General features: G+C 54.3%; 45 protein-coding genes and 2 tRNA genes. 16 read left to right on the forward strand and 31 right to left on the reverse strand.

From position 1 onward, the window contains the following. The coding region (locus ACEVJK_RS13395) for a hypothetical protein (RefSeq protein WP_374740788.1) at positions 1 to 960 on the forward strand (960 nt) is incomplete at its 5' end. Positions 961 to 1,125: 165 nt separating this feature from the next. Beyond that, a complete protein-coding gene (locus tag ACEVJK_RS13400; protein ID WP_262669995.1) occupies positions 1,126 to 1,800 on the forward strand; it encodes a hypothetical protein in 675 nt (224 codons plus the stop codon). Between the two features lie 228 nt (positions 1,801 to 2,028). Here ACEVJK_RS13400 and ACEVJK_RS13405 read toward each other — a convergent pair whose 3' ends face one another. The 11 genes from ACEVJK_RS13405 to ACEVJK_RS13455 all read right to left on the reverse strand — a co-directional run bounded on the left by ACEVJK_RS13405 (position 2,029) and on the right by ACEVJK_RS13455 (position 13,562). Then, positions 2,029 to 2,838, reverse strand: coding sequence for an Mrp/NBP35 family ATP-binding protein (locus ACEVJK_RS13405; RefSeq protein WP_186853380.1), 810 nt, complete (start codon positions 2,836 to 2,838; stop codon positions 2,029 to 2,031). A 110-nt stretch (positions 2,839 to 2,948) separates the two neighbouring features. Further along, positions 2,949 to 5,249, reverse strand: a complete 2,301-nt coding sequence (locus tag ACEVJK_RS13410; protein ID WP_374740789.1) for a penicillin-binding transpeptidase domain-containing protein — start codon at positions 5,247 to 5,249, stop codon at positions 2,949 to 2,951. A gap of 34 nt (positions 5,250 to 5,283) precedes the next feature. Further along, entirely contained in the window at positions 5,284 to 5,796 is a 513-nt protein-coding gene (locus ACEVJK_RS13415) for a rod shape-determining protein MreD (protein ID WP_147573473.1), read from the reverse strand. 41 nt (positions 5,797 to 5,837) lie between these two features. Then, positions 5,838 to 6,680: a rod shape-determining protein MreC gene (gene mreC, locus ACEVJK_RS13420; RefSeq protein ID WP_147573472.1), complete on the reverse strand. Its 843-nt coding sequence runs from the start codon at positions 6,678 to 6,680 to the stop codon at positions 5,838 to 5,840. Next, on the reverse strand, positions 6,677 to 7,276 hold the full coding sequence (locus ACEVJK_RS13425; protein ID WP_262670005.1) for a nucleoside triphosphate pyrophosphatase: 600 nt from the start codon (positions 7,274 to 7,276) through the stop codon (positions 6,677 to 6,679). The genes mreC and ACEVJK_RS13425 overlap by 4 nt, the downstream gene beginning before the upstream one ends. A 36-nt stretch (positions 7,277 to 7,312) precedes the next feature. Continuing rightward, complete coding sequence (locus tag ACEVJK_RS13430) at positions 7,313 to 8,164, reverse strand: DUF2262 domain-containing protein (RefSeq protein ID WP_374740790.1); 852 nt, start codon at positions 8,162 to 8,164, stop codon at positions 7,313 to 7,315. Between the two features lie 57 nt (positions 8,165 to 8,221). Beyond that, positions 8,222 to 8,671, reverse strand: a complete 450-nt coding sequence (gene dut / locus ACEVJK_RS13435; protein WP_186853376.1) for a dUTP diphosphatase — start codon at positions 8,669 to 8,671, stop codon at positions 8,222 to 8,224. 24 nt (positions 8,672 to 8,695) lie between these two features. Continuing rightward, on the reverse strand, positions 8,696 to 9,955 hold the full coding sequence (locus ACEVJK_RS13440; RefSeq protein WP_366461180.1) for an acyl-CoA reductase: 1,260 nt from the start codon (positions 9,953 to 9,955) through the stop codon (positions 8,696 to 8,698). Next, the gene (locus ACEVJK_RS13445) at positions 9,952 to 11,076 is read right to left on the reverse strand and encodes an acyl-protein synthetase (RefSeq protein WP_374740791.1); all 1,125 of its coding nucleotides are present in this window, start codon (positions 11,074 to 11,076) and stop codon (positions 9,952 to 9,954) included. The genes ACEVJK_RS13440 and ACEVJK_RS13445 overlap by 4 nt, the downstream gene beginning before the upstream one ends. 21 nt (positions 11,077 to 11,097) lie before the next feature. Next, on the reverse strand, positions 11,098 to 13,182 hold the full coding sequence (locus ACEVJK_RS13450) for a DUF3656 domain-containing protein (protein ID WP_374740792.1): 2,085 nt from the start codon (positions 13,180 to 13,182) through the stop codon (positions 11,098 to 11,100). 68 nt (positions 13,183 to 13,250) lie between these two features. Next, a complete protein-coding gene (locus ACEVJK_RS13455; RefSeq protein ID WP_147573465.1) occupies positions 13,251 to 13,562 on the reverse strand; it encodes a cell division protein ZapA in 312 nt (103 codons plus the stop codon). A gap of 413 nt (positions 13,563 to 13,975) precedes the next feature. Between ACEVJK_RS13455 and ACEVJK_RS13460 the strand changes: the two genes are divergently transcribed. The 4 genes from ACEVJK_RS13460 to ACEVJK_RS13475 all read left to right on the forward strand — a co-directional run bounded on the left by ACEVJK_RS13460 (position 13,976) and on the right by ACEVJK_RS13475 (position 16,714). Further along, positions 13,976 to 14,914, forward strand: coding sequence for a DnaD domain protein (locus ACEVJK_RS13460; RefSeq protein WP_374740793.1), 939 nt, complete (start codon positions 13,976 to 13,978; stop codon positions 14,912 to 14,914). A gap of 4 nt (positions 14,915 to 14,918) precedes the next feature. Next, positions 14,919 to 15,923 (forward strand): ATP-binding protein, encoded by a 1,005-nt coding sequence (locus ACEVJK_RS13465; protein WP_186853370.1) that lies wholly within the window; start codon positions 14,919 to 14,921, stop codon positions 15,921 to 15,923. A gap of 59 nt (positions 15,924 to 15,982) precedes the next feature. After that, positions 15,983 to 16,153 (forward strand): hypothetical protein, encoded by a 171-nt coding sequence (locus ACEVJK_RS13470; RefSeq protein WP_240286580.1) that lies wholly within the window; start codon positions 15,983 to 15,985, stop codon positions 16,151 to 16,153. Positions 16,154 to 16,285: 132 nt separating this feature from the next. After that, positions 16,286 to 16,714 carry a CBS domain-containing protein gene (locus ACEVJK_RS13475; protein ID WP_147573462.1) on the forward strand — a complete coding sequence of 143 codons (429 nt, stop codon included), beginning with the start codon at positions 16,286 to 16,288 and terminating at the stop codon, positions 16,712 to 16,714. A 129-nt stretch (positions 16,715 to 16,843) separates the two neighbouring features. Here ACEVJK_RS13475 and ACEVJK_RS13480 read toward each other — a convergent pair whose 3' ends face one another. The 3 genes from ACEVJK_RS13480 to prfB all read right to left on the reverse strand — a co-directional run bounded on the left by ACEVJK_RS13480 (position 16,844) and on the right by prfB (position 20,005). Beyond that, on the reverse strand, positions 16,844 to 17,836 hold the full coding sequence (locus tag ACEVJK_RS13480) for a 4-hydroxy-2-oxovalerate aldolase (protein WP_147573461.1): 993 nt from the start codon (positions 17,834 to 17,836) through the stop codon (positions 16,844 to 16,846). Positions 17,837 to 18,093: 257 nt separating this feature from the next. Next, positions 18,094 to 18,771: a TIGR00266 family protein gene (locus tag ACEVJK_RS13485; protein WP_147573460.1), complete on the reverse strand. Its 678-nt coding sequence runs from the start codon at positions 18,769 to 18,771 to the stop codon at positions 18,094 to 18,096. Positions 18,772 to 18,883: 112 nt separating this feature from the next. Continuing rightward, positions 18,884 to 20,005 carry a peptide chain release factor 2 gene (prfB, locus tag ACEVJK_RS13490; RefSeq protein ID WP_186853368.1) on the reverse strand — a complete coding sequence of 374 codons (1,122 nt, stop codon included), beginning with the start codon at positions 20,003 to 20,005 and terminating at the stop codon, positions 18,884 to 18,886. Positions 20,006 to 20,493: 488 nt separating this feature from the next. Here prfB and ACEVJK_RS13495 point away from each other — a divergent pair. Further along, positions 20,494 to 20,580, forward strand: a tRNA-Leu gene (locus ACEVJK_RS13495). A gap of 3 nt (positions 20,581 to 20,583) precedes the next feature. Beyond that, positions 20,584 to 20,659: transfer RNA gene (locus ACEVJK_RS13500), tRNA-Met, on the forward strand. 221 nt (positions 20,660 to 20,880) lie between these two features. Here ACEVJK_RS13500 and ACEVJK_RS13505 read toward each other — a convergent pair. Further along, positions 20,881 to 21,150: a hypothetical protein gene (locus tag ACEVJK_RS13505; protein WP_374740794.1), complete on the reverse strand. Its 270-nt coding sequence runs from the start codon at positions 21,148 to 21,150 to the stop codon at positions 20,881 to 20,883. Positions 21,151 to 22,293: 1,143 nt separating this feature from the next. Next, entirely contained in the window at positions 22,294 to 23,181 is an 888-nt protein-coding gene (locus ACEVJK_RS13510) for a LysR family transcriptional regulator (protein WP_374740795.1), read from the reverse strand. Positions 23,182 to 23,331: 150 nt separating this feature from the next. Between ACEVJK_RS13510 and ACEVJK_RS13515 the strand changes: the two genes are divergently transcribed. From ACEVJK_RS13515 to ACEVJK_RS13550, 8 genes are all read left to right on the forward strand, one after another. After that, positions 23,332 to 24,573 (forward strand): NAD/NADP octopine/nopaline dehydrogenase family protein, encoded by a 1,242-nt coding sequence (locus ACEVJK_RS13515; RefSeq protein ID WP_340406046.1) that lies wholly within the window; start codon positions 23,332 to 23,334, stop codon positions 24,571 to 24,573. An 83-nt stretch (positions 24,574 to 24,656) separates the two neighbouring features. Beyond that, entirely contained in the window at positions 24,657 to 25,856 is a 1,200-nt protein-coding gene (gltS, locus tag ACEVJK_RS13520) for a sodium/glutamate symporter (RefSeq protein ID WP_186853364.1), read from the forward strand. A gap of 656 nt (positions 25,857 to 26,512) precedes the next feature. Beyond that, positions 26,513 to 26,638 carry a hypothetical protein gene (locus ACEVJK_RS13525; RefSeq protein ID WP_279287590.1) on the forward strand — a complete coding sequence of 42 codons (126 nt, stop codon included), beginning with the start codon at positions 26,513 to 26,515 and terminating at the stop codon, positions 26,636 to 26,638. 28 nt (positions 26,639 to 26,666) lie between these two features. Further along, positions 26,667 to 26,867, forward strand: a complete 201-nt coding sequence (locus ACEVJK_RS13530; RefSeq protein WP_340406049.1) for a hypothetical protein — start codon at positions 26,667 to 26,669, stop codon at positions 26,865 to 26,867. A 16-nt stretch (positions 26,868 to 26,883) separates the two neighbouring features. Further along, complete coding sequence (locus tag ACEVJK_RS13535) at positions 26,884 to 27,075, forward strand: hypothetical protein (RefSeq protein WP_340406051.1); 192 nt, start codon at positions 26,884 to 26,886, stop codon at positions 27,073 to 27,075. Next, positions 27,041 to 27,265, forward strand: a complete 225-nt coding sequence (locus ACEVJK_RS13540; RefSeq protein WP_340406053.1) for a tautomerase family protein — start codon at positions 27,041 to 27,043, stop codon at positions 27,263 to 27,265. The genes ACEVJK_RS13535 and ACEVJK_RS13540 overlap by 35 nt, the downstream gene beginning before the upstream one ends. A 72-nt stretch (positions 27,266 to 27,337) precedes the next feature. After that, complete coding sequence (locus tag ACEVJK_RS13545; RefSeq protein WP_186853361.1) at positions 27,338 to 27,502, forward strand: hypothetical protein; 165 nt, start codon at positions 27,338 to 27,340, stop codon at positions 27,500 to 27,502. Positions 27,503 to 27,553: 51 nt separating this feature from the next. Further along, a complete protein-coding gene (locus ACEVJK_RS13550; RefSeq protein ID WP_374740796.1) occupies positions 27,554 to 27,823 on the forward strand; it encodes a hypothetical protein in 270 nt (89 codons plus the stop codon). Positions 27,824 to 28,244: 421 nt separating this feature from the next. On the opposite strand, the gene ACEVJK_RS13555 is transcribed toward ACEVJK_RS13550, so the two are convergent. From ACEVJK_RS13555 to ACEVJK_RS13625, 15 genes are all read right to left on the reverse strand, one after another. Then, entirely contained in the window at positions 28,245 to 28,913 is a 669-nt protein-coding gene (locus ACEVJK_RS13555; RefSeq protein ID WP_340406059.1) for an aspartate/glutamate racemase family protein, read from the reverse strand. Continuing rightward, on the reverse strand, positions 28,910 to 29,770 hold the full coding sequence (locus ACEVJK_RS13560) for a hypothetical protein (RefSeq protein ID WP_374740797.1): 861 nt from the start codon (positions 29,768 to 29,770) through the stop codon (positions 28,910 to 28,912). Before ACEVJK_RS13560 ends, ACEVJK_RS13555 begins: the two co-directional genes overlap by 4 nt. A gap of 15 nt (positions 29,771 to 29,785) precedes the next feature. Then, the gene (locus ACEVJK_RS13565) at positions 29,786 to 30,727 is read right to left on the reverse strand and encodes an aminopeptidase (RefSeq protein ID WP_374740798.1); all 942 of its coding nucleotides are present in this window, start codon (positions 30,725 to 30,727) and stop codon (positions 29,786 to 29,788) included. A gap of 12 nt (positions 30,728 to 30,739) precedes the next feature. Next, entirely contained in the window at positions 30,740 to 31,411 is a 672-nt protein-coding gene (locus tag ACEVJK_RS13570) for an AroM family protein (protein ID WP_340406063.1), read from the reverse strand. Between the two features lie 110 nt (positions 31,412 to 31,521). Beyond that, the gene (locus ACEVJK_RS13575; protein ID WP_186853356.1) at positions 31,522 to 32,607 is read right to left on the reverse strand and encodes a DUF917 family protein; all 1,086 of its coding nucleotides are present in this window, start codon (positions 32,605 to 32,607) and stop codon (positions 31,522 to 31,524) included. Between the two features lie 44 nt (positions 32,608 to 32,651). Further along, entirely contained in the window at positions 32,652 to 33,965 is a 1,314-nt protein-coding gene (locus ACEVJK_RS13580) for a cytosine permease (protein ID WP_186853355.1), read from the reverse strand. A gap of 18 nt (positions 33,966 to 33,983) precedes the next feature. Then, positions 33,984 to 35,672: a nitrilase-related carbon-nitrogen hydrolase gene (locus ACEVJK_RS13585; RefSeq protein ID WP_340406066.1), complete on the reverse strand. Its 1,689-nt coding sequence runs from the start codon at positions 35,670 to 35,672 to the stop codon at positions 33,984 to 33,986. A 315-nt stretch (positions 35,673 to 35,987) separates the two neighbouring features. Further along, positions 35,988 to 36,776, reverse strand: coding sequence for an IclR family transcriptional regulator (locus tag ACEVJK_RS13590; RefSeq protein ID WP_186853353.1), 789 nt, complete (start codon positions 36,774 to 36,776; stop codon positions 35,988 to 35,990). 1,203 nt (positions 36,777 to 37,979) lie between these two features. Next, positions 37,980 to 39,482 (reverse strand): tripartite tricarboxylate transporter permease, encoded by a 1,503-nt coding sequence (locus tag ACEVJK_RS13595; RefSeq protein WP_186853352.1) that lies wholly within the window; start codon positions 39,480 to 39,482, stop codon positions 37,980 to 37,982. Positions 39,483 to 39,493: 11 nt separating this feature from the next. After that, positions 39,494 to 39,946: a tripartite tricarboxylate transporter TctB family protein gene (locus ACEVJK_RS13600; protein WP_374740799.1), complete on the reverse strand. Its 453-nt coding sequence runs from the start codon at positions 39,944 to 39,946 to the stop codon at positions 39,494 to 39,496. A gap of 83 nt (positions 39,947 to 40,029) precedes the next feature. Then, the gene (locus tag ACEVJK_RS13605) at positions 40,030 to 41,070 is read right to left on the reverse strand and encodes a tripartite tricarboxylate transporter substrate binding protein (protein WP_374740800.1); all 1,041 of its coding nucleotides are present in this window, start codon (positions 41,068 to 41,070) and stop codon (positions 40,030 to 40,032) included. Positions 41,071 to 41,093: 23 nt separating this feature from the next. After that, on the reverse strand, positions 41,094 to 41,912 hold the full coding sequence (locus ACEVJK_RS13610) for an RraA family protein (protein WP_186853349.1): 819 nt from the start codon (positions 41,910 to 41,912) through the stop codon (positions 41,094 to 41,096). Positions 41,913 to 41,956: 44 nt separating this feature from the next. Then, positions 41,957 to 42,787, reverse strand: a complete 831-nt coding sequence (locus tag ACEVJK_RS13615) for an RraA family protein (RefSeq protein WP_186853348.1) — start codon at positions 42,785 to 42,787, stop codon at positions 41,957 to 41,959. 205 nt (positions 42,788 to 42,992) lie between these two features. Next, positions 42,993 to 43,754, reverse strand: a complete 762-nt coding sequence (locus tag ACEVJK_RS13620) for an IclR family transcriptional regulator (protein ID WP_186853347.1) — start codon at positions 43,752 to 43,754, stop codon at positions 42,993 to 42,995. A 650-nt stretch (positions 43,755 to 44,404) separates the two neighbouring features. Next, positions 44,405 to 45,086: hypothetical protein (locus ACEVJK_RS13625; protein ID WP_374740801.1), on the reverse strand; the 682-nt coding region annotated here is incomplete at its 5' end.

Here is a 45,086-nt window from a genome sequence, read left to right on the forward strand (position 1 = left end):
GCGGTTACGGCGAATAGAGGGGCCAGTAGTGGCCCCTCTTCTGCCAGTGGCGCTATTAACGGTATCGCTAACAATATATCTAAGATTTCAGGCATCACCAGTGCTAACAATGCGTGGAGCGCTCAACAGGCTGAGGAGTTGAGAAAATGGCAAGAAGCGCAGACCGACAAGGCTATGAAATACAATTCCCAGGAAGCGGAGAAAAACAGGTCGTGGCAGGAATACATGTCCAGCACGGCCCATCAGAGGGAAATAGCCGATTTGAAAGCTGCTGGTTTGAATCCGGTATTAAGTGTGATGGGTGGCAACGGCGCGAGTGTTACCAGTGGTGCGACTGCGTCTTCCTCCGCTCCAAGTGGGGCGATGGGAAGCACGGACACTTCCGGGAGCTCTGCTCTTGTCAATTTGCTAGGCGCAATGCTTACAAGTACCACCGAACTCTCGAAGATGTCAACATCGGCCTTGACAAACCTAGCGGTAGCTGATAAGTATAACAGTGTAAATAAGTATCTGGGTGAGCTTAGTTCTGCTACTCAGTTGAAAGGCTATCAAATCAGCGCACAGACGGCCCTTAGCACGGCTAATATCTCGGCCGCCGCCCAGCGTTACGTTAGCGATAATAACCTGAAAGGCAGTCTCGCACAGGCCGCCGCTACAAAAATTAGTGCCGCTATCCATGCGGAAGCCAGTAAGTATGCTGCCGATAAAGGCTATCTTTCTAGTGAGAATGTCGCTAATATTAACGCCGCTGTTAATAAAGAGCTAAAGGAGATGGGAATTAAGTCTGACTTTAGTATGGCTTATTATTTTCCGGATAATCCTTTTCAGTTTAGTGGTAGTGTTTTGGATAAGACTATTGGTAATGTTTTTAGTAAAGATTTGACTATTGGTTTAGATGATATTTTCAGTGAGTTAGGTATGTCTCGCAATTCCGCCCGTGGGGGCGGTTTTAGTAAGTAAGCGTTAGCACTCGTGCCCATTCCTCTTGATATAATGGGCACGAGTGACAGCAAAGGAGGTAAATACATGAAGTGGATAGAGAGACTGGCTAAGTTGATTTTCTTTCTAATTATGTTTCAAGTTGCTTTGTTGTTGTTGAATATGTGTGCTGGAGGTTTAGCTTAGATGCCTTGTTATCAACCCCTCTGGGCTATCCCGGATATCAACCCCCGCACAGGTAAGCCCTACCTGACGAAGAACGGTAAGACTAAGTATCATATCTTTGGTTCTGAGAAGCCGCTCCTTGACGACCCCCACTTGATTACAATTCCCTGTGGGAAGTGTATTGGTTGCCGACTGGAGTATTCACGCCAGTGGGCAAATCGTTGTCTGCTTGAAATGAAAGAGCATGATTCAGCCTACTTTGTGACTTTGACCTATAATGACTGGCACGTTCCTATTTCCCATTATATCGACCAAACGACAGGGGAGTTTTGCGATGTTCAAACTCTGCGGAAGCGTGATTATCAGTTATTCATGAAAAGGTTGCGATTTGCCTTCCCAGACCAGCAAATTCGCTTCTATGCGGCCGGAGAATATGGGCCAAAGACGTATAGACCTCATTACCATGCTATCCTGTTTGGCCTAAAATTGGACGATCTGGAGCCTTATGGAATGTCCGACCAGAACTATCCTTACTATTGGTCAAAAAGTTTGCAAAAAGTATGGGACGAAGGAGAAAACTTGCAAAACCTTTATGAAAAAGTTGAGAAAAAGCCTTTACAAGTCTACCAAAATGTGCTACAATACATACAAGGATGCAAGGAAAGTATAACGCCCCTTGCAAAGCAAAAAAGGTGAGGAAAACCCGCTAAGAGAAAATAAAAAAGGGCGTTTTTTCAAAGAAAAAGTGCCCTTGGTAGACATCTGGTAGACACCCAGAAAATGGAAAAGCGGGAAAGCCACGTTTCCCAGCGCTTTCCCGCTTTTTTTGGTAGACATTTGGTAGACATAGCGCGCCTACCAGAAAAAAACGCCGGTCCATAGGACCGGCGGACAAAGGGATTCTGTATGACATTTTACTTGACCTTAGCCATCCAGGCGGGCCGCAACGTCTTCCAAATAATTCCGTTCGACCTGTTCAATCTTTCCGGTGTCAAAGGCGGCGGCAAGGCTGGGATCAATAGGCAACTGGGCCAGCACAGGAATCTCCAGTTCCATTGCCACTTTTTCCAAATGGCTGTCCCCGAAAATCGCGTGCTTCTTGCCGCAATCAGGACACTGAAAATAGCTGTAATTCTCTACCAGCCCAAGGACGGGAATATCCATCATCTTGGCCATATTTACAGCCTTTGTCACGATCATGGATACTAGATCCTGGGGAGAAGTGACGACAATAATACCGTCCACGGGAAGGGACTGGAAAACAGTTAGAGGCACGTCGCCAGTGCCGGGGGGCATATCCACGAACATATAGTCCACATCGCCCCAGACCACTTCCTGCCAGAACTGTGTGACTACGCCGGCAATGACGGGTCCACGCCATACCACGGGGTCCGTTTCATTTGCGGTGAGCAGGTTCAGGGACATGAGCTTGATGCCGCCGGCCGTAACGGCGGGGTCGATGCCGGCGTCGCTTCCTGTGGCCTTCTCATGGATGCCAAAAGCGGTTGGGATAGAGGGGCCGGTGATATCGGCATCTAAGATGGCTACCTTACGGCCCTTTCTGGCCATAGCGACGGCCAGACTAGCGGTGACGGTGCTCTTGCCGACGCCGCCTTTCCCGCTGACAACGGCGATGACCCGCTTTACACTGGACATGGCGTTGGCAGGGACACGCATATCCCGGGAGGAGCAATCGGCGTTGCAGCTGGAGCAGTCATGAGTACATTCAGACACTTGGAACATCTCCTTACAATCATACGGGCCGGGCCCGAGTATAGTCGTTCTCTCAAAGTGTACCCCTTTTCTCTCCGCCCGTCAAGACAGAGGCAAAAAAGGACCGGAAACTACCGGATCAAAGTATTTTCCATGGGGATCTCATCCATGCTGCCCTTGGTTGAGAAGTAATAGGAGAGAATATCGGCTGCCATGGCGCCCAGTTCTGAGCCGCTTCCGCCGTGTTCCACCACCATGGCCAAGGCGATCTCCGGGTCATCATAGGGGGCGAAGCAGACGAAAACGGCATTGGACTCCGTCTGGGCGCTGACCTGGGCGGAGCCAGTTTTGGCGCCCACCTGGACAGGCAGGTCCTGAAAGTAGCGGCGTACCGAGCCGTCAGTGGTCAGGGCCAGCATACCGGCCTTGACCGCCTCCAGATTTTTGTCCTGTATTTCGATGGTGCTGAGGACCTCCGGCTCATAGGTTTCCACGATTTGGGAGTAATCGCTGGATTTGATTTCCTTCAGCAGGTGGGTGGGCTTTCGGGTGCCTCCATTGACCAGTGTGGAGATATAGCTGGCAAGCTGGATAGGGGTAAATTGGCTGCTCTCCTGGCCGATGGCCACAGATAGGACCGAGCCCTCGTACCAGGTCCCGCCCATGCTCTCAGTATATTCGGGGCCAGCCATGACGCCTGAGGACTCCTCCAGCTCAATGCCCGTCTTTTGGCCAAGGCCAAAGCGGGTGGCGTAGTCTACCAACAGGTCGATGCCAAGCCGCCGTCCCACGTCGTAGAAAAAGTAGTTGCATGATACCTCGATAGCCTCGCTGACGTTGATGAGCCCGTGATACTTGCCGTACTGGCGGTAGTACCAGCACTGGGGAGGAGTGCCGGGGTAGTAGGTGTAGCGGCCCAGGTCCCGTATTTGGGAGTCGGGAGTGATAATGCCCTCCTCCAGTGCTCCGATAGCGGTGACCATCTTAAAGGTGGAGCCGGGGGCGTAGGTGCCTGTAAGTGCCCGGTTGACCAGGGGAGTGAGGGGATCTGTAGAATTTTTCTCCCAGTCACGGGAGTAGTTGGCCAGGTCGAAGGTAGGGTAGGAGGCGGAAGCCAATACATCAAAGCTGTTTACATCCAGCACCACGCAGGCCGCGCCCTCCACCTCCTCACTGACCAGATTGGGCAGGGAGGAGGCCAGAGTGTCCTCCACCTTTTTCTGCAGGTCAATATCGATGGTGAGCACAATATTGTCCCCTGGCTTTGGCTCGGTGATCCAACTCTCTGACAAGATCTTTCCGCTGGTGTTCCGATCCACGGCCCGGATCCCTGGGGTACCCCGCAGGAAGGACTCGAAGGCCTTTTCTACCCCCTCCTTACCTACGGTATCGTCCATCTCGTAGTCGGGCTTACCGTCCCCGTCCTCGTCCAGCGAGGTATAGTATTCCACCTCTGAACGGTTCATCAGTCCTACCCGCCCTAAGATGTGGGCGGCATACTGGGTGTGGTACTGACGGACGGTAGTGGGCTCGATGACCACTCCAGGCAGAGAGAGCTCTTTGACACGGGAGATGAAATCGATATCCACGCCCTCGGCAAAGACATAGGGAGTCCAGGTGACCTCACGGGAACGCAAGTACAGCTCATACAGCAGTCCGGCGATGGCCCGGGCATCTGCCGGGTCCATGTCTCCGATATTCAGGTCGGGCACCGCCTGCCCGGATGCCTCCGCAGACTTCTTGTCCACAGCGCCCTCGCCTGCGATTTCAAAGCTGGCGCACATTTTACCAAGCAGCTGCCGGGCGGTAGGAAGTGAGCTATCCTTCTCCTGCACTGGTGTCTGGACCTCTTTCTGGGGCGTCTCTCCAGTAAAAAATCCGGTGATCCTGTCCCAAAGCCCAGGCTCCTCCTGCTGTACAGGGGCTGTTTCTACTGGCTCGGGCTCTTTGGTGGGGTCGGTGATCCATTTCATTTTGACAGCCAACTGGCCCAGGCGGGTCAAAGTCTTAGAAGGGGTCCCGTCCTCATTTTGTGAGAGGGTAAAGTAGGGGGACTGCTCAGTGAACACAAAGGGCTCATCGGCGGAGATGGGCAGGGTGTCGCTCCATTCTACCCCAGAGGCCCGAGCCGCGTGGACGAGGGACAGAAGGGTCGCGTTGCGCTCCTCCGGCTCCTTTCCCATGTGATCCAGGTCCAGCGTCACCTGGTAGACCACCCGATTAGACACCAACACACGGCCATTTCGGTCCAGAATGTCTCCCCGGTCTGCTTCGACTATCTGGGTTTCTGCGATCTTGTTCTGAGATCGCTCATACAGCGCCTCACCCTGATTGATCTGGAGGTCGTACAGTGTGGCCCCCATGGCGGTAAGACACAGGGAAAGGAGCAAGGCGATGCACAGGACCCGGCGATGAAATTGTTTTACATCCATGGAATACCTCCATCCTGGAGAAGAAAAGGGCGAATCAGGCCAGCTTGGTCCCGCCCACCCGGCGAAATATGGCCCGGAACAGGAGATAGACTACCGGAGTCCAGGCCAAGGAATAGAGAAATTCGGGCACGGCCACCTGGAGCAGCGCCGGGAGGGAGGCCGCGTGGGTGATGAGCCCCCGCAGCACCCGCAGCAGGTCCAGCAGAGCAAGGATAGCGGCGGAACAGAGCAGGCAGCCGGGAAAGGACTGGCTCAGGGCATACTGGGCGAGGGCCCCAATGGCCATGCCGGCCAGGGCCATCCCAAGCACCAGGCCGCCAAAGCCTCCGGGGTAGGCCAGCTCCCACAGCAGGCCGACCGCCATTCCAAAGCCCGCTCCGGCATAGGCCCCCTCCAGCACCGCCACAGCGGCTGCCGCCACAGGCAGCAGCATGGGTGTTACGCCAAAGAGGGGGTACCGAGGCAGGATATAGTCGTCCAGCAGCCACAGGGGCAGCAGGCCCAGGGCATAGACAAGCCACTTGTGGATCAGGTCACGTCGGGTCAAATGAAACGCTCCTTACTGGGTAGGGCGGCCACAGGCCGCGCCTACTCCTGGATATCAAAGTCTTTGATGACGAATACCTCAACTAAGGAGGACAGGTCGGCGTCAGGGACCACCACGGCATAGCGGGTCATCCCAGAAGGGTCGGTAAAGACGCCCTCCACCTGACCCACCACCAGCCCGGAAGGATACACGTCCCCCTTGCCGGAGGTGAGCACCTCGTCCCCAGACACCAACTGAGCGCTGTGGGGGAGGTAACTCAGCTTCAGACGGCCCTGGCCCATCAGGGCAAAGTCTCCCTCCAGCACCCCGGCGCTGTACGTTCGAGTGACGATGCCCCCAATCTCAATGTCTGTGTTGATAATTGTGGAGACGGTGGACCAGTTCAGCCCCACCTTGGACACAACTCCCACCAGCACGCCGGTGGAGGTCACGACGCAGTCGCCCGCCTCCACGCCGGCGGAGGTGCCTTTGCTGATGGTCAGTGTGGATGCCCAGTTGTCAGTGGAGCGCCCAGTAACCCGTGCGGACTCAAAGACGAAGTCCTCACGTTTGGCCTGGAGGTCCAGCAGCTCCCGCAGGCGCTCGTTTTGCTTGGCGGCCTCCTGCCCCTCTCGAACCTGGTCCTCCAGCTCGGCCACCTGGGCCCGCAGGCTGTCCAGCTCCTCCTGGATCTGGCCATAGCGGAATACATAGTTATATACTCCCTCCGCCCAGTCAGCGGCGGCAGCAATGCCATTTCGTATGGGGCTGGTGACCGTGTTCACCACGTTGGACAGGGGGTCGGCATTGCCGCCCATAAAGGCGGTGCCCACCCCGATCAGAATGGTCAGCAGCAAGGCGATGATGACCAGCAGGATCCCGTTCTGGCGGAGAAAATCTTTCACGTTCCTTGCTCCTTTTTCGCGGCCATGGACAGTGTGTCCACTCCAAACCGGGCCAGCATCCGGCCCAGCCGGCAGACCGGCAGGCCCATCACATTATAGTAGTCCCCGGAGATGCCCTCTACAAGCACACTGCCGTACCCTTGGATGCCGTAAGCCCCAGCCTTGTCCATGGGCTCTCCAGTGGCCAGGTAGTGGTCGATATCCCCTTGGGACAGGGGGCGGAAGCGGACAGAGGTGGCCTCGTGCTCCGTGGCGGTCCGGCCACCGGAAAAGAGGGTGACGCCGGTGTATACCATATGTTCCCGACCGGACAGAGCGGAGAGCATTCGGACCGCCTCCTCTCGGCTGTGGGGCTTGCCCAGCACCAGCCCGCCCACAGATACCACCGTGTCAGCGGCGATGACCAGGCCGTCCGGGTGGGCGGCGGCGACTTCCGCGCACTTCTGGCGGGACAGCTCCTCCACCAGCCGGTCCGGAGACAGCGAAGGGTCCATGACCTCCTCCCCTTGCGCAGGAATGATGTCAAATTCAGCGACCCCCATCCGCTCCAGCAGCTCCCGCCGCCGGGGGGATTGAGAGGCGAGGATGATACGCATAACAAAACCCCTTGGTGAGAAAATAGGTGGGAGGATTCATCCCTCCATCTGGGCCTCCTCCGGCCCATTTGTCAGAGAGCCGGTGACGTGGATGGAGTGCCCCCAGAACAGGTCCCCGTCGTTGAACCAAAATTCGAAGGCTCCGTCCTCATAGATCTGAATGGCGTCCAGTTCCATGCGCTCCATGAACTGCTCCTGGGTGATCTCTGCCGCCTCCCGGTCCTCCTCCGCCTCCTGGGCCCAGTCGTTGGCCAGGTCAAGCAGCTTTTCCGCGGCCAAGGCCCGCACCCTCTGGTCCCACTCCTCCTGACGCTCCATCAGGGTGTGAAAATGCGTCAGACAGTCCGCCCGGTTTTCGTCCCGGTCGAAGTCCAGGCGGGCGGGCTGGCCCAGCCACTCCGCCTCAGTCTCAAACCAGCCCACCGAGCGGTTTAAGGTAAAGGTGCCCAAGCCGTCCTCCCAGAAGGATACAGGCTTTTTCTGCTCCTCCAGGATGGCTTTTAGGTCCGGATCAAAGCCCGGCTCCGGCAGGTCCAGTAAGAGGAGCCTCCGGCCATCCTCTGACACCCGCGCCGTGAACTTGATGATAAAGTCAGGCCGGACCCGCTGGCGGAGATAGTTCCGCAGGGTATCGTCGGCCAGAGAGACTAGGCTGGCCTCTCCCTGGTGGATGTCAGGGCTGTCCTCCTCCATCCAGGCGGTCAGGCCGATGCCCACCCGCCAGAGCTCCTGCTCCGGTTCTTTGACAGAGCCGAAGCCGCTGGCGTCCGTGACAGCCACAATAGACAACTCCTCCGGCAGGAAGGGGGCGGCGAACTCCTTCCACTCGTCCCTCTGTTGGGAGGGAGGCTCCTTGGGCGCTTCTTTCTTTTTGAACAGTCCAAACATACTGCTTCCTCCATGCTCGTCACACTGGGCCTGGTTAAAGGGGCCCGTGTTTGTCGCTTATTTTCCGGTAGAGCCGAAGCCGCCGGCGCCCCGCTGGGTGTCGTCCAGCTCATCCACGATTTTCAGCTCGGCCTGGACTACCGGGGTGACCATCAGCTGGGCGATGCGCTCACCGGGCTGAATGGTAAAGTCCGTGTCCCCGGAATTTTGCAGGCCCACCAGGATCTCTCCCCGGTAGTCGCTGTCGATGACGCCCACACAGTTGGCGGGGGCGATGCCATGTTTGATGCCCAGCCCGCTCCGGGCAAAGACCAGCGCCACATAGTCCGGCGAGGGCAGGGCGATGGCGATGCCAGTTGGGATGACCTTCCGGCCGCCGGCAGGAATGACCACCGCCTCCTCCATACAGGCGTGTAGGTCCATGGCCGCCGATCCGGGGGTGGCGTAGAAGGGCAGGGGGATGTCGCTCCCAATTTTAGGGGAAACTGCTTTGATCTTCAACTCCATAATTGTAAACTCCTAATCCTTTTTCTATTCGATATCCACGATGCGCACATACCGGCGCAGGGGGTGCTCCCCGTCATGTCCCGCCCCTGGAAATGGGGCGGACATAGTGCCGGCGGAGGTGATTCGGGTCAGTCCCGCCCGGACCAGAAGGGCGGTCAGCTCCTCCCGCTCCTCCGGAGGGCAGAGCAGTCCGGCGGTCTGAAGCCTTCCCTTCTGCCGCCGAAGGACAGAAAAAAGCTGGGAACGGGGCAGCCGTTTTACCAGTATGTTTCCATGGAGAGGCGACAGCTCCAACTCCTGGTCGGGACAAAGGGTGACCGAGCAGCCCCGCCCCAGAAAGACCTGGGCCCCAGTGTTTCTCACCGTCTGCTCCAAAAAATGCTCATACCCGTGGAGAGTGGCCTGGGCCGCCTGTCCGGGGGGCGGGTGACAGGCGGCGGCCGCGCGCTCCAGGATAGGCAGGAAGCTATGGCAGAACGCCCTACCATCATCCAGGCTGTCGGTGTCCAGATAAATCACCTGGCAGGAGGAGCACAGCAGCCCCCCGGTGGACAGGATATGGCGGGCCAGGGCATACCATTCCTCCTCCGGCGGACGGCCAGATACATAGGCGAAACTGAGCCGGTGGCTCCACTCAATCAGCTTGCAGCCGGCGGGAGCCATGCTCCGGGCGGCCCGGACAGCCTCATCCCCGCCCCAGGTGACGATGCCGTCCGCCAGGCTGGCCAGGACCTCCAGGGAGGTCCGGTCGGCAGAGGGGATGGAAAAGACATAGAGGTAGGGGGCCAGATCGGGCTGGGTGTCTGTCAGCAGCTTGAGCAGAGCCAGGGACAAGCCCGTATCTCCAGAAGGCAGCTTCAGCAGGTTGACGTTTCCGGTCAACAGGCCCTCCAGGGCGCTGAAGGCGGGAAGGCCCTCTATGTTGCCGGCGGCAATGTGGAGCAGGGTGCCCAGGGGCAGGACCACAGAGCGGCCAAAGGGCCGGGGGCGCTCCCCTGTCCAGAGACCGTCCAGCTCTACGGCCAGTTTATAGCGCAGGCTCTCCGACTGGAGCATGTGGCGGTACCTCCCCAGAGTATCCAGAAGCTGTGGGGTGGCAAACCGGGACAGGAGATGGTCCAGCTCTCCCTGATCCAGCCGGTCCAGCAGCGTAGCGCAGGCGTCCACGACGGCCTCCGCTTCCAAAGGGGAGGCGCTTCGGGTGTGGTTAATCTCCGCCTCCAGACCGGAGAGCACCTTTGGCAGGTCGCTGTCCGGGAGAAGGGCTCCATTGGCAAGAATCACGGCATCTCCTCCTTCCCAAGCAGTTCCGCAGCTCCGGCGGCGCAGGTCTGGATCTCCGCCAGCCCCACCCGGCCCAGGATGGTCAGATAGGGGGAGCGGAGGCCGCAGCCACATTCCTCCCCCGGCGTGAGATAGCCCAGATCATCCGTCATGACGCTGGTAGCCGGGGTAGCCCGGAGGAGGGGAGAGATCAGGTTGATCAGCCCCACCTTCCCCATGGGCAGGGGCTCCAATGTATTCACATCCCGAATGATGACGCGGGAGTAGACGGGGATGTGGAAGTGGTGCTCTTTGCAGGCGTTGAAAAAGATGGGGTGCTCTACCGCCCCGAAAAACTCATTGATATTCGCCTCTTGGATGCCCAGTATCCGACCGGCCAGGCCATAGAGGACAGGCTTTTCCACCTGCTGGGCGTAGTGCTGTTTCCAGCCTCCGGCCAGGAGGATGCGGGAGCCCTTCGGCAGCTGCGCCCGCAGGCCCAGCTCCTCCATCCGCTTCAGACCGAACCAGAGGTAGGAGGGAAAACCGATGATCCGGGTGGGAAACCGGGAACTGCCCAGCTTTTCCAGGGCCTTCGCCACATGGTCCAGGTCGGGGACATAGCCGCCGTCCCCATAGCGCAGGGCGTAGGTCCGGCTGATGGGAGGGGCAAACCAGGTCAGGCCGAACATGGTGCGGGTGACACCTGTTTTATTCTGGCGATGGGGCTGATAGCCCAGGATCACATTGTGGGCGGGCCTGGGAGAGATCAGGCCGTGCCGCCAGCCCAGGCGAAGGACCATGGGTACCTCCGCCAGGAGACAGCCCCAGTCAAAGCCCACCTGGCTGAACCTGCCGCTGGTGCCGGAGGAGGTGACCCGCATGGCCATTCGCCACCGGGGCATGGAAAAGACGGCGTGCCGCTTGTAAAACAGGGTAGGCAGGACGGGGAGCCGGGCCAGGTCAGCTATGGTCTGTATCTGCTCTGGAGAGAAGCCGATGTGGTCCGCAATGGCCCGGTACTCCGGGCAGCGGGCCATATGGAAGGCGCAGTTATCCCGCACCGCCCGAAGAAAGTCCGGGTCGGAGCCCTCCAGGTCATAGGGCTGGTGGAGCCAAAACAGGCGCTGTCGGCTGAACACGGCGTTCCCCCCTAGTCTCTGTTACTCCACGTCTCGGTAGTAGAGTCCCCGAGTATACTCATTTGGCTGGTATGACCCCTGTCCCAGATAGCGTTCCAATACCTGGGCGCACTCCATGGCGTTTTCCGTGGTAAACATCAGCCGGGCCGCCCACAGGCCCAGGCGGCCATAGTCCTGGGTCCGGTCAGCCAAAAACAGCTTTTTGGAGTTCAAGATCTCGTTGCGGCAGCCATAGGCTTGGACCACCGGGAACCGCTCCCCCTTCCGGTCGGTGAGCAGGTTCACGTTGGAGCAGGTGTGCTGGCCGGAATGGTTGTGGATAATGCAGTTTTCTGTAATCATCAAAGGTAGGCGGCCATAGGCGATGAGCTCCGTGGGAATAGCCTTAGACAGGTCCCGAATCTGGGCCAGCTTCAGCTCGAAGGAGGCGGTAGCGGAGATGAGTCCCAGCCGCTTCAGCTCTTTCATGGTCTGGCTGTTATATACCCCAAGGCCGTAGTCTCCCCGGACCGAAAAGCCCAGCTGGGCAGCCCGGCGGACAGCGCCCAGTGTGCCGGCCAGGACCTGGTCTACTCCAATGCGGCGCAGGGCAGCCAAATCTTCCTCCAGGGCCAAAGTTTCCCGGTCGCTGTACACACGGGGCATAAGGGCTGCGACGGGGACACCGGCCTCTTGGCACCGCTTCACCACCTCCGGGTGGGCAGCGCCCTGGTCGGCGGGTAAGTAGATCAGAGCAGGGGCCAGCCGCAGCAGCTCTCCACTGATCTGAGCCGCCTCCCGGACAGAAATTGTGTATACAGGCGTCCCCCTGGGATTCTCATACCGCACACCCGGCCGGAAGGGCTCCACCCTCCTCTGGGGCAGGGACTGCCGCTGGACGGACAGATCCTCCAGGGCCCGGCGGCGCAGGTCATTCAGGGCGGACAGGGGAAGGGATAGGCCCTCCTCTACTTTGGCGGTCACCTTCTGACAGGAGTAGGGGGTGCCTCCAGTGCGGGACAGCTGGCCCTCCACCTTTTCCCGTGTCAGGGGCACGTTTCGAGCCGCCTCGGGCACCGGCCCCTCCCTATGGACCATCCGGCCCTCCTTGTCCTGCACGGCGATCCGGGCTGGCTGGTCGGCCTGGATCATGGCGTATATTCTCACCGGCTCCTTCCGGTTCTCGCCGTTTTCATAGGTGGCCCGGGCCTGGGCATAGAGCTCCTTGGGCTCCTTTCCCTCCTGGCGCGTACCAAACATTTCGGGGCCCTTTTGACCCATGAAGTAGCTGTCCGTAAAGCCCTGGCGGGAAAAGACCTGCTCCAGGGCATCCAGCTCCGCCTGGGTAGGGGAGCGGCCCTCCTTCAGAGCTCTGGCGTACACACCGGTGACCACGGCCACATACTCCGGCCGCTTCATCCGGCCCTCCAACTTCAGGCAGGCCACCCCCATGTCCTGAAGCTCCTTCAGGTGGCTCACCAGGGACATATCCTTTAGAGAGAGAGGGTACTCGTCCGCCCGGCCATTCCAGCCATACTTCAGCCGGCAGGGCTGGGCGCACAGACCACGGTTGCCGCTCCGTCCCCCAATGACCGAGGAGAAATAACACTGGCCGGAGTAACACATACACAGCGCCCCGTGACCAAACACCTCGATCTCGATGGGGGAGTTCTGGCAGATATAGGCGATCTGGTCCCGGTTCAGCTCCCGGGACAGCACCACCCGGCTGATGCCCAGGTCAGCGCACTGCTTTACCCCGTCCAAAGAGTGGACGGTCATCTGGGTGGAGCCATGGAGGGGCAGGTCCGGGACGGTCTGCCTTAGCATACGCAGCACCCCCAGGTCCTGTACAATGACCGCGTCCACTCCGATGCGACTGGCGTGAGCGGCAACCTCCGCCGCCCCCGGCAGCTCCCGGTCAGTAAGCAGGGTGTTCAGAGTTAGATGTACCTTGCAGCCCCGGAGATGGCAATAAGAAACCGCCGCCGCGGCCTCTTCCTCAGAAAAATTCTTGGCGTTGCGGCGGGCGTTGAAATCTCCATATCCAAAATAGACGGCGTCGGCGCCGTTCTGGACAGCGGCCGTCACCGCCTCCATAGAGCCGGCCGGCGCGAGCAGTTCCAACATGGGATACCTCCTGGAAAATCAAAGGCACGGGACGGACACGCGGCAAAAGTCGTGTCCGCCTCCGGCGGTTATTTGCGGGTCTGAAGCTTGAAGATCTCCCGCTTGGCCTCAGACAGCTCCATCTTCAGCCGGCTGGCCTCCTCCAGATTCTCCTTGATCTGGCGGCGGAGATTCTCGGCGGCATCCTGTTCCTTGAAGTACAGGTCGGCCATATTCATGGCGGCCAGCACGGCGGCCGTCTCCTTGGGCAGCTTGTTGCTCATGATATCACGCAGCTGGCTGTCCACATAGTCAGCGCACTTGCGGACATAGGCCTCGTCCTCTACCGCCACCATGGTATACTCCTGTCCCGCGATGGTCACTACCACTTTGTTCTTCATCGGAGCTCCTCCCCTTCTTCTATCTTTTGTATGCCAAATGGGCATACGAATCCAACTTACTCATCATTATACCACAGAAGGGAACATTTGAAAAACAAATAATCCATGAATTTTTCCAAGAAGCGCCGACCCGCGGCGAACAGCGGGGATGGACCGGAGCGAGGGCGCGAAACCGAAGCCGCATAAGCGGCTGTTTCCAGCCCGAGACGGAGGGAAGCCACGCGTCGTGAGCCGGGGAGGCGTGACAACCAGAAGCGCCGACCCATAGCGAACAGCGAGGATGGACCGGAGGCCTCCGCAATTTCCTGTTTACGCCGGGCGGTTTTTGCGGTAAAATGAAGAAACACAGCCACGGTCCCTCCGCCCTGCCTCGGGTCAGGAGCGGGACTGTTTTTAGAAAGGAGGGCGGTAGTATGGCCCAAACATTGCTGCCCGGAAGCGTCCTGGCCATGACAGACCAGGCGGCTGACCGGCTGTTGAGACTGGACAGCGGCGATGCCGCCCTGCTCTATCTCCATTTTCTGCGCCACGGGGACCTGTCCCATCTGACCTGGTCCCAGCAGCGTCTGGACACAGCTCTGGACCAGTTAAAAAAGCTGGGTATGGCACCGGAGCAGCCCCCCGTCTCCGCCCCCCCTGTCCCGGAAGCTCCTCCCCCGGAGTATTCCCTAGAGGATATTACCGCCGCCCTGAAAGAAAATACATCCACCTTTCCCGCCCTGTGCGACGAGGTGGAGCGGCGGCTGGGCAAAAAGCTGTCCGCCAACGACCTGCGGTCTCTGTACACACTCTATGACCATCTGGCTCTGCCTGCCGAGGTTGTTTTGATGCTGGTGGGCTGGTGTACCGAGGAGATGGAACGAAAATACGGGCCGGGACGGCGGCCCTTCCTGTCCCAGATCAAAAAGGAGGGCTTTGTCTGGGCCCGCCAGGGCATCGATACGATGGAGCGGGCCGAGGCCCATCTCCAGCGCCTGACCCACCTCCGGGGTCGGGAGGCCCAGGTGCTCCGGCTGCTGGACATCCCGCCGCACCCCTTGGTGTCCCAGGAGCGGACTTATATCGCCGCCTGGGACGATATGGGCTTTGACGACGGGGCCCTGCGGATGGCGTATGAAAAGACGGTGCTGAAGAAGCAGTCTATGGATTGGGGCTATATGAACGGTATTCTCCGCCGCTGGCACCAGAAAGGCCTCCACACCGCCGCCGCCATCCAGGCGGGCGACCGGGACCCCAGGCCCCTGCGGGCTGGCCAGCCGCCTCAGGGGGCTCCGGCGGACCAGGAGAAGCGGACACGGGAAAACATGGAGCGGATGCGCCGTATGCTGGACCAGATGAAGAAGGAAGGGTGAACCTATGGCATATGATCCCAATGTGCTTCGCCGGGCTGTGGACCGGCTGGAAGGGGAGCGGCGCCGAAGAAGGGTGGAGCTGGACCGGCTGCGGGACAGAGCCTACGGCCGGGAGCCTCGCCTGGCCCAGTTGGACCGGCAGCTTCAGGGGACCATGGCCCAGTTGGTCGCCGCCACCCTGCGCCAGGGAGGGAACCCCGCCCAGGCGGTACGGACGGTAAAGGAAAAAAATCTGGACCTGCAGCAGGAGCGGGCTGTCCTGCTGGGCGCTATGGGACTGCCCGCCGATGCCCTGGAGGACAAGCCTGCCTGTCCTCTGTGCGGAGACACCGGCTGGAGGGGAGCCCAGATGTGCGATTGCCTGAAGCGGTTGTGTGCCCAGGAGCAGATCCGGGAGCTGTCCAAGCTGCTGGACCTAGGGGAGCAGTCCTTCGACTCCTTCCGCATCGACTATTACAGTCAGACTCCCTGGCCGAACCGGGGGATCTCCCCCCGGGAAAACATGGAGCTGATCTACGAGGTCTGTCTGAACTATGCGCAGAAGTTCGGCAGGTTCCACTACAAAAATCTGTTCCTCTCCGGCGCTCCGGGGCTGGGCAAGACCTTTTTGTCCGCCTGTATCGCCCGTACGGTGTCAGAGGGGGGACGCTCTGTGGTCTACGATACCGCGGGAAATATCTTTGCCCAGTTCGAAGCCAAGAAGTTCCTCCGGGACAGCCAGGACGGCCAGGAGGCCAGGGATGAGACCCGCCGCTATCTCAACTGCGACCTGCTGATCTTAGACGATCTGGGCAGCGAATTGACTACCCAGTTTACCCAGTCTGCTCTCTATGAGCTCATCAACTCCCGGCTGGTGGCGGGGCTGCACACAGTTATCTCCTCCAACCTGACCATGGAGGAGGCGGCCCGGCGATACTCACCCCAGATCGCCTCCCGCCTGGATGGGGAGTATCACCTGCTGGAGTTTTTCGGTGACGACATCCGCCTGTTGAAGAAAGGCAGGCTGTAATACCCTGAATTTCGAAGCGTTTTCCATAGAGAAAAAGTGATGGAAGATAGGCGGTTATCATGCGTTTCAGAAGGTCGCTGCTGCTGGTTATGGCGCTGATCGTGGGCGGCGGACTGGGCGCTGTGCTGCTGCCCAAGTTTGAACCGGTCAAGATCATTTTGTTTTTTGCCATATGCTCTGTGCTGGGTGAGGTATTTTACCGAATCGACCAGAGAATATCCAAAAAGTGATCTCTGTCCGTAGGAATGAGGGCGGCCGATTTGTCATTCGGGAGATAAATAGGATTCAGGAGACAGAATAAAAAACCGCCTTTCCGGACAAACTGGTGCAAGACCAATTTTTACCGGAAAGGCGGTTTTTACATGGAAGTAAGAGAACTGATGAATCCCAGCGTGGTCACCATCGAGCCAACCTCCTCGGCCTCCCTGGCCGCCCGGCTCATCAGCCGGCACAATGTAGGCTCACTTCCGGTCTGCTCCAGCGACGGCCGGCTGCGCGGAATGGTGACGGACCGGGATATCGTCCTGCGCTGCATCGCCGCGGAGGAGGACCCGGCCCAGACCATGGTCCGGGATATTATGACCCGGAACTGTGCCACAGTAGCTCCGGGAGATGACTGCCGGGAGGCCACCCGGCTCATGTCCACCCAGCAGGTCCGCCGGCTTCCTGTTGTTGAAAAAGGCAAGCTGGTAGGCGTCATCTCCCTGGCGGATCTGGCCCGCAGCCACCGCTTCGACATGGAGGCGTCCCAGGCTCTGTGTGAGATATCGGAGAATATAGTGGTGCGGTAAAAGCGGTAAAAAATGTGCGTCCATGTTCAGCATGGACGCACATTTTTTAAACGTTCTTTGGCTATAAATGTATCTTCCTCTAGGGAACGGAAATCGTCCGGATTTGAAGCGAATATAGACTGTTGGAAATCAGACCAGATCCGCGGCGATCTGGCGAATCAGTTCCTCGCTGGGGGCCTTCTGGTCCCGCTTAGATACTTCTACGATCAGTTGATATAGAGGCACGCCCATTTCATCGGCAATGTTCTGAAACCGTTTGGTAAAGCTGGAGTGGCAGCCCGCCAGACCCAGGATCAGGTCAAAGGGCTTAACTGCCACGTGGTAGTTGTATTCCTCCATGGCAGGGATTAACTCACCGTCTAGGAAGGCCAGCAGCTTGTAGAGGTCAATGTCCTTAAAATAACCCAGCCGTTGGAAAGTGGCTACCAGAAGTTCAGTGGCGCAGTTGCCGGCGCTGCGGGCCATGCCCAGCAGGCCGCAGTCAAAGACGGTGGCCCCGGCCTCAGCGGCGGCGATGGCGTTGGCTACGGACAGTCCCAGATTATTGTGGCCGTGGAATGCTACAGGGATATCCACAGCAGCGACCAGCTCTTTGGTATAGGCCTCTGTCTCATGGGGCATCATGGTACCGGCAGAGTCCATGATAGTGATCTCATCCAGTCCGCAGTCAGCTAGCATCTTGGCTTCCTCTGCCAACTCCTTGGGGGACAGGACATAGGCCTTCATCAAAGAGTAACGGCACTTCATGCCGGCAGCCTTTACCCGCCGGATTCCCTCGCAGGCTCCTGCTCCGTCGCCGGCGTTAGCGCCGATGCGGAGAAATTTCAACCCATATCTGGCAGCCAGATCCACATTGGGCTGGGTGGCGTTCTTATAGCCCAGAAACATACCGATTTCAGCCTGGGACAGATAAGGCTGTATCAGCTGGAGATACTCCTCGTCTGTGCAGGGGGCAATAGAACCATTGGCCTCATATGCGCCCAGACCCAAACAGTTTCCCATTTCGATGGTGGTGATACCCGCGGCGATCATTCCCTCGATCATCATTTTGGTCAGCCGGGCATCGAAGCCCTTGCCTACCACATTGGCCCCATCTCGCAGGGTGCAATCCATTACTAACATAGCGCTGCTCCTTTATTGTTTGTACATTTTTTGTAGACAAATCATAGATCAGGACATAGGATTTCTGGACAAGACCTCACCATCCTTTGAATGGACCCCAGTGCCATGCGGATCAAAGCTTCTTGACCGCTGGTCACTGCATGGGACGCCATACTCACATTTTCTATCAGAAGTGGGACGATGTCAAGAGGGGGCGGTACACAGGGCCTGAAAGGGAAAAAGATTCCGGGAGATACACCTGACAGGGTAAAACGATTCTATCCCTTGGTGGGCAGCACCGAGGAGATAGCCCCGGCAAAGGCGCTGATGGGCATGGTTTGGAGCGTGATGTGCCCCGGACCGGTGACAACGGTGTTGAACAACCCCTCACCGCCAAAGATCATATTTTTGACTCCTTTTACGGATTGGATGTCAATGGAACAACTGGTGTCCATAACAGCGAGATTTCCTGTATCTACAATCAGTTGCTGTCCGGCCGCCAGATCGTATTCCACACCATAGCCGTCGATCTCCAAAAAGACGGTTCCGCGGCCAGAAAGTTTCTGCATAATAAAGCCTTCGCCGCCGAAAAAGCCGGCCCCTAACTTCTTTTGAAAAAAGACGGAGAGCTCCACCCCATCGGTGGCCGCCAAAAAGGCAGATTTCTGGACCACGATGGGCCGATCCGGAGTAATCTCCACAGCCCGGATAGCGCCTGGAAAGCTAGACGCAAAAGCAATCATCCCCGGACCGCCCTGGGCTGTATAGATGTTCTGAAAGATGGATTCTCCTGAGAACATCCGACCAAAGGCTTTTCCCAGGCCTCCTGCCGAGGTCTGCATCTCCATATTAGGGCTCATCCAAACCATAGAGCCTTTTTCGGTGATCATACTTTCCCCCGCGCTCAGTTCACAGATAACTACCGGGGTGGGCTCACCCTTGATCTCGTATTTCATAGTATCCCGCCTTTCTTTTTATTGGTGGTACCTCCAGTATATCAGAAGCGGGAAGCTGATACAACCAGGATATAAAAAAGCGGCCTGCCAGAGAGCTCCGGCAGGCTGCTTATTATTTGGTGGCCCAGTTACCTGTGGCCTCCGCCGTGAGATAGGCATTGATAAAGCCATCCAGATCGCCGTCCATTACGGCGTTGATGTTGCTGGTCTCATAGGCGGTGCGGTTGTCCTTCACCATCTGGTAGGGCATGAAGACGTAGGAGCGGATCTGACTGCCCCACTCTATCTTCAGCTGGACGCCTTTTAGATCGGAAATCTTCTCCGCCTTCTCCTGCATCTGCAGTTCCACCAGCTTGGCCCGGAGCATCTTCATACAGTTGTCCTTGTTCTGGAATTGGGAGCGTTCCTGCTGGGAAGCTACCACCACGCCAGTTGGCTTGTGAATGAGACGGACTGCGGAGGAGGTCTTGTTGACGTGCTGGCCGCCGGCGCCGCTGGCCCGGTAGACCTGCATCTCAATGTCCTCAGGGCGGATTTCAATCTCCACATCCTCGGGCAGGTCGGGCATGACCTCCACGGAGGCAAAGGAGGTCTGCCGCCGGGCATTAGCGTCAAAGGGGGACACCCGCACCAACCGGTGAACGCCGTGTTCTCCTCTGAGGTAGCCATAGGCGTTGCTCCCCTCAATCATGATAGTGGCCGATTTGATGCCGGCCTCGTCCCCTTCCTGGTAATCCATGATCTGATAGGTGAAGCCGTGGCGCTCGGTCCAGCGGGTGTACATCCGGTAAAGCATCTGTGCCCAGTCCTGGGCCTCAGTCCCGCCGGCGCCGGGATGAATGGTCAGGATCACGTTGGAGCGGTCGTACTCGCCGGTGAGCAGCGTCTCCAAACGGGCCGTCTCCATATCGGCCTCCAGATGGGCGAAGCCATCCTCGAGCTCCGGGATAAGGGATTCGTCCTCAAATTCGTTGCCCATCTCGCACAGGGCCATCAGGTCGTCCCACTGGCTCTGGCGCTTTTTCTGGCTGTCCACCTTGTCCTGCAGGTTCTTGATCCGCTGCTGGACCTTCTGGGCCTTGGCCAGGTTGTCCCAAAAGCCGTCGGCGGCAGACTCAGCCTGGAGCATATCCAGCTCGCGCTCGGCCCCATCCAGATCAAGGGCCTGAGCCAGCTCCTTCAGGGCGGGGAGCAGGTTGTTCAGCTTGACTTTATATTCATCAAATTGGAGCATGCGGTCCTCAACTCTCTCTCGTAAACTCCCGGAATAGCCGGGGACAAGTTGGTTTTAGGCCCAATTATTATATATGAGCTGGAAACAAAAGTAAAGGAAAACCTGCCCTCGCCCAGAAAGGAATCAATGAGGGCCGTTCCAGACGTGAACGGCCCCCTAACGATCACTGGCCAGCCAGCCCTCTCCGCGGAAGATCAGATCATCCAGATCGTCCTTGGGGGCGGAACGCTCAGGCAGCTCTAAAATAGGGGTCTTGTGTTCATCCATAATTGGTTCCTCCAGTTATGTCTCTCCCAGTTCATCAGCAGATGGCGGGGAGAAGGGATATACATATCAGTATATGCGGGCCCTGTGGGGATATGTGTCCGTTTTTGTACATCCAGCCGAGGGGAACTATGGGGAAAAGAAAAGATATTTTTTGACTTGACATAGTCCATTTCATATGGTAAACTATTCTAGCCTTCAAAAGAAGATCGGAAGCCACCCATGCCGGAGTGGCGGAATTGGCAGACGCCCGGGACTTAAAATCCCGTGGGAGCGATCCCGTGCCGGTTCGATCCCGGTCTCCGGCACCATATCGCGGGATAGAGCAGTTGGTAGCTCGTCGGGCTCATAACCCGGAGGTCGGAGGTTCAAGTCCTCCTCCCGCAACCAGAAATCCGCTGGAATCACATGATTCCAGCGGATTATTTTTGCTTTCTGCGACTTTTTTGTGAGCTTTATTTTTGGCTTTCAAATCTGACCTAGGTTCCGGCCCATACGGAAATTTGGAGTGTTCAGGGTGGACCCGGCAGAGAGGTGCCCCAGCATCCCGGACACCGTTTTTCATATCTACCCCGTTTTGCGGGGCCAGGGTAGCGAAGATATACCGGAGATCATGGAACCTGACTTCTGGGTAGTCCTGCCCGTTTCAGCACCCGGTGGAGCATGTGCAGGACGCTGTCTGGAGAGATGGGACCGTCTGTGGTACTAGGGAACACCCAGGGGCCTTCCCCGACTTTCTTTTTCTGCTGATTCAGAATGTCTACCATATCCTTTTCCAGAGGCAGGATGCGGTAGGCGTTTTTTGTTTTCAGTGGGGCCTGCACCACCTCTCCATTAATATGGGCAATTTGCCGCCGTATCCGGAGGTCGCCCTGTTCCAAGTCAAGGTCCTCCCACCTTCAGACCTAGAAGTTCACCTCTCCGTACTCCGGTGGCCAACTCCATGAGTAGAGTTCGAACACACCGATGTCCCTTGCCTTCCGCAGAAAGTAGCCCAGCTGCTCCACCGGGGGGGTGTCATCTCCCTGTACTTCCCCTTGGGTATGGCGGCAACTCTAGGCTGGGCCAGCGAAAGTTGATTCCAACTCTTTTGTCAGCTTCATAGCTGAGGTAATAATCTGGTGGAGGTTTCTGACCGTCTTGGCATGGCTGGCTTTTGCTCTTGCCCCGATTCACTCGGCCGCTGTTCAGCAGCCTCTTGCGGAACTTCTGTAGCTCTAGAGAGGCGAGCTTGCCCAAGCGAGATCTTCCTGATGTTTATCTTGATGTAGTTGTCAATATAGCCCCGGTCTCCAGGGGTGGCGGTGTACTGTCCCTCCCAACGGCCATCCTTCCGTTTCTGGAGATTGCCCTTCCTGTCGGCTCCGTGTTTTCCCATGTTGTTCCATCTCCTTTGTAACGACACACAATACCAAGGAAACGGGAAATAGACGGAAAATGGCGCAGAGTCATCAAACGATTCACATTTTTGGGTTTTCGCACATTCTCTTTGTTAAACGTCGCTCTTTTGATCCCAGGGAGAACTTTTATCTTTGATTAGGCGGCGCAATTTTGGGGATGAGGTGTCCAGTCCGAAAAAGGTATCTCTTATAGAAAAGGACAGACAGATTCCCCTGCTTTTTCTTTGTGACAGTAGGTGTCCGGGGGATGACGATCGCAGAAGTGATATCACAGGCCAAATTTTGCCCCCGCTTTTGATACACTGTGAAAGCTCTCGTAACTGTCTGCACTGCGAGCAGAAGTAGTTCCTGCGGTGGTCGTCTGAGAACCTGCCTTTATACTGCACTTTTTTCAACCCCACGGTTCGTCCTTCCGTTTGTCAAATTGGCAAGGCCGCCGGATACTGTGCGCCGGCTATGTTCTTTTTGACACAGTTACATTTGAGACGCAAAGGGAAAAGTGCAGTTTGTCGTTCTAAAATATCTTTTTCTACCCCACCACTCAGTTTCTGTTCTTACGGGGCAGAGATCGCAAAGGCTCATATGGTCCACAAAACGGAAAAACGAACTGAGCATAAAATACGGTTAAAGTGTATGCTGCCTTCGGATCAGATCTATAAAACCCTTCATAAAGGATGCCACCCACTTTCCGCGGTGGTAGATGATTTGGCTGAAATAAATTTGCGGTGCAACGCTGACGTTCAACTTGACCAGAGTGTTGCTCTCTATATCACGCCTGACTGAATATTCGGGAAGGAAAGTCAACCCCTCACTGTTTTTTAATATTTCGGCAATCGCCTTTGTATTGTCCACCACCAGTGAATTCTTAGGCAGCATCCCGCAAGAATATGCAAGGCGTTGCAGTTTTCGGTAAACGATGCCGGATCGCTCTGTCACGACCAGGGGGTACGAGAAAAAATCTTCCAAGGCTATCTGCTCACGACCGGCCAATTCGTGGTTGGGACTGGATACAAAAGCCAGTGTCTCCTTATGCTGATAAGCACAGAAAAAATCCGGATCAGAATTTAAGTCGTCAGACAGGTAAACCATATCTAATTGGTTTAGCCTGAGCCACTCTTGGAGGTCCTTTGTCCGACCCATTTTAATTTGAATCTCAATATTGGGCCATTGGCTGGCATAATGCGGCAATATGTTGACCAATGTGCTGAATAACAGCGATTCCAAAACGCCCACACGAATGACACCGTGTATTTCTTTGTCCGATTTTCCTAACATGACAGATCGATGTATATTTTCTAAAATCGAATCAGCATAGGAACGGAATTCCTGACCGAGGGAGGTCAGGTAAATTTTTTTATCAATTCGGTCAAATAACGGAAATCCCAGCTCGCATTCTAACTGCTTGATTTGATTGCTGATGGTAGATTGCACATAGCCGAGCTCGGTTGCAGCCTTTGTGAAACTCTTTAGATCCGCTACTTTTGTAAATGCACGAAGTGTACGCTCATCCATAAGCTATCCTCTATTTAATCGAAAAATCGAATGAACTTCATCTAAACTATTCGTTTTACAAATTAATATTAGCACTATATTATTGAATTTGCAACAAAATAATGATGCCATTTTAAAAAAATTGTAACTTATGAAAGGATGAGGCAAGATATGAGTAAGATGGAGTATTTGCAGGATATGCCAATTGCGGTACTGGGCGGGGGCGCCGTGGGTAAGACCTGCGCAGCTGACATGAAACTGGCTGGTAAGGAGGTACGCCTCTATGACGCTATGCCCTTCGCCGCCAGTTCCCTGAAAGACGTGGAAAAGACCGGCATCCTTCTGGACGGTGTTCAGCGCAACAAGTACTGCTTTGAGCGCTCTGGGCGGGCCTTCTTCGACTTGGTGACCAGCGACATCGCCGCCGCCGTAAAGGGTGTGGGCCATATTGTTATTGCTATGGGCTCTTGGGGGCATGAAGCAACCTTCCGGGCCTTAATTCCCCATCTAGAGGATGGTCAGGTAATCAATATCTTCGCCGACAACTTTGGTTGCCTACTTCTACGCCGCCTGATGCAGGAAATGGGCTGCGCTAAGAAGGTTATCGTGGGTGGTTGGTCCTCCGCCCCCTACGGCACCCGGATTGAGTCCATCGGTAAGTTTCAGTTCCCCCATGTAAGTGCCAAATACCGCGCCATCACGTTGCGGGGTGCTGCTCTGCCTATGAAGGACACCGATGATTTCTTGGAGGCCTCCAAGTATCTGCCCTGCATGGATGCCGTAACTCGAGGCGACGGCCCCTCCAAAGCCAACACCATTCTGGACGTTGACTTTGCAAACGTCAACCCTGTCATTCATGTCCCCGCCACTGTGCTGGGCGTGTCCACCATGGAGAACTGGGGCGTTATCTTCTGCGGCAACGATAAGACCACCTACTCTATGTACTCCCACGGCTTGTGCCCCTCTATCTGCGAGGTGCAGTATCAGTTTTATAACGAAGAAATTGCCTTGGCCAAGGCAATCGGCGTGGGTTGCCCTGAGTACAAGTATGAGATGTTCTTCTCCCGCCGCAGCGTACTGACTCAGGAGTACATGGGCCTAGACGAGAACGGCAACGACAACGTGGTCTTCCCGCTGGATCAGCCCTCCAACGAGGGTAACACAGGCCCCAACACCATCCATCACCGTTACATGACCGAGGATGTGCCCATTGGGTGCAAAATTTACCACGACTTGGGCGTACAGTACGGCGTGCCCACACCCATTATCGACTCCATGATTGTCTTGGCCGGCGCCATGCACAAGAAGAACTTCTTCCAGGACAGCCGCTACACCTTGGCCTATCTGGGCATTGACAATATGTCCAAGGAGGACCTGCTAACCTACTTAAATGAGGGCACCCGCCTAGTCTGAACGATATCGTTCAATCCCTGCGACGTTTCACGCTACAGGGATTGAGATTCGGATTTTAACCATATTATGAAAGGAGATTCCATATGACAATCCCCTTGGATATTTTACAAACTTTGGCCGTAGCCGTGATCGTTCTCTTTGCCGGCAAGGGTATCAAGCGCTACGTTAAGGTGCTGGATCGGCTGTGTATTCCTGATCCTGTGGTAGGAGGCATCCTGTTCTCGCTTGTTGTCCTTTTCGGCCACCAGTCAGGGATGTTTCTGCTCGAACTGGACACCACCCTACAAAATGTTTTTATGACGGTGTTCTTTACCGCTGTCGGCTTTACCTGCGATGTAAAAGTATTGCTGAAATACGGAAAGCGCGCCATTCAGTTTACTGTTTTGCTGACACTGCTGGTAATCTTCCAAAACGCTATCGGAGTTGGACTGGCCAAGCTGTTCGACATCGACCTTCTTCTGGGGCTGTGTACCGGCTCGGCATCTATGACCGGTGGACACGGTACTGCAGGTTCCTTTGCTCCTCTATTTGAAACAAATTATGGCTGTGAGGGGGCGTTGGTAGTTGGTTTGGCCGCTGCAACCTTTGGCCTGGTCAGTGGCGGACTTGTTGGCGGTCCTGTGGGCAACTTCCTGGTCCGCCGTCACGGATTAGCTGAAACTGCTGCTGCCCGCCGAGAGGACCCGACACAAGCGTCTACCCATGAAATGGAGATCCCACTGAGTGCCAAAGGTATGGTTTCCGCAGTGAATCAGATCATTTTATGTATGGGCGTGGGCACTATTATCTACTTGCTGCTGAAGATGGTGGGCATCACGTTCCCCTCCTATGTAGGAGGCATGGTCATGGGTGTGGTGCTACGCAATGTCAGCACCTACACCGGAAAATTTGAAACTCCTCTGCCGGAAATTGATTGTCTGGGTAATATTAGCTTATCCCTTTTCGTTTCTATGGCGCTGATGTCTCTGAAACTGTGGCAGCTAATTGATTTGGCGGTCCCCATGATCGTCACCCTGGCCACGCAGGTTGTGTTCATCGCAATCTTTATGATTTTTGTGGGCTATTACATCTTGGGTCGTGATTATGATGCGGCCGTGATGGTAACAGGTTTCTGCGGTTTTGGTTTAGGGGCTATGCCCAATGGAGTATCGAATATGCAGGCATTTACAAAGAAATGGGGACCTTCGCCCACTGCGTTCTTTGTTGTGCCAGGCGTTGGTTCCGTGATTATCGATGTGGTCAATGCATTGATTTTAACCGCTCTGATGAATCTTCTTGGATGAGCGGAGAATGTTCCTCCAACTTACACAAAAACCAAGGCCGTAGAGTTGCTACGGGCGGGGGCCCATCGTCTCCGTGTGCTTTCCCTTGCATTTTCGTACAGAATTGCACACAAGGTTTTACCAAGGAGAATGAGGAGGGACTCTTGGTGACCTGCGTACCTCGAAAACCCTCTTGACAGTCTGGCCGCTTGGAGTTTAGATAGAGCAGAGAGAAAACCAGCTATTCTGGATATTGGTGCCCTTGCTTTGATAAAACATTTTTTGGTTGTTCTGTGATCCTTTCTTTGTCTTTTTTATAGAAGTTTTTGCGTTGCTTGACATCTTCTGACCCGTAACTTGAACCAGAATAGGAAAAAATCAATGGAGGCAACGGGGCAAAGAGACTTGGAGAGTACCTGCCTTCGGTTGGGACAGGCCCGGAAAGCGCTGAAAAGGCCCAAACTGAACTTCAGAGCGTAGCTCACGTAGTTTCAAGTCCTACTCCCGCAACCAGAAATCCGCTGGAATCGCCTGATTCCAGCGGATTATTTTTGGCTTTCAAATTTTGACCCATACGGGAAATTTTCTGGGTTGAATAAGGTTATAGATTGGCGGAGAGGGCGTTTTTCATCATCTCCGCCGCCTGCCGTTGAGCCGAGGCGGTCATGTGGGCATAGGTGTTCGGGGAGCGCGAGTTCTGCGACGCCTTCGGTCTGACCTACCCGGGTCCGGTGAAGTTTACTCCGATGGCTACCATCTATCAGGGCAAAATCAAATACAATGCCATCGAGATGGATTTTTAAGGAGGAACCAAGTACGCCGTTTTATCGTATGTCCATGCCCAAGGGGCTGGACGACCTGGCGGTGGAGAAGTCCCTGCGGGAAATCACAGCCGCCACGGCGGACATTCTTGCGCCCCTCATGGTGCGCATCGGGATCTACGAGTCTGACCCGGAAAAAATCTATGAGGGCGGCAAGTGCAGAGGCCGTCTGCCCCCCCACAGTTGTCTTCAACTGCGGCCCCGGCCGTAGCCTGGAGGCCAAGAACATGCTGATGAACTGGGTGACGGAGATCCTCAGCGAAAACCTTGGGTGCGGCAAGCGGGACGTTCGATGCCACCTGCTGGACAGATGGGAAGGCTCCCATTTGATGATTGACGGAAAACCTAAAGATTTTTCAAAGAAGGTGAAACAGGATGCCCTACATGTGCAACATTCAGATGCCCAAAGGCAAGCCTAAGGAGGTCATCGAGAAGACCATGGTGGAGATTTCTGAGATTATGATCCGGAACTTCGACGCCAAGCCCAGGCAGGTCCGGGTCATCGTGGACGAACTCCCCCGGAACCGGTATATCGTGGGCGGAGTCATGACCGCTGAGATGCCGGAGTTTGAGGAGAAAAAGCCGATGGAGAAGGCCTTGGAAGAATAAAGCGATTTGCACTTGGAAGATACTGTACCAAAGAAAGTTTTTGTATGGATATGAGAAGAGAGGAGATTATTTATGAGAAAGTCAATCGTAAAAGCTTTTGCCTTTGCCGCATCCTTGACGGCAATCCTCACCGCCTGCTCCCCAGGTTCCAGTTCGAATAGCAGCGCTTCAAACCCCAACACCAACAATGATTACCCGTCTCAACCCATTCCCCATGCTGGCGCTGTTCCTGCATGACACCTAGGATGAGGCCATGGAAATTGCTCGGGCCAACCTGACCACAGTGTGGTGATCCACTCTAATACTCAGAAGCACATTGAAGCGGTCCCCGGCGTGGTAAATGTGTCCCGCTATGCGGTCAACCAGGTGGGCGGCACTGCTCTGGGCGGTGCCATGGACAACGGCCTAAACCCCACCACCACCTTGGGCTGCGGTACCTGGGGCAACAACATCATCAGCGAAAATCTGTGGTACACACACGTGATGAACGTGAGCCGCATTTCCTATCGAGTGCCCGATATATACATCCCTACGGATAAAAAGATTTGGGCTGGCTAAACGATCCTCCTTTTTGATTTCACGACACAGAGGTGCGGCTTTGCGGTCGTACCTCTGTGCCTATTCAAAGGTGAAATTTTTGAAACAGAGGGAGAACATTGTGGTACATAAGGAGAAAATCAACCTTATTATCCCCGAGGCGGCGGCCCAGACAGTTTTTTCTCGTCAAAGGCCCTGCGCCAACAGTATTCCTTGAAAGTCGCTCCAAGTTGCCCTCTGATCCATTGATAAGGAAGATTCTGCCAAGCGCTACAGTCTGGTATATAATTGCCAACAAGGAATAAAACTGGGGAATTGCCAGCATACCGTTCGGTGTTGTGCGCTAATTTTTGATATGTCTGTTTGCTGCTCGTGATACCGATTCTGCAACAACGGGTGTGGGCATCCAATCGCAGAAAGGTGGTTGGCAGAGACGCATAGTTTAGATTCCTTTTCGCAGCAATTCAAATACTGTTAATAGTCCTTCGCACATAACAGGATCTAAAACAGGAATTCCCACTGCTTTCTCTATCGATGAGGCAATTTGGATACTGGACATTCCAGTGCAGCTTAAAGCAATTACATCAGCCCCCAGTGCTTTCTGTGCAGCCGCCTTTTCCATAGTAGCCTCGTACCCCTTGGCTGTCATCAAGTCTAAAATATTCTCCACCCCATCTCCCTTTGCATTGTTCACAATTCGATCACCCAATATCCGATGGTAGCTCTCTGGTACATCTTCAGTAATACCTAGGACAGCTGGATAGCTGCCAAAAAATGTGCTCAGTGCGGCAGTGCTGGCACCGCCTCCAATAACCGGAATAGGCACTGCCTGTTTTGCCTCTGCAACTCCCGGGTCACCAGCACAACTGACAATAATGGCTTGGCACCCTTCCTGCCACAACTCCACGGCAAGCTTCACTACCTTGGGTACACCAGAAGTAAATGTCACATCATCATGAATTCCCTCTGGTTGATCGGGAATGCATCGGGACACTACTTGCAGCATGGGGAAATAGGATTCGATAAGCTTTCCATGCAGCTGTAGCAGTTCCTCGTCTTCTGTGGTCAAGACCCGAATCAGGCCCACTTTATATGTTTTCAATTTATTCACTCTTTTCCCCCAATTTTGTGGAAAATATTTTGCCGGCCAGAATATCCGCAACTGTGATGGGATCCGCACTCCGAGCAAGGAAAATTACACTCATCTAGGCTGTCGTGATCTACTGGCGGTTCCTCTGGTAAGGTCTTTATATACTCTACCAACGTAAGAACTCGCTCCACTTGATCCCGCTCTCCCTGAATCTGAATAGCTGTTGAATCCTGGGCGCCGAAAAACCCGCCCTTTGCAAAAATCTGAGCTTGCACCTTTGCAAAAAATTGAATAGCCTCAATTTCTGTTATAATCTCCCCAGGAATAGGGGCAAGACTGCAGGCCATGCCATAAGAGAATCCACAACGCCGCATAGACACATGGCTCATGATCTGGGTCAAATCGCCCGGGATCAGCTTCAATACGCTGGACAGGATTAATGTTTGGATACCCTCTGTGTATAGATAGGGCATGCAGATGCCATAGCCGCCCCCACTCGGGCTTCCGATGAGCAACGCAGCGTGACCAAAAGCATCCAAGGCATTTGCTCCGGTAATAAATAGTGTCTCCGGACCCAGGCCTTTCATGGTCTGCTCCAAACAATCATCCACTTTTTGAGCTTTCCCCTGCCGATATAGCATGAAATGAGCCCCTTTGCACTTATGCAACGCCCCTTTCATGCCGTTTTTTGTCCACCGCCCGCAGATACGAAGGGTGTCACCTGTCACCAGTTTAGATAGGCAGGACACTGTTGAAGAACCCTTAAATAGAATTTGGCCATGCTCCAGATAGGGGGTCAGAATGCCACTTGTTGCAATGCAGTGGGCAATCATTTGCTGACACTGGCTTCCCCATAGAGTAAACTGGGCTGTTTCCATAGCATAACTATCCCTTCAGATCTGGAATACTCCGTCCAGCATTACCAACTTGTCATCCAGATATAATGTGGGATTTTTAATAATGCCATCGATATGGCAGTCTGCCTGATTGTTGCCACCAAATCCCACATTGGTTCCAAAAGCGATATGGACAGTCTGATAGGCCTTTTCGTCCTCCAGGATGATGCCAACCAGTCCAGCAGCATAGTTGGTACCAATTCCCAACTCACACAATGTAGCATTATTTCTGCTTTTCAAAAGGATGTCCAATTTTTCCGCTTCTTTGCCCCGAATATTTTGCAGGACCCCGTTTTTTACTTCTACCTCCAGAGGTTCTTTTAGCAGACCAATTCCAACCACGGAGCCGTCAATCACCATGCTGCCGTTGGCCCCTGTCTCTACTGGAGCAATATAGGCCTCTCCCGAAGGAAGATTTCCCGCCTGCCCTTTCTCTCGATAGATGCCGGGGCTGGATACGCCGGGCCGGCCCCGGAGATCTAGTGTCATAACACGCCCCTGCTTCTCGATACGAGCCGTGCTGGCCTTAGTTAACAATTCTGCCACTCGCTCGGTGAACTCCATGACCCGCCTATAATCAGCAGTCATAGCACCCTTGGTAAACATATCTTTTGTGATACCTGGCATCGTGGCAATCCGCGCTCCCGCCGCCGCAGCCTCGATTTTGGCCCGGGTGTGGGTAATGGATGTACTCATAGGGCAAAGGACCACATCTGCAGCCTTCATGGCGGCGGCCACCGCAGCGGGTGGCTCCTGACCCGACACTGCCCGAGGAGACATGGTCATCAGCATAGCCTCCGATCCCAACACCTTGGCCGCCTGATACAGCGCCTGGCCAATAGCATACTTTTCATCGTCAGTTACCACCAGTACCTGCTCCTTTGGCCGAACATTCATACAACTGGTCAATATATTTTTTCCGATCTCCACTAGCTCCATCTTTTTTCCTCCTTACGACAGTAGTTCCATCATGACGCGAACCGCTAGGGTTCGGGACAAAATTACCGGCTTTCTGGATAATTTCTGAAACCGTTCCTTCGTTCCAGTGTGATAGCCAATACAGTCCATCACTACTAGATCTACATCTAGCTCTGATACGGTCCGGGCAGCCTCATCCAGAGCCTCCTGATCTCCGTAAGGCGAGGCAGGAATTGCAGTGCTCTCTTGGACGTATTGTTTCCACTTCTGCTCCGACTGTGCCACCTGCTGGGGGGTGGGAACCACAACAGCAATCTTTCCACGGCTAGCCAGTGCCGGCACAAGGCCGTTGAGTACCTTACAGGGGAAAATCAGAGGCACTTTGGAGTGAAACACGTCAGGAAAATCCCCGGTGCACAAAAACAGTATCAGCTCCGCTCCCTGCTCCTCTAGGAGTTCGATGCACTGCTGTAACCTGGGTAGGATATACCGCTCGGCAAACATTACGGGGCTCCCATCCTGCAGTTGTGAGATCAGGACATAATCCTCCTGCCCCGGTGCAAAGGCACGAATATCCTCTCGGGTGAGCCCATCCAACGCTCCTGCCTGAATTAATTCCACCCGATCATCCATCAGGGGAAGCAGGTCTTGAATTACGTCCTCTCTGGGCGACTGTCCAATGGTAATGGCGCCAACTTTCATCATCTTGTCTTCCTCCGTCCCATATTTATTCGATCTATAAAACCCCCGCCGCCAGTGATCCGGCAGCGGGGGTCGGTCAGCATTGCTTTTTTCCTGCCCCCAAATTTTTTTTGTCAGAAAGGAACGTGTTCCACCATGGGGCGGTGAATAATGTTTTCCACTCCGGCTAGCAGATCTTTGTCAAACATGGGGGCGGCCAGTTTCAAATGTTGATACCCTACATGGATTAGGTAGACCTCCTGGCCAAGTCTCAGGTCAGAGGTTGGGGTCGGTCGGCCAGTCTGGCTGTCAAAGGTCATGATCAAATCAGGGAAAGTGCCACGGCGCTGTCCGTCCGGCCCGTCTACCGTCATGTACTCATTCCAGAAAGACATCTCATATCCGCAAATCTTGACAACACCCACATCAAAGCCACCTTCACTGCGCAACTGATACTCTTCTACCGGGCCATGAGCTAGGATCTCGCCGCCTAAAAACTCACAAACCTCCTGTACGCCTGCCTGTACAGACTGCTCCAGACCCCTAGCATAGCGGTGACCCGTCTCAATAGCCTGGGACAGCCCGCCCACAGCACTATTTTTTTGCAGGAGAGAGGCTTTTACTGGATTGCGGATTACAGCTACTAGGCCACCAGCCTCCACTGCAGCCGCTCGAACCAGCTTGGAGCAGTGGTCGATGGAACCAGTCACAGTGCATTCCACATACCGTCCCAATTCTTTCCGACCACCGACACAGGTCATAGTGGTGACATAGGTAGGATCGCGGTGAAGATTCAGGCTGCCCATCACGCCTGTAGGGTGAGCACGACCGTTGCACGGGGCATCCAATAAGGGAATTCCCAGCACGGATGCCTCCAGCCAACCGTTGAACGTAGAACCACCGCCATTTTCGTTAGTGATGATGCCACCGGGCCGAATTCCTGTGCTCTTGATAAACAGCTCCACACAGCGCATCATATCTGCGGGAGAAACAAACTTTTCCTGGGCCGCAGGAGCCCCAACCATGGAGGCCGTGACAATCACAGTTTCTGGATCGATTTGATCCAGCGGAGTCAGCTCCAGGGGGCTAAACCGCACAGCCAACTCGCCGGTTTCCGCCCCGGTTACCGCCGATCCTCCTCCACCGCCGCCCAGAATGGCTCCTCCCAGAGCTGCCCAACGGACATGTTGCTCGGTCAGCTTAATCCCATTGCGTTCCATGATTTTTCTTCCTTTCTGTTATCTGCTCCACAATTTCCCTGCACTCAATGTTTTTTGTTAGACACCAGATTGAATACTACGTGTAGGACAACGGTAGCCACCATGCCATTGACGGCTTGGATACCTGGGGTGAAAATGGCCACTACTACACCGCAGCCCCACGCCAGAACTGACGGCCACTTGATAAGAGGGAGCTTTTCATAGGAGATATCGTTGTAGTTATAGTCGTGCTTGATCCCAAACAGGGGGAGCACCAGATAGTCAGCCACCATGACTGCGGCCATGGGAGGAATCACGATACCCAGCCAAGTCATATAGGGCACAAAGTAGTCCACTACGCCACAGAAGCCCAAAGCAATTCCGATGACGCCTAAAATAATAGTAATGGGGGCCTTTTTCTTTACTTCAATGATGTTGCAGGCGGCATTGGCTGCGGAGTAGAGATTCTGCTGATTGGTGGTCCAGGCTGCCAGGGTAATGAGTACAGCACCAATCAACCCGGAACCGGTGGCTAGCACGCCGATGTAGTCGGACACCACGCCAAAGTCCCACGTTTCCAAGTGCAGGGCGGCGGCAATGCCGGCGATGGGCAACAGGAAATGGCCGAAAAACAGACCGCTAACCCATACAATAGAAATTTTTACAATATCGGTCTTTGCAAACCGGCCGCAGTCGGGCACGGTGGCCATGCCAGCAGCCCAGCTGCCGATGACCGTGGTCACGCCGGTGGTCATAGCGCCGATTTGATTGCCGGTAGGGCTATAGGAGAACAGAGAATCAACACCGATGAGACGTACACAGTTGACCAGAGCCAGAACAATGAACAGTAACAGGGGGATGGCGGCAAAGGTGCTCAACTTCTCCATTCCTTTAAATCCTTTGATTGCGGTGGAGGCCATCATGATTCCCCCCAGTACTGCCAACACCGGCACACTCAGGGGGATGTACTTGGTCCAGATCTGCCCAAAGAAACCTAACTGCGTGGCGAACCAGCCCACGGAAGTAAAACAGATAATCGCCGAGAAAATATAAGTTCCTACCCGGCCCACAGTAAATCGGATTAGGGACATAGCCGCCAGTCCGGTTTTGGACCCGATATACACAGTCATAATCATGACTACCACTAGGATAATATCGCCGATAGACAAGGCAATGAGGGCATCCCGAAAGTTCATGCTGGAGCCTAGTGCTGTACCAGTGGCCAGATCTCCCACCACCACATTCCAGCACAGCCAGACAAAAAACATCTTGATCCAGCCGTACCGTTTATTTTTGGGAACGGGAGTATAGATATAGTCCTGTTCTTCCACACCACCCTCGGTTACCGAAGTGCTCACATTATGTTGCTTGTCACTCATAGCTATCTCCTTTCTTTGTTACAGCACACAATCCGTTTTTTCTATCAGCCGGTCATACCAAATGGTATGTCTAGTGCCTAGCATAGGTTTTTCTCGGACTACGTTTACCGCCGGGTGGCCCTGTATATCCGTCAAAATAAAACGTGTATCCAGTTTCATTTCCCTGAAGCCTTTCTCTCGGAGTAGTACCTCATCTCTGGGCTCAAGAAACATATCCGGTCCAAATATGCCGCTTATTCCCTCTTGGACGGCAAAGGCTGTGTAGGTATTGTTTTCGTTGGCACGTACTCTGGCAGGGTGATAATTCTCTCTCGCCTGCTGGGCTTCCGGGCAGCCGGAGAGACAGTTTGGATTTTTAACCGCCGGGACAGCAAAAATGTCACACCCGCTGTTGGCCAGCAGCCGGGGTACCTCCATGACCATAATTTCACTCCCTAACAGTATGCCGATTCTGCCATAGGGGCGGTCAAGAATCAGCCCGGCCTGGTCCCCCGCTTCCGCCCACTGTGCCTCCCGGCGAGTCAGGTGACTCTTACGGTAACAGTGTCGGGTGCCATCCTCACACAGACATTCCGCTGCATTCCAAAGCTTCCCGTTCTCCTCCAGAACAAAGCCCAAGATTACATCGACATGGTTCTCTACAGCCAAATCAGACAGTTCCGGCCACACTGGATCATCTGCCCGGATAGCGATACGCTGTGCCTGCTTCAGGTTTTCGGGAACGCCTCCTAGTACCAGCTCAGGCAGTATCAACAAGCGGTTCCCTCGCTTTCCGGCCTGGCAGATGGTCTGCTTTATATTAGCCAGATGTCCCTCCCGGTACTCCGGTTCCATGCTGCATACCGCTACAGAAAACAGGCTGCCTTGGAGCAGAGGATGCGGAGCAAAGATCTGATAATACTGACTCTGGAACCAAGGATAGCGCTGCAGCTGCAATTCACGGTAGAGCTCCGGGCGGCGCGGAGGGATCTCACTCCTATCCGTCTGAGTATCCAAGTCAATCTCGGCCAAAGCAATACCGTTTCCGTAGGGGTGACATGCTAGTACCCTGCCGTCCGGGCCAATGATACCGCTTCCACCGCAGAAGGAAAATCCCTTTTCCTCTCCGTGTCGGTTTGCTGCAATGACATACATCCCATTTTCCTTGGCACGGGTTATCCAGATACTGGAAGGGACAGATGCCTCACTCCAATTCATAGGGGAACATAAAATCTGCGCCCCCATTAGGCGGCTCAACCTGGAGGCTTCTGGGTAGCTTAGATCCATACAGATCTGTATGCCAACGACTCCAATGGGGGTGTCAAATACAGCTACCGGCTCATCTCCCGTCTTGGCCCAGGTGCTGTCAGGAGTGTAATGGTGCATTTTCCGGTGACGGCCAATTAGGCCTCCTGGCCCCACGAGGACGGCAGTGTTGTAAAGTCGATCCCCCTCCGACTCAGGGAGCCCGGCTACCAAATAACAGTCCAGTTCCCGGGCTAAGTCCTCCAGTAACCCTACCGTCCGCCCGCCGATCACATACTCCGCCATCTCCGATGCCTGATCCATGCTGTCAAAGTAATAGCCTGTAGCGCACATTTCGGGCAAAACTATGAGCTTTGCCCCCTGACCGGCTGCCTGTCGTATCAGACCGGCCAGCTGAGACAGGTTTTTCTCTTTTTCCATGAAACGACAGTCGAATTGGATTGCCGCTCCCTTGTACTTCATGGTCCTTACCCTCCTTTTATTGTCCCGAATCTTCCCGACGATCCCACTTCTTTCAACTGAATATTTTTTCTCAAGATAGTCATCCGATTTTTGCAAATATTCCTATAATAGAAATAAAAAATCTTATTATGGAATATTGTAATTATAGTAGCACTACACTTAGCGTTTGTCAAGATAGAAGCCGGTAAAATACACAGGAAACATTCTGTTTGCTTAATTGGCTTTGGTCAAAATGTAACAAGCCAGACGGGGGTTGTTTTCTCCCCGCCTGGCTTGTTTTTGCGCTATTTTCCTGAATCTTTCAGTATAAAATCATCAATAGATCAAATTGCTGTAATAATTGGAGCCCATTTGATTGTTAATTTCCACAGCGAGCTGGCGGCCTTGCTGAACGAATTGCTCCACTGCATCCGGCCGGGCTGGGTCATCCACTCCACCCACACTCAGGCCAGCTACCAACTGATTGGAGGAATTATAGATGGGAAAACCAACGGCAAAGAGTCCCTCTGTAAGTCTGTTATGGGTAAAGTCATAGCCGCGGGCTTGCGCTTGCTTCAGATCTTCGGCCAACTGAGCCATTTCCTCCTCTGGCAGTTCCAGGCTGCGCAGATATCCGCTTTGAAACTGGGGGGAGGCAAAAGCCAGCAGTACCCGGTTGGTAGCCCCGCAGAACAGTGGATATACTCCGCCTACAAACACGGTGCTCAGACGCCCGGTACTGTCGGAGACCACCCGATCCACACATAGGCTCTGGTTTCCACAGGGAATGGTGAGATAGGTGCTGATTTTTGTGCGCTCATGAAAATTCCAGAGAAAGTCATGGGCAATCCGTTTTACATCCTGCCTCTGCACTGCACAGAAACCAAGCAGAAGTACCTGTTCTCCTAAAGAATACTGCTTAGTAAGAGGGTCCTGCACCAAAAAGCCTTCTGTCATTAAGGTATGTACCAACCGGTATGCAATGGTCTTCCCCACGCCCAGCCCGCTGGCAATAGCAGGAAGAGACAGGGTATTCTCTTGCCGAAACATTTTTAAGATAGACAATGCACGGCCTGCTGTCTGCAGATAGCTCATGTCATCCCGCTTATCCAAATCTTCTTTCACGGTGTACCACCTTTATTAGATAAATCGTTTAAAGTGTACCAATTCTCCTCGCTTCTGTCAACCGGATAGGTTAAATTGCTGCTACTTACTTTTTTGTTTTATGGTTTTTACCTCGACTTTACCTGTATGAGAATCAAGCGTGAATCGGCTAATCCGCCCTGTTTCAAAGCGATGTCCATCTACTTCAGGTCAGCAACTTTCTCGCTAATAGAGACATATGGTCCATTCCGGAGAATACGGATCAAAGGTGCCGCTCGGTCACCTTACTCAGCAAAAAACTAGGCCCGCAGTTTTTACCGATCTATGGATTATCCTGAACGGGTGAAAATTTTGCATCTCGCCTTCAGCTTTAGTGCAAAATTTTTGGTTCCTTTATCCAAATCCTAAAACAGTGCCATAAGAAGTCCCTGATTCCCTTGAAAGACTCAGAATAGACAACAGGAACGTATCATATTTTTCTGTTTTTTGTTTTGCCAAGTGTAGAGGAACAGTTGTAGTATGAGCTCTTTTACTCGATATGCAAAAGATTCAATGCCTCCTAGCCTACAAAGACTCCCACATAGAAGTGTTTGTTGAGGAGGTTATTCGACCATGATCGGGGGCTTCAGTCCTGGCCGGTACACGGTTTTAATGAGGTCGTTTTAGCCTGCCCCAAACTGTGATACACGAGGGTCAGACAGAACGGAACCAATGGAGCAAACAGAGACAGACAGCACACAAGCTCCTTGCAGAAAGGGTACAAAAGCCCCCGACAGAGCAGAAATCATATCCGAACCGCAATTCATAACCCGGAGGTCGGAGATTCAAGTCCCTCCTCCCGCAACCGAAACTCCGCTGGAATAAGCTGATTCCAACGGGGCTTCTCTGCTTTTTATTACTTTTCTAGCTTGATGATTTTGTTGAGGCGTTAGTCTGACTAATTTCTTGAGCCGTACGAAAATTTTTCCGGGGAAGAGAGGGCTATAGACTACTGGAGAGGATGTGCTCCATAATCTCTGCCGCCTGTACTGCGCTTTGGTAGTTGCATGGGTTTCAGTGTCGGAGGTAAACTTGGTGGGGAATATGCTGCACAATAGGACCGCTGGAACTTTCAAATGGCTGCTTCTAAATTACAGTAGGGGTCAGCGGTCCAATAGAAAAAACAGGGGAATGCCTCCCTTGATCAGACGCATTCCCCTGTTTGAGATGGGCTTTGAAGAAAACTTACGATGTCTGGCTCTTTTTTTTGGCGCGGTATTGAGAGATATAAGGATAGCTGACTGAGATTACCATACACAGAAACAGCACGATACAAATTGGTCTGGTCACCATAGAGGTAAATACGGCAGAGATGGAATTGTTGTTTAAAAGTAGTGCCTGGGATAGACCGGCTTCAGCGATGGGGCCCAAAATCAAGCCGAGTACAATGGGGACCACATTGTATTTATATAGCTTCAAGAGATAGCCAATCACGCCGAACACCAGCATGAGCAGAATGTCCGCCACGCTGCCCCGGATAGCATAGGTTCCGATAACGCTAAGGAACAGCACGCAGGCGTTTAAAATATTTTTGGGGGCTAGAGTAACCCGGGCAAAGTATTTAGCGCCCCAGATGCCGATGGCCGCCATCATTACATTTGCAATAAATAGAGCGCAAATAAAGGGGTAGGTGATTTCTTTTTCTGTGGTGAACAGGCCGTAGCCAGGAGTTAAGCCCTGGATGGTAAGGGCGGACAGTAGCACTGCTGTGGTGGCGTTGCCAGGGACACCTAGAGTCAGAGTAGGGATCAGAGTGCCGCCTGTGACCGCATTGTTGGCCGCCTCACACCAAGCGACACCCTCCCGGGAACCGTTGCCATAATCCGGGTCCTTCGTAAACATATGACCAGTGTTGTGGGCTACATAGGAGGCCACATCCCCCCCGGTGCCGGGAATAATACCCACAATCAGACCAATGACAGAAGACCACCAATAGATTTTGGGGTATTTGAAAATATCTTTTAGTTTCAATTTACTGCTCTTGTACTGCACCAGAGAGTCCTTGCTTGCCACCTCGAGAGGATCTTTCAAAGAAGTGAACACCTGGGACATACTGAACAGGCCGATGACCACCGGGATCATTTGAATGCCACCCATGAAAAAAGTGCTGCCAAAGGTAAAGCGAATGCTGCCCTGGACAGGGTCGATGCCTATACAGGCCAAAACCAGACCAACACAACCCATCATCAAGCCCTTGAGTACGCTTTTGGCGGTCAAAGAGGCTATGATGGTCAGACCAAAGAGAGCCATCATGAACCTCTCTTGGGGGCCGAATTGGAAGGCGAAACGAGCCAACGGGGGAGCTAAAAACAGCAGGGCTACAACACTGAGGATACCGCCCCAGAAAGAGGACATTGCGGACTCCACCAGAGCTTCGTGAGACTTCCCCTTCAAAGTCATGGCATAACCGTCCATGGCGGTGGCGGCCGCGGCACTGGTACCAGGGGTATTGATTAAAATAGCGGAGATGGAGCCTCCGAACATGGAACCACAATAGATGGCCCCTAAAAATACCAGAGCGGTAGTGGAGTCGATGGTGTAGGTTACCGGGATAAGCACTGCGATGCCCATAGTAGGAGTGAAGCCGGGCAGAGCCCCCACGATGATTCCCAAAATCGTGCCGACAAGGGCAAAAATCAGATTACCTGGAGAAAATGCGGTGGCAATATAGCCTAAAATTTCGGTCATGGGCGCCTCCTTCAGATCAGGATCCCTCTGGGGAATCGGATGCCCAGAAGAGAGAACATGGCGAACAGGAAAACAGAGAAAAAGATAGTCGCTATGATATCCCGGACGATATGCTTTTTATCTTTGACCGGCTCAAAGATTAAAATAGTAATTCCAGTAAATAACATGGAAGAGCTCAAAAAGCCAACCCGTGGGATCGCAAAGATCCAGAGCGCGGCGATAAATGCGAGGATGATGCCGCGCTTGATTTGCCCTGAATTTAGAGGAAATACCGTCGCCTGGTCCCGCTCTTTTTGCCACTTCACACCGGAAATCACGATGTTAGCGGCAGACAAAGCCATGCCGGTCACACAGATAAACTTGGGCCAAAGGGCCGCTGCGGGCTGGAGCTGAAGACTGTAAACATAAAATAAAATGAAAAATGCCAGCACTAAGATTCCGGTGATACAATTTCGTTTATTCAAAGGTTTCACCTCGAATGTCTAAAATGAAGCTGGACCGGACCGCTTCCCCAGACAGGACGCGGCCGGTCCAGCATCGTGAGAGCTTACTGGAGGGACTCCAGGACAGGAACTGCCAGCTCTGCAGCATTGTGTACCTGCTGGGAGAACTCCTCATGGTCAGCATATCTGTGCATAAAGTTGGACTCCGCTGCCGCAGCTTGGAATTCCTCGTCCTCAAGGGTGGCCTTGACTGCTGCGTCAAAGGCATCTACATAGGTCTGATCCACGCCTTTCATGTAGTAGAAGCCGGCAAAGGCGTTGGTCTCATAGCCCTCATAGCCCAGCTCTCCTAGGGTGGGTACGTCCTCGAAGCCTGGGGTGCTGGACTTGGAGCCCAGATTGATCACCGGCCGGATGTCAGAGCGGCCGGTCAGCTCGGACTCACTTACTGCATAAGACATCACATGACCACCCATCACCGCCGTGTAGCAGTCGGAGGTACCGCCGGTGAAGGGGACGCTGAGGGCGTCCAGCCCCTCGCCTGACAGGAAAGAAGCAAAGGCCACATGGGCGATACCGCCGTTACCGGCATTGGCGTAGGTGAACTGGCCGGGGTTCTCCTGGATATAGGTGAGGACGGACTGGGCATCAGGGAATTTGTCGTTCTCTCCGGAAACTGCCAGATAGAAGGGATCTGCGGTGATCCGGGAGACAGGGATCAAGTCGTCCACCGTGTAGGTGGTTTCGCCGCTAGCGGGGCGGTAGACAGTAGGGGTAGGGAGGCTGAACAGGATGTTGCTACCGTCCGCCGCCTGAGAGACAAAAGCGGTGGTGCCGATGACGCCGGAGGCGCCGCCGGCGTTGTTGACTACCAAGGTAGCGCCAAGGTGTTTCTCCAGGTAGGGCTGAATAAAGCGCATCTGGATATCGGTGTTGCTGCCAGCATTGAAGGGGACAGTGACCGTAATGATTTCAGGGAATTCTACTTGTGGAGCTGTACTAGAGTCACCCGAAGTGTTTGCGCTGGATTCGGTGTTGGAACTGGTGCTTCCGCCGGCGGAGGTGCTGGAGTGATCGCCACCGGAGCAAGCTGCGAGAGAGAGGAGCATGGCGAGAGACAGAACGGAAGAAACAAGCTTTTTCATATCAAATTCCTCCTAAAGACTACTTAGGTGTTCTCGGTGCTGGGTGCGTCGTCGGTGTAGCGCTTGCGGAAGAGCTTTTTAATTTCTGCAATGGGGGCATCCCGTTCAATGAGTTCCCGCATGACTTCCTCGTCAGGCAGGATTTCTTGGCATTTTTTCAGTATATAAGCTGCATGCTGAGGAGGTACGGCACAGATCCCTGAGTCGTCAGCGATAATCAGATCGCCAGGATTGATCTGGACACCTGCAAGCACCACAGGGCCGTTGATCTCAATGGCCTCAATACGGCACTTGCCTGTCTTGGGGGTGACACCTCGGCACCAAGTGGGCATCTGATACTTGCGGATTTCGCCAACATCTCGGACCGCACCATCGATGACCACACCCTCCAGTCCACGAATCTTGGCGGAAACAAAGGATTGACCACCCATGCTGCTCATATCCGTCATACCGCCGGCGTCACCCACCAGTACATCGCCGGGTTCTGCCAGATAATTAACCTCTCGAGAGGCCATTTTGATGAAATCGTGGTCCATCAGGCCTTTAGTAGTGGTCTTTTCGATGGGGATGCTACGCAGGGTCACCGCAGTGCCAACAATCAAGTGGCCCGGCTCGATGGGCTTCAGTACAGAAGCGGGGATCACTTTGTTGTAACCCAGTGCGTCCAGAAGGTCGCTGACAGTTCCGGTCAGGTCGTCCTCCAGTGCCTTGAAGCCATCGACAATCTCCTTTGGCACTCGGGGGAACTTGATCATCTTGATGTTCTCCTTGTCGATTACGCCCCAGATACGTCCTGCCGCCTTATATTCTTCATAGTCAGCGGCAACTTTCGGATCTATCATATCAAAAACTCCTTTCCGTTTCCGGCAAAGTGAAATATGGGCTCTTATTTATACCGTGCCCGGAACAGAGGCCGCAATTCAGAAATAGGAGCCTTGGATACGATCAGTTGGCGCATCCGCTCCTCGGAGGCGGCGATCTTTAGGCACTCCTCTAGTACAGGCTCTGCCAGTTCATAAGGGACGATGCACACACCGGAGTCGTCCGCCACCATTAGGTCGCCGGGGATGACCAGTTTGCCGCACAGAGTGACAGGACCGTTCATCTCGATGCACTCCATGCGGAACTTTCCGGTGATCTGAGTGGTGCCGCAACTGAATACGGGGTAACCCATCTCTCGGATGGAGGACACATCCCGGCAGCAACCGTTGACAATATTGCCGGCAAAGCCGCAGCTTTTGCCAACGGTGCAGCTCTGGCCGCCCATGTTGGATACATCCAGGTTACCGCCAAAGTCGGACACCAAAACGTCGCCTGGCTCTCCTAGGTAGTAGATATCCCGGGTAGACATTGCGATGAAGTCATGGTCGTGGGCACCCTGGGTGGGTGTCTTACGGACCGGAATGTTCCGAATAGTTACCGCGGGACCGCAGATTTTGCTGCCGGGAATCACTGGCTTCAAATAAGAAGTGGGGATGGCCCCGTCGATCCCGTAGGAGTCCAGTACATCAGAGACAGTGGTGCTCATGTCCTCCATGGATAGGTAACCGTCGATAATTTGCCTGCTGACGCGAGGAAATTTGATCCGAGTGATCCGCTCCCGGGGGACCAGACCCCAGACTCGTCCGGCCGCCTCGTACTCCGCGTAATCCTTGTCGCGCTGGGCGCGCAGGGCGGCAACCTCTTCATTAGCCTTTTCCACTTGTGTGATATCCATAACCTATACTCCTTCTTAATGGTATTTCTAAATAGGAAACTTATTTTCTGAATATAGGATATCATAAGAAAGAAAAATATTCAATATATACAAGAAAATCAAAGAAAATTCATCAATATTCCACATTTATATTGGACAATTTTTAATAAAATCCCCGATACTGTTTCCTAATAGGAAAATGAGTACGGGGATGTTTCCTGCGTTGTCACAGTGAATTTCCAATGGCGCCGCTGCTTAGATCCTTGGACATCTCCTTTGCGATTTCCTTGACTAAAAAGATGTACCGTTCTAGTTTGGTCTGATCCACCCGCAGTCGGGGAGCGCCGATGGAGATAGCCGCCCAGACGGTCCCGGACTCATCCCGAATGGGGGCGCTGATGCCGATGGTCTCAATACTCAATTCCCCATCGCTGATGGCATATCCCTGTGCGCGAATTTTAGCGTACTCCTTCAAAAGCTCATCTGGCGAAATAATAGTGCGCTCAGTCAGTGGTGTAATGGGTTCCTCCATCAGGCGGCGACGGATGACCTCGTCGCTCTGGAAGGCCCCCAAGACCTTCCCGTTGGCACCGGCATACAGGGGGCGTTCTTGCCCCACACTGCCAGCCACCCGGACGGCCTGGAGACTCTCCTCCCGGTAGACCAGGTTGGCCTTTCCGTCAACCAACATACTGAAGGAGGCGTTCTCCCCGGTGAGATCACGTAGCCGCACCAAATACGGCTTAACCATTTTGGATAAGCCGATGTGATCCTCATAAGTTTTTCCTAAAATATATACCACCGGTCCCAGAGTGTATTTTCGATCTACAGTTTGGGTAGCCAATCCGCTTTTTACCAGGGCCGCTAATAGTTTGCATGTTCCGCTCTTTGTGCATCCAATTTTTTCTCCCAGTTCAGTAACACTGTGGACATAGGGAGCCTGCCCAAGTAATTTCAACAGTGAAACGGTTTTTTCACCAGATGTCATATAGTATCCCTCCCTCTCGTTCTTTTGCTATTGTAGCGGGGGTCTCAACGCATGTCAATTACCGGTTGGCAAATTAAAATTGCAGGGCAACCATGTTTTGCCAAGTGGGGCGTTTTAATTTATACCCGACTCAATTTTCTACTTATTACCTGCTCCAGATCCAGAAAAGCCAGAGATAAAACGGGGCTTACACGACCTCCAGCTTTTGACCAGTTTTTATAAAAATTAAAGAACTGTGCCACAATGGGGGACCCCTGCGGCACAGCTCATGATTGAATTTTGTTTGTAGTTTTTCTTACAGTAAGGACTACACTTTTGTATATACAACGTCTACGAGGCATGGCTATGCCAGCGATGAACAGAATGTTGCCGCAGCACAGAAAGAGAATGATGGAGGAATTTCGCGGTCCATACCGCTTTGGTCCCTGGAGTGAGACTGATTTAGGTCTGTTCCCCAGGTGGGAGCATAGTCTTTTCTTCCTTGCTAATTTGCGCCTTTCCCTCATACTTAGAATCAAGCGAAGTCCTTAATGGGAATGGGGCCGCTGAAATCCTAAAAGCATGATTGAGACACAAAAGAGGCTATATATAGGGGCGGGCCGCCCGGCCGTCGCGTGTGACGACCGAGGCGGCCCTAAAAGTCAGCGATATTACTTCTTGATGCCCCGCTTCTTCATCCAGTCAGGCAGTTGGTCAGGCTGCAGGCCATTGTAGCGGCAGCCAGGATACCGGCAATTAGAGCAGTTGCCCTTGTTGCCCTTGACAGGGGGCTCGCCCTTGATCTCCTTCTCCAAATAGTCCACCAGAGCCTTGATGTCCGCCTCATCGCCGTCCACAGCCCAGTAGTGGGCGCCCTCGTTTCCGCCGATGCCGCCGGCGCAAACTACCTTGGCCTCGCAGTTGAACATCATCTTGATGGCCTCCACCTCGGTGACGATGTCGGCGCTGGACAGGCAGTACAGGCCGGGGTCGGCACCCATGGAGATGTCGATATGGTTGGCGCCGCCCAGAGCGCGGCTGGCGGCGGGCACGCTGGGCACCATCTTCTCATAGCCCACAGGGCAGATCCACTTCAGGCCCTTGCTGGTCATATAGCCGATGAAGTTGGGCACGGTGCCGCCATTGAAGCCGGAGGTGATGATGCCCACATGGCCATCCTGGTCAAAGGCGTTGGCGCCCTTGATGATGACGGTGTCGGCGTGGTAGTCCTGAGGGGCCTCGTCGATCTTCTTATCCACAGGCTGTCCCTTATAGAATACGTTGGGGAAGCTCTTGCGGCTGGAGGGCTCAGTGACGCAGAGCATTCCATCGGTGCTGTTGCCCACCGTGCAC

The organism is Flintibacter sp. P01028 (assembly GCF_041925235.1).
In the GTDB taxonomy this organism is placed as follows: Bacteria; Bacillota; Clostridia; order Oscillospirales; family Oscillospiraceae; genus Lawsonibacter; species Lawsonibacter aceti.

Bases quoted from the DNA above. Each gene is read 5' to 3' on its own strand.
- ACEVJK_RS13400 (WP_262669995.1), top strand. From the start codon at position 1,126: ATGCCTTGTTATCAACCCCTCTGGGCTATCCCGGATATCAACCCCCGC.
- ACEVJK_RS13410 (WP_374740789.1), bottom strand. From the start codon at position 5,249: ATGGATGTAAAACAATTTCATCGCCGGGTCCTGTGCATCGCCTTGCTC.
- ACEVJK_RS13425 (WP_262670005.1), bottom strand. From the start codon at position 7,276: ATGCGTATCATCCTCGCCTCTCAATCCCCCCGGCGGCGGGAGCTGCTG.
- ACEVJK_RS13430 (WP_374740790.1), bottom strand. From the start codon at position 8,164: ATGTTTGGACTGTTCAAAAAGAAAGAAGCGCCCAAGGAGCCTCCCTCC.
- dut (WP_186853376.1), bottom strand. From the start codon at position 8,671: ATGGAGTTGAAGATCAAAGCAGTTTCCCCTAAAATTGGGAGCGACATC.
- ACEVJK_RS13450 (WP_374740792.1), bottom strand. From the start codon at position 13,182: ATGTTGGAACTGCTCGCGCCGGCCGGCTCTATGGAGGCGGTGACGGCC.
- ACEVJK_RS13455 (WP_147573465.1), bottom strand. From the start codon at position 13,562: ATGAAGAACAAAGTGGTAGTGACCATCGCGGGACAGGAGTATACCATG.
- ACEVJK_RS13460 (WP_374740793.1), top strand. From the start codon at position 13,976: ATGGCCCAAACATTGCTGCCCGGAAGCGTCCTGGCCATGACAGACCAG.
- ACEVJK_RS13465 (WP_186853370.1), top strand. From the start codon at position 14,919: ATGGCATATGATCCCAATGTGCTTCGCCGGGCTGTGGACCGGCTGGAA.
- ACEVJK_RS13470 (WP_240286580.1), top strand. From the start codon at position 15,983: ATGCGTTTCAGAAGGTCGCTGCTGCTGGTTATGGCGCTGATCGTGGGC.
- ACEVJK_RS13475 (WP_147573462.1), top strand. From the start codon at position 16,286: ATGGAAGTAAGAGAACTGATGAATCCCAGCGTGGTCACCATCGAGCCA.
- ACEVJK_RS13480 (WP_147573461.1), bottom strand. From the start codon at position 17,836: ATGTTAGTAATGGATTGCACCCTGCGAGATGGGGCCAATGTGGTAGGC.
- ACEVJK_RS13485 (WP_147573460.1), bottom strand. From the start codon at position 18,771: ATGAAATACGAGATCAAGGGTGAGCCCACCCCGGTAGTTATCTGTGAA.
- prfB (WP_186853368.1), bottom strand. From the start codon at position 20,005: ATGCTCCAATTTGATGAATATAAAGTCAAGCTGAACAACCTGCTCCCC.
- ACEVJK_RS13510 (WP_374740795.1), bottom strand. From the start codon at position 23,181: ATGGATGAGCGTACACTTCGTGCATTTACAAAAGTAGCGGATCTAAAG.
- ACEVJK_RS13515 (WP_340406046.1), top strand. From the start codon at position 23,332: ATGAGTAAGATGGAGTATTTGCAGGATATGCCAATTGCGGTACTGGGC.
- gltS (WP_186853364.1), top strand. From the start codon at position 24,657: ATGACAATCCCCTTGGATATTTTACAAACTTTGGCCGTAGCCGTGATC.
- ACEVJK_RS13530 (WP_340406049.1), top strand. From the start codon at position 26,667: ATGTCCATGCCCAAGGGGCTGGACGACCTGGCGGTGGAGAAGTCCCTG.
- ACEVJK_RS13535 (WP_340406051.1), top strand. From the start codon at position 26,884: ATGCTGATGAACTGGGTGACGGAGATCCTCAGCGAAAACCTTGGGTGC.
- ACEVJK_RS13540 (WP_340406053.1), top strand. From the start codon at position 27,041: ATGTGCAACATTCAGATGCCCAAAGGCAAGCCTAAGGAGGTCATCGAG.
- ACEVJK_RS13545 (WP_186853361.1), top strand. From the start codon at position 27,338: ATGAGAAAGTCAATCGTAAAAGCTTTTGCCTTTGCCGCATCCTTGACG.
- ACEVJK_RS13560 (WP_374740797.1), bottom strand. From the start codon at position 29,770: ATGGAAACAGCCCAGTTTACTCTATGGGGAAGCCAGTGTCAGCAAATG.
- ACEVJK_RS13565 (WP_374740798.1), bottom strand. From the start codon at position 30,727: ATGGAGCTAGTGGAGATCGGAAAAAATATATTGACCAGTTGTATGAAT.
- ACEVJK_RS13570 (WP_340406063.1), bottom strand. From the start codon at position 31,411: ATGATGAAAGTTGGCGCCATTACCATTGGACAGTCGCCCAGAGAGGAC.
- ACEVJK_RS13575 (WP_186853356.1), bottom strand. From the start codon at position 32,607: ATGGAACGCAATGGGATTAAGCTGACCGAGCAACATGTCCGTTGGGCA.
- ACEVJK_RS13580 (WP_186853355.1), bottom strand. From the start codon at position 33,965: ATGAGTGACAAGCAACATAATGTGAGCACTTCGGTAACCGAGGGTGGT.
- ACEVJK_RS13585 (WP_340406066.1), bottom strand. From the start codon at position 35,672: ATGAAGTACAAGGGAGCGGCAATCCAATTCGACTGTCGTTTCATGGAA.
- ACEVJK_RS13595 (WP_186853352.1), bottom strand. From the start codon at position 39,482: ATGACCGAAATTTTAGGCTATATTGCCACCGCATTTTCTCCAGGTAAT.
- ACEVJK_RS13605 (WP_374740800.1), bottom strand. From the start codon at position 41,070: ATGAAAAAGCTTGTTTCTTCCGTTCTGTCTCTCGCCATGCTCCTCTCT.
- ACEVJK_RS13610 (WP_186853349.1), bottom strand. From the start codon at position 41,912: ATGATAGATCCGAAAGTTGCCGCTGACTATGAAGAATATAAGGCGGCA.
- ACEVJK_RS13615 (WP_186853348.1), bottom strand. From the start codon at position 42,787: ATGGATATCACACAAGTGGAAAAGGCTAATGAAGAGGTTGCCGCCCTG.
- ACEVJK_RS13620 (WP_186853347.1), bottom strand. From the start codon at position 43,754: ATGACATCTGGTGAAAAAACCGTTTCACTGTTGAAATTACTTGGGCAG.